Source organism: Enterobacter cloacae complex sp. SYL003, from assembly GCF_049236925.1.
GTDB lineage: Bacteria > Pseudomonadota > Gammaproteobacteria > Enterobacterales > Enterobacteriaceae > Enterobacter > Enterobacter intestinihominis.
Genome location: NZ_JBMKJK010000011.1, coordinates 113,924 through 169,642, shown reverse-complemented (window position 1 = coordinate 169,642; position 55,719 = coordinate 113,924). Strand labels below are relative to the sequence as shown.

48 protein-coding genes and 1 pseudogene are annotated in these 55,719 nt (G+C 53.6%); 31 read left to right on the top strand and 18 right to left on the bottom strand.

Translation table 11 applies throughout. The features are described from left to right. The 20 genes from tssH to dbpA all read left to right on the top strand — a co-directional run. On the top strand, positions 1-2,612 hold a 2,612-nt coding region (gene tssH / locus ACOT1A_RS15655), incomplete at its 5' end, for a type VI secretion system ATPase TssH (RefSeq protein ID WP_421625520.1). Further along, on the top strand, positions 2,609-4,981 hold the full coding sequence (locus ACOT1A_RS15650; RefSeq protein ID WP_276170421.1) for a type VI secretion system Vgr family protein: 2,373 nt from the start codon (positions 2,609-2,611) through the stop codon (positions 4,979-4,981). The genes tssH and ACOT1A_RS15650, both read left to right, overlap by 4 nt. Positions 4,982-4,996: 15 nt before the next feature. After that, positions 4,997-5,263 carry a PAAR domain-containing protein gene (locus tag ACOT1A_RS15645; RefSeq protein ID WP_022648278.1) on the top strand — a complete coding sequence of 89 codons (267 nt, stop codon included), beginning with the start codon at positions 4,997-4,999 and terminating at the stop codon, positions 5,261-5,263. A 46-nt stretch (positions 5,264-5,309) separates the two neighbouring features. Next, a complete protein-coding gene (locus ACOT1A_RS15640; RefSeq protein ID WP_232934877.1) occupies positions 5,310-8,078 on the top strand; it encodes a T6SS effector BTH_I2691 family protein in 2,769 nt (922 codons plus the stop codon). Next, entirely contained in the window at positions 8,075-9,034 is a 960-nt protein-coding gene (locus ACOT1A_RS15635) for a putative type VI secretion system effector (RefSeq protein WP_276170420.1), read from the top strand. Before ACOT1A_RS15640 ends, ACOT1A_RS15635 begins: the two co-directional genes overlap by 4 nt. Positions 9,035-9,327: 293 nt before the next feature. Then, the gene (locus ACOT1A_RS15630) at positions 9,328-10,290 is read left to right on the top strand and encodes a putative type VI secretion system effector (protein ID WP_276170419.1); all 963 of its coding nucleotides are present in this window, start codon (positions 9,328-9,330) and stop codon (positions 10,288-10,290) included. 211 nt (positions 10,291-10,501) lie between these two features. Further along, a complete protein-coding gene (locus ACOT1A_RS15625) occupies positions 10,502-11,407 on the top strand; it encodes a DUF4123 domain-containing protein (RefSeq protein WP_063147259.1) in 906 nt (301 codons plus the stop codon). A 51-nt stretch (positions 11,408-11,458) separates the two neighbouring features. Further along, the gene (locus ACOT1A_RS15620) at positions 11,459-12,634 is read left to right on the top strand and encodes a hypothetical protein (RefSeq protein ID WP_276170418.1); all 1,176 of its coding nucleotides are present in this window, start codon (positions 11,459-11,461) and stop codon (positions 12,632-12,634) included. Further along, complete coding sequence (locus ACOT1A_RS15615) at positions 12,597-16,052, top strand: ImcF-related family protein (RefSeq protein ID WP_311017562.1); 3,456 nt, start codon at positions 12,597-12,599, stop codon at positions 16,050-16,052. The genes ACOT1A_RS15620 and ACOT1A_RS15615 overlap by 38 nt, the downstream gene beginning before the upstream one ends. Then, positions 16,052-17,653 carry a type VI secretion system protein TssA gene (tssA, locus tag ACOT1A_RS15610; RefSeq protein WP_063147262.1) on the top strand — a complete coding sequence of 534 codons (1,602 nt, stop codon included), beginning with the start codon at positions 16,052-16,054 and terminating at the stop codon, positions 17,651-17,653. Before ACOT1A_RS15615 ends, tssA begins: the two co-directional genes overlap by 1 nt. Before the next feature lie 41 nt (positions 17,654-17,694). Beyond that, on the top strand, positions 17,695-19,449 hold the full coding sequence (gene tssF, locus ACOT1A_RS15605) for a type VI secretion system baseplate subunit TssF (protein WP_058646472.1): 1,755 nt from the start codon (positions 17,695-17,697) through the stop codon (positions 19,447-19,449). After that, positions 19,413-20,498 (top strand): type VI secretion system baseplate subunit TssG, encoded by a 1,086-nt coding sequence (gene tssG / locus ACOT1A_RS15600; protein WP_038416135.1) that lies wholly within the window; start codon positions 19,413-19,415, stop codon positions 20,496-20,498. Before tssF ends, tssG begins: the two co-directional genes overlap by 37 nt. After that, entirely contained in the window at positions 20,476-21,021 is a 546-nt protein-coding gene (gene tssJ, locus ACOT1A_RS15595; protein ID WP_032624166.1) for a type VI secretion system lipoprotein TssJ, read from the top strand. The genes tssG and tssJ overlap by 23 nt, the downstream gene beginning before the upstream one ends. Beyond that, a complete protein-coding gene (tssE, locus tag ACOT1A_RS15590) occupies positions 21,021-21,476 on the top strand; it encodes a type VI secretion system baseplate subunit TssE (protein WP_022648267.1) in 456 nt (151 codons plus the stop codon). Before tssJ ends, tssE begins: the two co-directional genes overlap by 1 nt. A 23-nt stretch (positions 21,477-21,499) precedes the next feature. After that, a complete protein-coding gene (locus tag ACOT1A_RS15585) occupies positions 21,500-22,831 on the top strand; it encodes a VasL domain-containing protein (protein ID WP_276170417.1) in 1,332 nt (443 codons plus the stop codon). Positions 22,832-22,856: 25 nt separating this feature from the next. Continuing rightward, positions 22,857-23,345, top strand: coding sequence for a hypothetical protein (locus ACOT1A_RS15580; RefSeq protein WP_276170416.1), 489 nt, complete (start codon positions 22,857-22,859; stop codon positions 23,343-23,345). A gap of 313 nt (positions 23,346-23,658) precedes the next feature. Further along, positions 23,659-24,789 carry a methyl-accepting chemotaxis protein gene (locus ACOT1A_RS15575; RefSeq protein WP_022648264.1) on the top strand — a complete coding sequence of 377 codons (1,131 nt, stop codon included), beginning with the start codon at positions 23,659-23,661 and terminating at the stop codon, positions 24,787-24,789. Between the two features lie 90 nt (positions 24,790-24,879). After that, positions 24,880-25,863: a zinc transporter ZntB gene (gene zntB / locus ACOT1A_RS15570; protein ID WP_045308186.1), complete on the top strand. Its 984-nt coding sequence runs from the start codon at positions 24,880-24,882 to the stop codon at positions 25,861-25,863. 281 nt (positions 25,864-26,144) lie between these two features. Then, positions 26,145-26,291 (top strand): hypothetical protein, encoded by a 147-nt coding sequence (locus ACOT1A_RS15565; RefSeq protein WP_369702450.1) that lies wholly within the window; start codon positions 26,145-26,147, stop codon positions 26,289-26,291. Between the two features lie 57 nt (positions 26,292-26,348). Then, entirely contained in the window at positions 26,349-27,722 is a 1,374-nt protein-coding gene (gene dbpA / locus ACOT1A_RS15560; RefSeq protein WP_126503951.1) for an ATP-dependent RNA helicase DbpA, read from the top strand. A 43-nt stretch (positions 27,723-27,765) separates the two neighbouring features. Here the strand turns inward: dbpA and ttcA are convergent, their stop codons facing one another. Beyond that, entirely contained in the window at positions 27,766-28,701 is a 936-nt protein-coding gene (gene ttcA, locus ACOT1A_RS15555) for a tRNA 2-thiocytidine(32) synthetase TtcA (RefSeq protein ID WP_001186974.1), read from the bottom strand. Between the two features lie 48 nt (positions 28,702-28,749). After that, positions 28,750-28,935 (bottom strand): annotated as a pseudogene (locus ACOT1A_RS15550) (site-specific integrase); the annotation flags it as partial. 81 nt (positions 28,936-29,016) lie between these two features. On the opposite strand from ACOT1A_RS15550, the gene ACOT1A_RS15545 reads away from it, so the two are divergent. From ACOT1A_RS15545 to ACOT1A_RS15535, 3 genes are all read left to right on the top strand, one after another. Continuing rightward, positions 29,017-29,148, top strand: coding sequence for a hypothetical protein (locus ACOT1A_RS15545; RefSeq protein WP_265349206.1), 132 nt, complete (start codon positions 29,017-29,019; stop codon positions 29,146-29,148). 204 nt (positions 29,149-29,352) lie between these two features. Next, positions 29,353-29,550: a hypothetical protein gene (locus ACOT1A_RS15540; RefSeq protein ID WP_022648260.1), complete on the top strand. Its 198-nt coding sequence runs from the start codon at positions 29,353-29,355 to the stop codon at positions 29,548-29,550. 3 nt (positions 29,551-29,553) lie between these two features. Then, entirely contained in the window at positions 29,554-29,976 is a 423-nt protein-coding gene (locus ACOT1A_RS15535; protein ID WP_045308183.1) for a GFA family protein, read from the top strand. A 33-nt stretch (positions 29,977-30,009) separates the two neighbouring features. Here the strand turns inward: ACOT1A_RS15535 and ompC are convergent, their stop codons facing one another. Continuing rightward, positions 30,010-31,137, bottom strand: coding sequence for a porin OmpC (ompC, locus tag ACOT1A_RS15530; RefSeq protein ID WP_276170415.1), 1,128 nt, complete (start codon positions 31,135-31,137; stop codon positions 30,010-30,012). Positions 31,138-31,524: 387 nt separating this feature from the next. After that, complete coding sequence (gene nifJ, locus ACOT1A_RS15525) at positions 31,525-35,049, bottom strand: pyruvate:ferredoxin (flavodoxin) oxidoreductase (RefSeq protein WP_276170156.1); 3,525 nt, start codon at positions 35,047-35,049, stop codon at positions 31,525-31,527. A gap of 270 nt (positions 35,050-35,319) precedes the next feature. Between nifJ and ACOT1A_RS15520 the strand changes: the two genes are divergently transcribed. Then, positions 35,320-35,586, top strand: a complete 267-nt coding sequence (locus ACOT1A_RS15520) for a DUF333 domain-containing protein (RefSeq protein ID WP_003856935.1) — start codon at positions 35,320-35,322, stop codon at positions 35,584-35,586. A 1-nt stretch (position 35,587) separates the two neighbouring features. On the opposite strand, the gene hslJ is transcribed toward ACOT1A_RS15520, so the two are convergent. The 6 genes from hslJ to ACOT1A_RS15490 all read right to left on the bottom strand — a co-directional run bounded on the left by hslJ (position 35,588) and on the right by ACOT1A_RS15490 (position 40,030). Then, entirely contained in the window at positions 35,588-36,025 is a 438-nt protein-coding gene (hslJ, locus tag ACOT1A_RS15515; RefSeq protein ID WP_023300211.1) for a heat shock protein HslJ, read from the bottom strand. Positions 36,026-36,149: 124 nt separating this feature from the next. Beyond that, positions 36,150-36,278: a DUF2474 domain-containing protein gene (locus tag ACOT1A_RS15510; RefSeq protein WP_017693358.1), complete on the bottom strand. Its 129-nt coding sequence runs from the start codon at positions 36,276-36,278 to the stop codon at positions 36,150-36,152. Next, positions 36,278-37,288 (bottom strand): cytochrome d ubiquinol oxidase subunit II, encoded by a 1,011-nt coding sequence (gene cydB, locus ACOT1A_RS15505; protein WP_276170155.1) that lies wholly within the window; start codon positions 37,286-37,288, stop codon positions 36,278-36,280. The genes ACOT1A_RS15510 and cydB overlap by 1 nt, the downstream gene beginning before the upstream one ends. Before the next feature lie 5 nt (positions 37,289-37,293). Further along, positions 37,294-38,688 carry a cytochrome ubiquinol oxidase subunit I gene (locus ACOT1A_RS15500; protein ID WP_276170154.1) on the bottom strand — a complete coding sequence of 465 codons (1,395 nt, stop codon included), beginning with the start codon at positions 38,686-38,688 and terminating at the stop codon, positions 37,294-37,296. 383 nt (positions 38,689-39,071) lie between these two features. Next, positions 39,072-39,551 carry a DUF2778 domain-containing protein gene (locus tag ACOT1A_RS15495; RefSeq protein WP_072053791.1) on the bottom strand — a complete coding sequence of 160 codons (480 nt, stop codon included), beginning with the start codon at positions 39,549-39,551 and terminating at the stop codon, positions 39,072-39,074. Next, a complete protein-coding gene (locus ACOT1A_RS15490) occupies positions 39,548-40,030 on the bottom strand; it encodes an Hcp family type VI secretion system effector (RefSeq protein WP_048966805.1) in 483 nt (160 codons plus the stop codon). Before ACOT1A_RS15490 ends, ACOT1A_RS15495 begins: the two co-directional genes overlap by 4 nt. A gap of 417 nt (positions 40,031-40,447) precedes the next feature. On the opposite strand from ACOT1A_RS15490, the gene ACOT1A_RS15485 reads away from it, so the two are divergent. From ACOT1A_RS15485 to patD, 3 genes are all read left to right on the top strand, one after another. Beyond that, positions 40,448-40,636, top strand: a complete 189-nt coding sequence (locus ACOT1A_RS15485; protein WP_017693360.1) for a hypothetical protein — start codon at positions 40,448-40,450, stop codon at positions 40,634-40,636. Positions 40,637-40,718: 82 nt separating this feature from the next. Beyond that, a complete protein-coding gene (locus ACOT1A_RS15480; RefSeq protein WP_038416126.1) occupies positions 40,719-42,143 on the top strand; it encodes a PLP-dependent aminotransferase family protein in 1,425 nt (474 codons plus the stop codon). 139 nt (positions 42,144-42,282) lie between these two features. After that, entirely contained in the window at positions 42,283-43,707 is a 1,425-nt protein-coding gene (gene patD, locus ACOT1A_RS15475) for an aminobutyraldehyde dehydrogenase (RefSeq protein ID WP_276170153.1), read from the top strand. 35 nt (positions 43,708-43,742) lie between these two features. Here patD and ACOT1A_RS15470 read toward each other — a convergent pair whose 3' ends face one another. Genes ACOT1A_RS15470 through ACOT1A_RS15460 form a run of 3 tightly spaced genes read right to left on the bottom strand, consistent with a single transcriptional unit; the run spans position 43,743 to position 44,636 of the window. Next, positions 43,743-43,925 carry a DUF1869 domain-containing protein gene (locus ACOT1A_RS15470; RefSeq protein ID WP_003856955.1) on the bottom strand — a complete coding sequence of 61 codons (183 nt, stop codon included), beginning with the start codon at positions 43,923-43,925 and terminating at the stop codon, positions 43,743-43,745. 3 nt (positions 43,926-43,928) lie between these two features. Then, on the bottom strand, positions 43,929-44,282 hold the full coding sequence (locus ACOT1A_RS15465) for a DUF1971 domain-containing protein (protein WP_003856958.1): 354 nt from the start codon (positions 44,280-44,282) through the stop codon (positions 43,929-43,931). Between the two features lie 27 nt (positions 44,283-44,309). Continuing rightward, positions 44,310-44,636 (bottom strand): DUF1971 domain-containing protein, encoded by a 327-nt coding sequence (locus tag ACOT1A_RS15460; RefSeq protein WP_022648249.1) that lies wholly within the window; start codon positions 44,634-44,636, stop codon positions 44,310-44,312. Between the two features lie 243 nt (positions 44,637-44,879). Between ACOT1A_RS15460 and ACOT1A_RS15455 the strand changes: the two genes are divergently transcribed. Then, positions 44,880-45,053 carry a GhoT/OrtT family toxin gene (locus ACOT1A_RS15455; RefSeq protein WP_003856960.1) on the top strand — a complete coding sequence of 58 codons (174 nt, stop codon included), beginning with the start codon at positions 44,880-44,882 and terminating at the stop codon, positions 45,051-45,053. Between the two features lie 86 nt (positions 45,054-45,139). Next, positions 45,140-45,898, top strand: coding sequence for an alpha/beta fold hydrolase (locus ACOT1A_RS15450; RefSeq protein WP_276170152.1), 759 nt, complete (start codon positions 45,140-45,142; stop codon positions 45,896-45,898). Positions 45,899-45,931: 33 nt separating this feature from the next. Here ACOT1A_RS15450 and ACOT1A_RS15445 read toward each other — a convergent pair whose 3' ends face one another. The 3 genes from ACOT1A_RS15445 to ACOT1A_RS15435 are packed head-to-tail and all read right to left on the bottom strand — an operon-like array spanning position 45,932 to position 52,420. After that, on the bottom strand, positions 45,932-48,106 hold the full coding sequence (locus ACOT1A_RS15445; protein ID WP_276170151.1) for a virulence factor SrfC family protein: 2,175 nt from the start codon (positions 48,104-48,106) through the stop codon (positions 45,932-45,934). After that, on the bottom strand, positions 48,103-51,084 hold the full coding sequence (locus ACOT1A_RS15440; protein WP_276170150.1) for a virulence factor SrfB: 2,982 nt from the start codon (positions 51,082-51,084) through the stop codon (positions 48,103-48,105). Before ACOT1A_RS15440 ends, ACOT1A_RS15445 begins: the two co-directional genes overlap by 4 nt. A gap of 4 nt (positions 51,085-51,088) precedes the next feature. Next, positions 51,089-52,420, bottom strand: a complete 1,332-nt coding sequence (locus tag ACOT1A_RS15435; RefSeq protein ID WP_276170149.1) for an SrfA family protein — start codon at positions 52,418-52,420, stop codon at positions 51,089-51,091. A gap of 282 nt (positions 52,421-52,702) precedes the next feature. Here ACOT1A_RS15435 and ACOT1A_RS15430 point away from each other — a divergent pair, with 282 nt between their 5' ends. Both ACOT1A_RS15430 and ACOT1A_RS15425 read left to right on the top strand, forming a co-directional pair. Then, on the top strand, positions 52,703-54,301 hold the full coding sequence (locus ACOT1A_RS15430; protein WP_276170148.1) for an ABC transporter substrate-binding protein: 1,599 nt from the start codon (positions 52,703-52,705) through the stop codon (positions 54,299-54,301). Positions 54,302-54,401: 100 nt separating this feature from the next. Then, complete coding sequence (locus tag ACOT1A_RS15425; protein WP_058646539.1) at positions 54,402-54,635, top strand: YdcY family protein; 234 nt, start codon at positions 54,402-54,404, stop codon at positions 54,633-54,635. A gap of 3 nt (positions 54,636-54,638) precedes the next feature. Here ACOT1A_RS15425 and ACOT1A_RS15420 read toward each other — a convergent pair whose 3' ends face one another. Both ACOT1A_RS15420 and ACOT1A_RS15415 read right to left on the bottom strand, forming a co-directional pair. Further along, positions 54,639-55,088 (bottom strand): DMT family transporter, encoded by a 450-nt coding sequence (locus ACOT1A_RS15420; protein WP_022648242.1) that lies wholly within the window; start codon positions 55,086-55,088, stop codon positions 54,639-54,641. Further along, on the bottom strand, positions 55,085-55,603 hold the full coding sequence (locus ACOT1A_RS15415; RefSeq protein ID WP_048966811.1) for a GNAT family N-acetyltransferase: 519 nt from the start codon (positions 55,601-55,603) through the stop codon (positions 55,085-55,087). The genes ACOT1A_RS15420 and ACOT1A_RS15415 overlap by 4 nt, the downstream gene beginning before the upstream one ends. Positions 55,604-55,719: the final 116 nt, after the last annotated feature.

The window sequence follows — 55,719 nt, the reverse complement described above, 5'->3', positions numbered from 1 at the left end:
ACCCTTACTGTGCCCGCGCGATGGAAGGGGCCGCGTCCCTGTGCCAGACCCGCGCCCATGCGGAAATCCTGCCCGAGCACTGGTTGCTGAAGCTGCTGGAGCAGGGTGAGGGCGACCTGACGGTGCTGGCGCGGCGCTACGAATGGGATATGGATACGATATGGCAGGATATGCTGGGTTTTCTGGACAGCCTGCCACGTTCGGTGCGCAGCCGTCCGCAGCTGTCGGACAGTGTCCGGGCTCTGATGCAGGAGGCCTGGCTGCACGCCTCGCTGGCGGGGGAAGAGCACATCCGCAGCATTCACCTCCTGATGGCCCTGGTGGACAAACCGGACCTGGTGCGCTGCGACGGCCTGTGGCCGCTGCTGACGCTGGCGCAGAGCCAGCTTGAGCGCCTGCGGGGGCTTCTGGATGCGCAGTCGGATGAACGCCCGGAGGTGCAGCAGGAAGCGGAGCTTACGCAGGGCGATGAGGTGGAGTTTGTCGGCCGTCCGGTGAATGCGGATATAAAAGGAGAGCTGAACCCGGCGTTACAGAATGCGCTGGACAGGTTCACCCTCGACGTCACCGCCCGCGCCCGTGAGGGCAGAATCGACCCGGTCTATGGCCGCGACAATGAAATCCGCCAGATGGTGGACATTCTTTCCCGGCGCCGCAAGAACAACCCGATTCTGGTCGGCGAACCGGGAGTCGGCAAGACCGCGCTCGTGGAAGGACTGGCGCTGCGCATCGCCGAAGGCAATGTGCCGGACGCGCTGAAGCCGGTCTCCGTGCGCACCCTTGACCTCGGCCTGTTACAGGCGGGTGCAGGCGTGAAGGGTGAGTTTGAACAACGCCTGAAAAACATCATCGACGCGGTGCAGCAGTCACCCCTGCCGGTTCTGCTCTTCATTGACGAGGCGCACACCATTATCGGCGCCGGCAACCAGGCGGGCGGCGCCGATGCGGCCAACCTGCTGAAACCGGCGCTCGCCCGCGGTGAGCTCAGAACCATCGCCGCCACCACCTGGAGCGAGTACAAGCAGTACTTTGAGCGCGACGCCGCGCTGGAGCGTCGTTTCCAGATGGTGAAGGTGGACGAACCGGACGACGACACCGCCTGCCTGATGCTGCGGGGACTCAAGTCACGCTACGCGGAGCACCATGGCGTGCATATTACCGATGAGGCGGTTAAAGCCGCCGTCACGCTATCCAGACGCTATCTGACCGGACGCCAGCTGCCGGACAAGGCGGTTGACCTGCTGGACACAGCTTCGGCCCGTGTCCGCATGAGCCTGGATACGGTGCCGGAGCCGCTGACCAGGATGAAGGCGCAGCTCACGGCACTTGCCATGGAGAAACAGGCGCTGCTGGAGGATATCGCGGTGGGCAATACCGCCCACGGCGAACGTCTGGCCGCCATCGGAGAGGAAGAAGTTGGCATCATTTTGCAGCTCGATGAACGGGAAACCCGGTACGGCCAGGAGCTGAAACTCACGGAAGAACTGCTTGCCTGCCGCACGGATATCTCCCGTCAGGGGGAAATTGCGGACCTTCAGATGCAGCTTAGTGCCGTGCAGCAGAATACCCCGCTGCTGGGGCTGGATGTGGGCGCGCGTACCGTCGCCACCGTTATCGCCGACTGGACCGGCGTACCGCTCTCTTCCCTGATGAAGGACGAGCAGACGGAACTGCTGAGTCTTGAGCACAGTCTGGCGAAACGCGTTGTCGGTCAGGACAGTGCGCTGAATGCCATTGCGCAGCGCCTGCGCGCCAGCAAAACCGGTCTGGCACCGGAGAACGGCCCGCAGGGCGTGTTCCTGCTTGTGGGCCCGAGCGGCACCGGCAAGACCGAAACCGCCCTGGCGCTGGCCGATGAACTGTTCGGCGGCGAGAAGTCCCTTATTACTATCAACCTCTCGGAATACCAGGAGCCACACACCGTCTCTCAGCTCAAGGGCTCACCTCCGGGCTACGTTGGTTACGGTCAGGGCGGCATTCTGACCGAAGCCGTCCGCAAGCGCCCGTACAGCGTGGTGCTGCTGGATGAAGTGGAAAAGGCACACCGGGACGTGATGAACCTGTTCTACCAGGTGTTTGACCGGGGCTTCATGCGCGACGGCGAGGGGCGGGAAATTGACTTCCGCAACACGGTGATACTGATGACCTCGAACCTTGGCAGCGACCTTATCATGCAGATGCTGGATGAAAATCCGGACGCCACCGAAGGCGACCTGCACGAACTGCTGCGTCCTGTCCTGCGGGACCACTTCCAGCCCGCGCTGCTGGCGCGCTTCCAGACGGTGATTTACCGTCCGCTGGCACAGGCAGCGATGCGTACGATTGTCGGCATGAAGCTCGGCCAGGTGAGTCAGCGCCTGGCCCGGCATTACGGCATGAAAACCGCTATAGCAGACAGCCTGTCTGATGCGCTGACCGATGCCTGCCTGCTGCCGGACACCGGGGCGCGCAATATCGACAGCCTGCTGAACCAGCAGATTCTGCCGGTCCTGAGCCAGCAGCTGCTGAGCCAGATGGCGGCGGGAAAGAAGCCGCATACCCTGACGCTTGGCTGGGATGAGGAAGAGGGCATAGTGCTCGAGTTTGACCGGACAGAAGGTGAGCATGCATGAGCAGTAATCTTCCCTTACGATTCAGCCACAGCCATCACCTGCTTTCGGTGAAGGGCTGCGATGCAGGGCTTGATGTGCTGGCTTTTGAGGGCAATGAAGCCCTGAGCACGCCGTTCAGCTACCGTACTGAATTCACCAGCGCGGATCATGCCATCAGCAAAGAGATGATGCTGATGAAGCCCGGTTCACTGACGCTACAGGCCCCGGTAGACCAGGGTTACGGTATCAAAATACAGCAGCCGGTACGGGTGATTCAGGGCGTGGTGACCGGTTTTGAACGCCTCAGCACGTCAAAAGATGAAACCCGCTACGCCCTGACGCTTGAGCCGCGTCTGGCGCTGCTCGACCGCTCGCACCAGAACGCGATTTACCAGGACATGTCGGTTCCGCAAATCGTGGAAAAAATCCTGCGCGAACGTCACGGCATGCGCGGCCAGGATTTCCTGTTCTTACTGTCAAAAGAGTACCCGCGTCGTGAACAGGTGATGCAGTACGCTGAGGACGACCTGCACTTCATCACCCGCCTGCTGGGCGAGGTCGGTATATGGTTCCGCTTCACCACCGACACGCGCCTCAGCATTGACGTGGTGGAGTTTTACGACAGCCAGCAGGGGTATGACAAAGGCCTGACGCTGCCGTCTGTACCGCCATCGGGCCAGCATTCAAAAGGCGTGGATTCAGTCTGGGGAATGGAATGCCATCACAATGTGGTGCAGAAGCAGGTCAGCACCCGGGACTACAACTACCGTCAGGCCAAGCAGGACATGAACGCCCGGGTTGACGCGACCGGCGGGGATGTCACCACGTACGGTGATGCCTACCACTGGGCGGATAACTACCTGACGCCGGGCAGCGCGTATGACCGCAACCCGGCAGCGGAGTCCGGGGCGTTTTACGCCCGCATCCGCCACGAACGCTACCTGAATGGCCAGACGCAGACCGTTGCTTTCACCAGCTGCCCGACCCTTTCACCGGGTATGCGGCTGAAAGTCACCGGCGGGTACGAAGTGGCGGAGGTGTTTACCCAGGGCGTGGTGGTCACGGCGATGCACAGCCATGCCCGGCGTGATGCAGACTTTTGCGTCAGGTTTGACGGTATCCCGGACAGCGCGGACTTTTGCTTCCGCCCGGCGCCAGGCCGCCGCCCGGTGATGGCCGGTACCTTACCGGCACGCGTCACCAGCACCACCGAAAATGACACCTACGGGCATATCGACAAGGACGGTCGCTACCGCGTCAATATGCTGTTTGACCGTGAGAACTGGGAGACGGGGTTCGAGAGCCTGTGGGTCCGTCAGTCCCGCCCGTATGCGGGGGACACCTACGGCCTGCACCTGCCGCTGCTGGCAGGCACCGAGGTGGCGATTGGTTTTGAGGACGGCAACCCGGACCGGCCGTACATTGCCGGTGTGCTGCACGACTCGGCGCACGGCGACCACGTTACCATCCGGAACTACAAACGCAACGTCCTGCGTACCCCGGCGAACAACAAAATTCGCCTGGATGATGAACGCGGGAAAGAGCATATCAAGGTCAGCACGGAGTACGGCGGCAAGAGCCAGCTGAACCTCGGCCATCTGGTCGACAGCGAAAAACAACAGCGGGGGGAGGGTTTTGAACTCAGAACCGACAGCTGGGGTGCCATCCGGGCGCAGAAAGGACTATTCATCTCGGCGGACGGGCAGGCGAAAGCGCAAGGACTGCAGCGTGAAATGCAAGCTGCGCTCAAAGAACTTGACGCTGCCAGAGAGGTGACTTCTGGATTACGTCACGCTGCTCAAGCAGCCCAGGCGGAATTAGCCGATCTTGAGAAACAAACAACATTAATGAATCAGACGCTTAGCGATCTTAAGCAGCAAGCATTACTTCTGTCTGCCCCTTCAGGAATTGCGCAGGTCACCCCCGCGAGCGTACAAGTTTCGGCGGGGGAAAATCTAATTGTTACTGCTGGTCAACATGCAGACATTAGCATTGCCAAAAAATTAACTCTGGCGGTGGGCGATATTCTGAGCTTATTTGCACACAAACTGGGAATAAAAATGTATGCCTCGGAGGGCAAAGTAGATATTCAGGCACAGTCGGACGCGCTGAATTTATTTGCTAAAGAAAAGCTTTCGGTCGCCAGTTCAGACAACAGCGTTGTCATATCAGCCAAAAAAGAAATCCTTTTGGTTTGTGGGGGGACATTTATACGGTTAAGTGATGCGGGGGTTGAAGTTGGTACTGGCAAAAACGTCACGTTGAAATGTATTGCGGTTCAACAGCAGTCTGCGGCGACGTTAAATTCAACGCTTTCGCTACCTTCTGGCTGCAAACCTGGGGTAATTTCTGCAGCCCAACAGCAAGGGGCTGTGGTGATGCTTAGCTAATACTTGAGGAAAAAGATGACTACAAAATTAGCCGTTTTAGGTGACAGGACGAGTAATGGGAAAATAATTTCTGCAACTGCGAATTATTTTAGTGATGGAAAACAGGTGGCACAAAATAATGACAAAGCCATCTGTACTGTCTGTAAGGGAACATTTCCCATCCTGGCCACTGCAATTGGTATCGTCAGTAATGGCATACTTCTGGTACAGGATCAGGACCGTGTGCTTTGTCTATGTCCCGGCCATAAAGTGATCGCAGGCTCTAATTTTTTCACTGGCTAAATAAGAATTTTTTATTTACAGGCTTAATTAAAAAAAGGATGTGAATATGGCATGCCAGGGGTTATGCACAACGAAAGGCCTGACAGTACTGCCCGTGCGCTATGCTGTTGTGCCAGAAAATATTAATGCCAGTTTACCGGGATGGGCGAATGATGCGCGCATAACAGGGGTAACGCTCGCCAGTAATGAAAAGTACACACTCCGCGCGCTTCGCCAGGGCTACCTTTACGTTTTTTATGAAAAAGGAAAACATGGCATCAATTACTGGCAGTGCTACAGCGTTGCGCCAGACGGCTCACTGTGGCTGCAACAGGTGGCGTCTAATCCTGTACCGGTGGATAAAGCGCTGTGCGAAACGGGCGAGCATATCGCGCAAAACGTCGAGTTCATGAGCATTGAATCCCCGGATAAGTGCGGCAATGTGTGGTTTGCGTTCAGTCAGTATCCGTGGGAGCAGGAAACGCTCGATCGGTATCGCATCAGGCCAGAAGAGCGCAGTGAGAGAATGCAGAAAGTGATGCCTTCGGTGGCGGGAGCTCAGCGCACAAAAACAGGGACCGACGTTACCGGGGCAAGCCTGAATCAGGTACTGGACTATCAGGTGCCTTCTGTTTCTGGTCTTCTGCCTGGTCCGGATGAGGCGAAAGTGGTAAACATCAGCCGTGCATCGTCACTCTGGGATCCGACAGTGGATGATCCCTGGCGGGTCAATAATGATGTGGTGAAACTGCAGTCCAGTCTGTATCCGTGGGCAAAAAACCGCAGTGGCATGGCAGCCGCGACGGTCACGGCCATGGAAAACCGAAGTGAGGGGATGACGCCGTTGCTGCTTCCACTCTGGGATCCGGTGGGGATTGTTCATGAGCTTAACGGCTGGAGCCAAGATGTGCTGGGGCGCCAGGCGCAGTTCCTGCAGGAGCGTGAGCTTGAGTTCGCCACCAAAACAAACCTCGATGCAGTCAGAACGCTGCTGGAAAGCAATGCCGAATCTCTGGAGGACGCGATGCGGAGACGAAGAACTGATGGTCCCATGCTGACAGACGAATATCTGGATTCGCGTCTGCAGGCGCTTGAGAAAAGGTATCAGGGTAAGCCTGATGTGCTGGCACAAATCAGGGCTGATGACAGGTTAGTGAGAAATTGGCATGCGCAGAACGTGACGGCATCATACCCGGAGAGTGTGCTGATGAGTCCACCCGAACCGCTGGCTGCTCACCAGCGACGGGTTGCCGCGATACAGGCTCAGGTCGATAAGGAACTGGCGTTAAATCTGCCTGAACCCTCGCAGGATTTCAGTGGAGTCCGGGCCCGGAGCTGGGCTCCCTATCAGAAAAAGCTCAACGCAACCCGACAGGCGAACTTTGATACCTGCTACACGAGCCTGGTTGATTCGGTTAATGCTATCTTCCAGAAGCGTATCGTCAGCGTGGTGAACTGGCTCAGTGCACCGGTACTGCTGGCAACGCTGGATGATTTCCACTGCGAGGCACAGCGGGCAGGGCTGTTCTACCAGTCAGCGGTGGGGATGTCCATGCACGGGATCAACAGCTGTCCGGCAGGGGCGGCAAAGATAGACGGCTGGTGGAATGAGTACAGCACTAAAAATCGCGGGAATCTGCTGTGGCGGCATGTGGCGGCCAATAACCCGCAGCTAATCAGTGAGCTGGAGCCGTATCTGGCGACGGTGAAAGGGAAAAAGGACGAGGACGTGACGCCTCTGACGGCGACCGCCATGACGGCAGCCCTGATGCAGCAGGTCAGCAATATGAAAAAGCTGGAGGGATATTACCAGAAATCGATGAACAGTGTCGTGAAGGGGCTGAGGGAAAATGCCAGCAAACTGGAAGTACAGCTCTTCAACACGGATGCGTTTATCGTCACGGTGGGAGACAGGGTAAGCCGAATTCTGCGGGTGGATAAGACAGGCGAGAAGCTGGCGACCACGGCGTTCAGGCTGATATTTATGATAAGGGCGGGAATACCTTCAGAAAAAGTTCACTCGTTAGTGAATGCGTATCTGAAAGATGCCCCGGTGTTACGTCAGACGGTGCTGGCAGGTATACGGCGCAGCGGACGTTTTATGGCGAGCGGGAATGAAGTCGCCGAGATTAAACAGAGAATGAGCAGCAGGCTGGAAGAGCACTTTGCATCAGAAAAGGGCAAGGCCGAATATCGGCTGGCGGGAATAAACAGTCTGTTGCTGGTGCTGAATGCGATGGATTTTATCTACCTGTGCGGACAGGTAAGGGATGAGAAGAAGCCGCTGGCGAGCCTGCTGGCCAGCGGGCTGGCGATGGTGAGTCAGGGGACGTCGGTTATTTTGCCGGCAATAGAAAAAGGTCTGGAAGCGCGTGAGCTTACGGTGGCCTGGGTCAAGGGGGTTGGGGCGGCAGCGGGTGGAACTGCGTCTTTAATTTCGGTGTTTGCTGATGGTGCAAGTACTTACGAAGAGTTGCAAAGCAATCGTTTTTTACTTTCCTCTGTATTGCTTATTAAAACAACAGTTGATGTCCTGGCAGTCACAAAATCAGTCGGTCTTCTGCTGGAACAGTTTAGTCAACCGATAGTTAAAAAAGTAGCTGGGAAAATTACAGGTTTTTTGGCTTGGGAAATTTTAGGGATCCGAATACTTGCAGTACTGATGACCTGGGAAGTGATGGTAGCGATAACTTTGTTACAGGTGGTTGTGACCTGGATATCGGACGATGAGCTTCAGATATGGTGCAGGAAATGTGTATTTGGAACAGCACCGTTCAACCGCAGTGTGGCAGACCAGAATAAAGCCTTGGAAGGGGCGATAAAGGATATTTCATGAATTCAAAAGAGCAGCATCAGATATGCTCCCGTTTTGTTGAGCCAGAAAAATTAGAAGACCTGCGTACAAAGCGAGAGATTGAGATGATGAACGGCAGGCCGTGGACACGTGAGCTTCCGCCGCCGCCGGTATTGCCGCCTTATGGTCCTCTGGAGAAAATATCAGGGAAACTGCAGTCTTTCCGTAGCGAATATTTTCGGGAGTATTTTGATGCAGTTGCCTACCGGACCAGCACGTTGCCGGAGATATCAGATGGCCAGCGCGGAGCTGCCGCCGCTGCAGCGATAGTTGCAGGGAGCCCGGGTGTCGGGGCTGTAATGATGGCTGAAAGCGAGTCTTCGAATGATTCGGCGGAATATGTGCAGGGGATGATTAATGGCCAGCCGTTTCGCGGCTGGGTGGGTGTCACCCGGCTTCAGACTGGCGATGATGTGGACATGATTGTTGAGTGGCAGCATGACCATTATGAGGTCTATGCCATTGCGTTACCGGAAGAGCGGATAGTGTCAGTATGTCCGAAATGTGATATGGGGCATATTGCGCATATGCTGTGGCGCATTAAAAATATGTTCATTCTAATCACCATATTGATGGTGGCTTTTGTTTCTGTATGTGTATTTATCTCTATCTCAAAAGGAAATCCAAATGGTGTCTCTTTATTTGAGAGGTTTTATCTTTTCCTGGTAATGGCTTTTGTGGTGTCCTCTGTAATTTCGGGGTTGATTGCATTCTTTGCATATAAAGCCTGTGCGCCAACACGCTGCAAACTGGCGGAGGAGATATTTCAGTTGCTGCGGATGAGGCGTGTTGCAACAATCAATCTCAATAAAATAACAAAAAAACGTGAGCAACAACTAAAAGATAATGGGAAGTGGTATGAGCCGAGTGATAAAAGCAAACCTGCCTGTCCCAGCGGGAGATTCATTTATTCAGATGAAGGCTGGTTTTACTACTAAATCGGCAGTGAAACAAGCTACTTTCGCTAGTGTTATTAGTCGTGGAATGCTTCTGGTGTGGAATTAATTGCTGAAAAATAAACGGTGGAAATATATTTTGGAGTCAGATCTCTGGCGATTTTGCTGGCCTGGGCAGTGATGGTGGCGATAACTTTGTTACAGGTGGTTGTGACCTGGATATCGGACGACGAGCTTCAGATATGGTGCAGGAAATGCGTATCTGGAACAGCACCGTTCAACCGCAGTGTGGCAGACCAGAATAAAGCCCTAGAAGGGGCGATAAAGGATATTTCATGAATTCAGAAGAGCAATATCAGATATGTTCCCGTTTTGTTAAGCCAGAAAAATTAGCAGACCTGCGTACAAAGCGAGAGATTGAGGTGATGAACGGCAGGCCGTGGACACGTGAGCTTCCGCCGCCGCCGGTATTGCCGCCTTATGGTCCTCTGGAGAAAATATCAGGGAAACTGCAGTCTTTCCGTAGCGATTATTTTCGGGAGTATTTTGATGCAGATGCCTACCGGACCAGCACGTTGCCGGAGATATCAGATGGCCAGCGCGGAGCTGCCGCCGCCGCCGCGATAGTCGCAGGGAGTCCTGGCGTCGGGGCTGCCATTATGGCTGAGAGCGAATCATCAAATGATTCGGCGGAATATGTGCAGGGAGATATTAATGGCAGACCATTTCGCGGCTGGGTGGGCATCACCCGACTTCAGACTGGCGATAATGTGGACATGATTGTTGAGTGGCAGCATGATCATTATGAAGTCTATGCCATTGCGTTACCGGAAGAGCGGATAGTGTCTGTATGTCCGAAATGTGATATGGGGCATATTGCGCATATGCTGTGGCGGATTAAAAACATGTTTATTCTCACGGGGATTTTTTTCTTCTCGGTGCTTTTTGCGGGAGTTCTGAGTGAAGTGATTGAAGATACCTGGAAGGGCCTTGAGTCATTTATCACCACATACTTTTGGTTGTATGTTATAGCATTGTTGGGGGGAGTGGGTCTTTCAGGATTAATTGCATTCTTTGCTTATAAAGCCTGTGCTCCAACACGCTGCAAACTGGCGGAGGAGATATTTCAGTTGCTGGGGATGAGAAGAGTTGCAACAATCAATCTCAATAAAATTACAAAAAAAAGTGAGCAACAACTAAAAGATAATGGGAAGTGGTATGAGCCGGGTGATAAAAGTAAATCTGCCTGTCCCAGTGGGAAATTCATTTATTCAGATGAAGGCTGGTTTTACTACTAGACAGAAAAAGACAGTGTTATTTTGGTTACCCCCGACAGGAAACAAGGTAAGCCAGCATGCCCAAGTTTGAAATTTACCTATTCAGGAGAAAATTGTTATCGCTACTGAGAGGGGGAGCGGCTAAATATGAATAAGATAATGATGTTTTATGAAAATCATAAATACAAATTAATTGAAATGTGTTTCTAATATTATTCTGGCAGGGTTGATTATGGATGATAAATTTTTTAACGATATACATGAAGAAATTACCAATGCTGCTTTTGGGAAAAATGGGAAATGTTTTCTGCTGATAGATGCATCTTTAGAACAGTATCATTCAGAACTTTTTTTGCCCGGTATTCTTAGAGAATATAAATCTTATCCTGTTACATTCCGCCAGGAAGAACTTCAGGGGGCTTTACCACTTTACCTTTTCCCTCTTAGTGCCTCCAGCGAGAGAGATGGTCAATTGTTTAAGAATAGTATTTACCATTCATTGAATGAGTTGAAAATAGAAAAACTTGAGTCCGGGGAAGGGCGCAGCGTCTGTGCGTGGATTTCGACGGATTTAACTGGGGAGCAGCTTGCTGAACAGGTCGCTTTGTCCGCCGTACAGTCGATTCAATCAGTTGGTAATATATTACTTCGCTATTACGACCCATCAGTATTTGGTTTGTTAATGTATGCGCTAGATAAATGGCAAAAACAACAGCTATTAAGCAATATTAATACATGGTCTTATATTGATGGAGGCGGAATAGCTCAGGTGGTGAATGGTGATGGTAAATGCAAAAAAAAATTAAACTACTCACTTGGATTAACAGAGCAAAATGCATTAGAAATGGGCCGAATTTTAGTTGTTAATTATATTTTGCGAGCATATCGGAAAATGAGAATGCCGCATAAATTTAGTGAGCGTGATGTTATGGGGTTATTGCTTCCTGCGCTGGATTATTATTATTCAACTTTCTCAACATCCGATAAGGATGTTATTGATTTTGGGCTTGATGTGTTGAGCGCGCAGCGGCTATTTTATCAGGATGAGGTATTTAAGAAGGTCTTATTTAGTAATCGCAGTAAAGACCTTCAGTCATACTCAGATATTAAATCCATAATTGACAGTATGGCATGTTAAGAAGTTTTTTCTCTTAAAGAAAATGTGCTGTTAACAATGATGGAGAATGATATGAATTGGCCTGTGCAAATAATCCCTCCAGTCGATAAAATTCCTGGAATTAAATGGAGTAAATGGTTTTTTTCTTTCATAAGTATTTTGTTGATTGTGGTGGTTAGTTGGGTTGGGGCTAAAATTATTTTGCCTGCTGAAGATGAAGAGCTTTTGAAATTGCTTACCCTGTTGTTTTTTTCGGTGCCCCTAGCTTTTTCTGTCATAATTTCCGTTAGAATCTATTACCATGGTTTGTGTTTGTCGGCATTCGAAGCAAGAGAGCGCGAAGCAGCATTGGTCAGGAAAGACTGGACTGAATGGGCAAGTAAAAAGTTTTATGTTTCCGCTTATAAACTATTTCTCCCTTCTGCAATATCGCAAACCGATATAGCAATGTCTCATTCGGTTGAAATATATAATAACCAGCGATTGAAACTACGGGGCCATAACGATGATTTATATACTGAAGAACAATTGATTTACGAACTGTTGTCGTCTGTCAGAGCAAGGCTGTTACGGTTGAGTGAATCATGTATATTTGATGTTATATTTACCTATGATAGTAATTATATTACTTTCTCAATATTTCAAGAGTGTTGGGCTGCGATCGGGTTTGATGAAAATTGCTTGCGTAATTATTACTGTTGGAGTAAAGCATTAGGACAGGGATTTGATACATTATCCAACATCTCAAAAAATCGGGTGTCAATAATAATATCTGCAAACATTGAAACTTTTGTAAAATACCCCCCTGACTCAACAGAGTTCGCTTCAATATTGCTGGTGACTCATCAAGGGCAACCACCTGAAAAAGACAATAATGGTGTGGCTTTGCGACCAATGGTATGCAACAAAAATCTCACCAAACAAGAGGTCATCCACATGATGACTTACCAGTCAGATATTCTTAAAACGACAAGAGTACTTTTTAGCAATATGAGTGCAGAGGAAGCTTCAGAAGTTTCGGGGATATTAAGACTCTCATCTTTATCTATGAATGTTGAATGGGAGTGTGAGATAATGCATTTAAATTTGATGCTGGGTAATTTAAATGAGCACCATTTTTGGTTGGTGTTTACTCTGGCACTTTTCATATCAGAAAAAAATAATGAGCCGGTTTTAATGGTCACTGGCGTTGGTGATGAATACCTTTTAAATGTCATTAAGCCATTTGATAATAGCAAGGAGCATTAAATTGAACACCTCGGCAAAATGGAGAGTGATTGGCCTTGTATCCTGTCTCATTATCTTTGGTGTGCTGACTTTTATAGGATGTTACTACTATGGGGATATCTTTGGATGGGTATCCTCAAAAGAAAAAGTGAGCCTTTGGTTCTTATGCATGTTTTTAATTTCTGTGTTCCTGATGTTGATGAACTTCGGTGTGTGGTTCCATCAAAAAGAGTATCGCTTTCAGCATATCGCGGGAGGGAAGTCCGTCACAGCTAATGTTCTTAATAACTATAAAAAGTCCAGTAAAAAGGATCCTGTAAAAGCTCATTTACGCCGACGCTATAGCTTCTTGTGGCAAAACAAGATCCGCCTGCTGTTGATCACCGGCGATGAAGCCGCGATTGAGCAACTGGTACCTGGCCTGCAACAGCAGCAGTGGCTTGAAGGCAACCGCACAGTGCTGATTTACGGTGGCAGCCTGGCATCGGAGCCTGACCGCGAAAAATACATCGCGCTGCGTAAACTGCGCCGCGGGCGTCCGCTGGACGGGATTGTCCGTGTACTGCCTGAGTCACTTAATCTGACCCCACAAATCAGTGACAACGATTTACGCGGCCTGGAAAAAATCAGCGAACTGCTGCGTTATTCCGCTCCGGTCTGGCTGTGGCAACTGTGCAGCAGTCACTGGTCGCAGGGTACGCGTCCTGAGCAGGCGGTAGGCGCAAGCTTTCCACCACGCGCAAAAGAAGATGATGTGATCCGCCAGCTGGAACTGATGCTGCTGGCCCTGCGGGCGCAGGGGATGAGTCAGGTCGCGGAAAACAGCAGCCACGACTTCCTGCTGCGCCTGAGCCAGCACCTGAACGACGGTGCTATTGCCCGCTGGGCTCAGCAGTTGCAGCCATGGTTCTTTGTTTCTCAGCAGCGCGTCCCGCTGCGTGGTCTGATGTTCAGCCTGTCGGAGAAGAAACCTGCCGGAATGTCAGCGGGAACAGCCGATGCTGAGAATTATGGATCACAGCGTCATGCCCTGACTCTGCCAGCAACCTGGCAGGGTATTGTTGACGACTGTACCCGCGTACGTGGCCGTCGTGTCGGTATGCCGTGGGAACGAGCGCTGGCCTGGGCACTGATGGCCATCATCAGTGTCTGGGGGGGAGGGATGCTGCTGTCGTTTGCGGTCAACCGGTCACAAATAGTTTCTGTTGCACAGCAGGCTCATGCTCTGGTTGAGCACCCTTCTGTATCGGATTACCAGCTGACGGCCCTGCATGCTTTGCGTAATGATGCCGGTCGCCTGCTGCACCATATTCAGGACGGCGCGCCATGGTATCAGCGCTTTGGTCTTAACCATGATCAGCAATTGCTTGACGCAATGCTGCCCTGGTACGGGGTGGCGAACAACCGTCTGATACGTGATCCGGCAAATGAAGCGCTTAAGCAGAAGCTCATTGCGCTGGTCAATTCGGCACCCAACAGCGACCAGCGGACACAGATGGCGAAACCGGGTTATGACCAGCTGAAAGCCTGGCTAATGATGTCCCGTCCGGATAAAGCTGATGGTGCATTCTACGCGCAAACCATGAAAACCGTGCAGCCGACGCGTTTAGGTATCTCAGCTGGCCTGTGGCAAAGCCTGTCACCGGATTTGTGGGCCTTCTACATCACCGAACTGCCAGCGCAGCCACAGTGGAAAATCACGCCGGATGCGCAACTGGTCAGCCAGAGCCGCCAGGTGTTGTTGCAGCAGATAGGACGGCGCAACGCGGAAAGTACGCTGTACGAGAACATGCTCAAATCCGTACGTCGTAACTTTGCCGATGTGTCTCTGGAGGACATGACTGGCGGTACCGATGCCCGTCGCCTGTTTACCACCGATGAGGTGGTGCCGGGCATGTTCACCCGTCAGGCCTGGGAGGGAGGGATTCAGCAGGCCATTGAGAAAGCGGCAAACTCCCGCCGCGATGAAATCGACTGGGTACTGAGCGACAGCCGGAAAACCGTTTCCTCAGACCTGTCGCCGGAAGCACTGAAAGCACGTCTGACGGAACGCTACTTCACCGACTTTGCCGGTAGCTGGCTGAGCTTCCTCAACAGCCTGCAACTTAATCCGGCAAACAATATTGCAGACGTCACTGACCAGCTGACGCTGATGAGTGATGTTCGCCAGTCACCGCTGATTGCCCTGATGAACACCCTCGCCTGGCAGGGGCAGGCCGGCCAGAAGAGTGAAGGCCTGTCGGACTCCATCATCAAATCGGCTAAAGACCTGGTAGGCGGGAAGGACAAACCGGTAATTGACCAGTCAGCCTCAGGCCCGCAGGGCCCACTGGATGAAACCTTTGGACCGTTGCTAACACTTATGGGTAAAAACAACGGCAGCAACGTTATGTCGGCTGACAATTCACTGAGCCTGCAAACGTATCTTACCCGTATCACCCGTGTGCGTCTGCGTCTGCAACAGGTCGCCAGCGCCTCTGACCCTCAGGAAATGATGCAGAGCCTGGCGCAGACCGTATTCCAGGGCAAAAGCGTGGACCTGACCGACACCCAGCAGTACGGCAGCCTGATTGCTGCAAGCCTGGGCGAAGAGTGGAGTGGTTTTGGCAGCACCATGTTTGTGCAGCCGCTGACCCAGGCCTGGGAAACTGTGCTTCAGCCATCGGCAGCGAGCCTGAATGATAAATGGAGTCGTTCCGTGGTGGCGAACTGGCATACGGCATTTGACGGACGTTTCCCATTTGCTGTCAGCATGAGTGATTCCTCTCTGCCAATGCTGGCTGAGTTTGTGCGTAAGGACAGCGGACGCATTGAGCGCTTCCTGACCACGGAACTCGGCGGTGTGCTGCACAAGGAGGGCAGCCAGTGGGTAACGGATAAAGTCAACAGCCAGGGACTGAACTTTAACCCAGCCTTCCTGCGGGCGATTAATCAGCTCAGCCAGCTGTCGGATATCTTATTTACCGACGGCAGTCAGGGCATCAGCTTTGAACTACAGGCGCGTCCGGTACCGCAGGTGGTAGAAACGCAACTGACTATTGATGGACAAAAGCTGCACTACTTCAACCAGATGGCAGACTGGCAGAGCTTCCGCTGGCCTGGTGACACCTACAAGCCCGGAACCATGCTGACATGGACCACCGTCAATGCGGGTGCACGTCTGTTTGGTGATTACAGCGGAACCTGGGGCTTTATTCGCTGGCTGGATGAGAGTAAACGAGAGCAGCTTGACCGCAGTCAGTGGATGATGAGTTTTACCGCGCCGGATGGTCGTACCCTACAGTGGGTACTGCGTTCACAACTGGGCAGTGGGCCGCTGGCGTTACTGGCACTGCGGGGCTTCACGCTGCCAGATCAAATATTTAGCGTAGATAGCGCGGCTATGGCGCAGGCGCTGATGACCAATACAGAAAACAGTGACATGGACGGAGTCGAATAATGGACGCTTTGCAGAATCTGGTTGTTGCCTGCCAGGCAGATGAAACCCTGCTGCGACAGCAGGCGCAGTCACATTCCGAAAGCTGGCAGCGCTGGCTTACCCCGATCAGTGAGAACAGTCCTACAGGAGAAGACCCGGGTTATGACGATGATTTCCAGCGTATCCGGGAGGAGGTCAATAAACTTTCCAGTATTGATACCGGGCTGATTTGCCAACTGGCTGAAAAGGTGTTGAACACTGTGGCCAAAGATGTCCGGGTTGCTACTTACTATTGTTGGGCGCGCTTGCACCAGGACGGTGAAACCGGGTTTGCTGAAGGGCTTGAGCTACTGGCGGGATTACTAACCCAATATGGAACACAGCTCCATCCTCAGCGTGAGCGAAGCCGTAAACCGGCGCTGGAGTGGCTCGCAGGCTCTCGTCTGCTTGACAGCCTGTTACTCTGGCCAGAAGTGGTACGCGACGATGCCCAGCGTACGACCGGAGCGTTGCTTCTCATCCGAGACAGTCTTGAAACTGAGCCTGAAGCGTCACGTCCAGATCTGAATGCCCTGTACAGCGCGCTGGGTTCCCGCCTGATGAAAGCCGGTGGCGTGGATGCGGTAATACCCCAGAACGCCAGCAGTAAAACACGCGCGCAGTGGGCATCTCACGCGGCAGAGCAGGACGCGCCAGTGCTGAGCCACATCACGTCAGGTCAGGATTTGCTGGCTCAGGCCCGAACCCTGACGGGATATCTACGTGAGCAACCCGATGGCTGGCTTGCCGCACACCGACTGATGAAAAGTCTGCGTCACGACACGCTGAGAGCGATCCCGGCACCGGATGCCGAAGGGAAAACGCGCATCGAACCGCCGCGGGCTGACCAGCGGGCAATGCTCAAACGGCTGTATTTGCAACAGAGCTGGCTGGAGATATTGGAACAAGCGGACAGTACTTTCTCGCGTGGCGCCAATCATCTCTGGCTGGATTTGCAGTGGTACATCCATCAGGCCCTGATTAAATCAGGCCAGGATGTGCTGGCCGATATCATTATCGCTGACCTGAAAGGGCTGCTGCGGCGCCTTCCCGGACTTGAAACGCTGGCCTTCAATGACGGCACACCCTTTGCTGATGAGGTCACGCTGAACTGGATACACCAGAACGTGCTGGACGAGATGTCCGGCTGGCGGGATGAGCCGGTCACTGCTGTCAGTGAGACGGACAACGATATTCTGGCCCTCGAGCCGGAAGCGCTGGAGAAAGCGGACACGGATGGTCTGGATGCCACACTCCACTGGCTGCAAACGCGCCCGGGCACCGACACCACAAAAGACAAATGGTTGGTGCGTCTGCTGATGGCACGTGTGGCGGAGCAGAAGGGTAAGAATGAACTGGCGCTGCATCTGCTGGGTGAGCTTGACGGTGCAGCACAGGCCATCACCCTCACTCAGTGGACGCCAGCGCTGTTGTTTGAAGTGAAATCGCGCCGCCTCAGGCTGCTGCGCATGAAAGCCGCCCGCAGCGAAACCGATAAGTCACGGCTTCAGCCAGAGATGGACCAGCTTCTGGCGGGCCTGATTGCGCTTGACCCGGCAGGCTGTGCGGTGCTTTGCGGGTAAAGCGACTGACATATCTTTAAAACACATTTATTCAGGTTCTTATGGATGATTTAACCCTGCGTTATTACGACGCTGAAATGCGCTACCTGCTGGAAGCCGGCGAAGAATTTGCCCGCGCTCACCCTGAGCAGGCTGCAATGCTCAATCTCGATAAGGCGGGCACGCGCGACCCGTACGTGGAGCGCCTGTTCGAGGGCTTTGCCTTCCTGATGGGCCGCCTGCGCGAGAAGCTTGACGACGATCTGCCGGAACTGACCGAAGGGCTGGTCAGCCTGTTGTGGCCGCATTACCTGCGCACCATTCCCTCGATGTCGGTGGTGGAGTTCACTCCTGTCTGGCGTGAGATGAAAGAACCGATGCGTATCGCCAGAGGTTTCGAGGTCAATTCGCGGCCGATCGGTGAAAAAGGCACGCGTTGTCGCTACACCACAACTAAAGAGATAACCCTTCAGCCACTGGCGTTGGAGCATGCCCGCCTGTCGACTGATCCTGACGGGCGCTCTGTCATCAGCCTGCGCTTCAGTTGTAGCCATCTTGCTGACTGGAGCCGTGTCGATCTCAGCCAGATCCCGTTCTATTTCAACGCTGACGCGCCGCTGGCCTGCGCCATGCATGAAGCCTTTACCATGAATACTGCGTGCCTGTGGCTACGCATGCCGGGTGACACGGACAGAAGGCCGATGGACGGGTATTTCACCGCACTGGGGTTTGGTGATGATGACAGGCTGTGGCCGAAGGGGGACAGCAGTTTCAGCGGTTACCAGTTGCTGCTGGAGTACTTCACCTTTCGCGAGAAATTCATGTTTACGGGGCTGCGCGGGCTGGAGAGCGTGGTCTTTCCGGCTGAGATCCCGTGGTTTGAAATCGACGTGGTGCTGGCGGAGCGCTGGGAGCATGACTTCAGCTTTACCGAAAAGCACCTGCGCCTGAATTGCGTGCCGGTCATTAACCTGTTCCCGCTGGAATCCGATCCGCTGACGCTCAATTCTCTGCAAACCGAATACATGCTGCGCCCGATGCGCGTGCAGGATGGCCATACCGAGATATATACCGTGGATTCGGTGATGTCATCGAGCCAGCACACCTACGTGCCGTTTTCGAGCTTCCGTCATAAGGGAGGAATGATGCGTCATGAAGCACCGGAATATTACTACCACACCCGCGTGCGCCGCGGTCCGTCCGGCCTGCATAACACCTGGCTCATTCTTGGCGGCGAAGCATTTGATAATCATACCGTCCCGGAAGACGAAAGCCTGTCGCTGACGCTCACCGGCACAAACGGTCAACTGCCACGACGTGCGCTGCAAAGCACCGTGCTTGATACGGTGATGAAAACCACTTCGGTCAGCATTGCCGTGCGCAACCTGTGCGCGCCGACGCTACCTTGTTACCCACCGGCGCAGGACCGTTTCCACTGGCGCGTGCTGAGTCACCTTGGCAGCGGATTTCTGTCGATGATGGATAATGCCGACGTGCTGCGCGGTACCCTGGCGCTGTATGAATGGACCGACAGTGAGATGAACCGTCGCCGCCTGGAAGCCATCATTGACGTGAAGCACAGTGAAACCGAACGCTTTGAGCAGGGCTATCTGGTGCGCGGCGTGCAGATTGAGGTGACCCTGGACAGCCATGGCTTTGCCGGGCGCGGTGACATCTGCCTGTTTGGCGAGATGCTGAGTCGTTTCTTTGCGCTCTACACCGACATTTATCTGTTTAACCGACTGATTATCATCCTGCAACCTACCGGAGAGCGCCTGGAATGGGAAGAGAAGCACAATCGCCGTATTCCCGGCTGAGCCCACGGTTGGAAGCCGACCTGCATCGTATGAACTTTTACCGTTTATGCCAGTTATTGGAGAAGCGTAACCCGGGCAGGCCGCTGATGGGCTCGACCAGTCACCCGGGGGATGATCCGGTACGCTTTGCCCCACATCCGGGGATGGGATTTCCGGCCAGTGAGATGAAAGCCGTGGAATATGATGAGGAGGATGACAGCCGGCCACCACTCATCCGCACGACCTTTATGGGAATGTACGGTGTCGACTCACCCTTGCCGACGGCGTATCTCGATGACATCGCTCAGCGTCGGGAAGGGCATGATGCACTACAGGGTTTTCTGGATATCTTCAGTCATCGCATTCTGACGCAGTTTTACCGTATCTGGCGTAAATACTCTTATCCTGCCACCTTTGAACCCGGTGGTACGGACAGCATCTCGCAGTCACTGCTGGGCCTGGTGGGGCTGGGTATTCCCGGCACAGCAGACCACATTGCCACACCGGTATCCCGTTTTCTGGCTTTGCTGGGTGTCCTACAGCAACCGGGCAAAACTCAGGAGGGGATGCAGGCGCTGGTGACTTTGCTGGCCCCGGAAACCACCGTTAAGGTTAGCCCGTACTGCCTGCGGCCGGTGGAAATTGGTCAGCCACTGGGCTTTTACGGTGATGACGATTTTCTGTTGGACGGCAACACACCACTGGGTGACGAAGCGATGGATGCGGGTAGCCAACTGCTGGTTGCGCTTAGGACGGATAATGAACAGGAGGCACAGGGCTGGAAGCCGGACGGTCTGCTGTATCAGGACTTTATGGTGATGCTTCGTGTCTGGCTCGGTTGGCGTTTTAAGGCAAAACTCACCCTGACCACCCGGACCCGACTTCTTGCCGTTCCGCCGCTTGGTGAAGGCCCTTTCTGGCTCGGGATGAACGGCGTGCTGGGGGCTGATGAGGGGGAGTTTACAGACGATATCCCACCGACCTTTACGACGGAACTGGGCTATTACACCGGCCTGAAGCCGGCAATATCACAACAAGGAAACCGACGTGTTACGTACAAGTTCAATTAAACACGCGAGCTTGCTGCCTGCTCTGCTGGCATTCAGCCTGACGGGGTGCGGGGTGACGCAGGGCATCACTGATGGCACCAAATCGGCATTTAACTCCGTGTTCTACAAAAAAATTAAGATGCTGCACCTGGATTTCACGGCGCGTGAAGCGTTAAACACCGATTCCCGCGAAAATAACTCACTCTCCGAGCCGGTGGTAGTCCGCGTCTATCAACTGAAAGACCGTAAAATCTTCGATAAAACGGTTTACCAGCAACTCCTGAAAGATGGCGAAACCATCCTGAAAGCCGACCTGCTGGCGACCCGAGATGTGGTCGTAAAACCGGGTGGTGATACAAATCTTGATATGCCAATGGAAGAAGAAACGCAGTTTGTCGCGGTAGTCGGCCTGTTTCGTCACCCGGACCTGGACAACAATACCTGGAAGCAGGTTCTAAAACGTGAAGATCTCGATCCGGATAAGCCGCGCATTCTGGAGGCCGGGAATAACCACCTGACGTTACAGCCATTGAAGGATGACTGATGCCAAAGGGACATAATACGCCATCGCTGTATGAAATGCTGAGCGGCAATTTCTCAGGTGGCCTGAACCTCAACCAGGTCAGCGAACAGAATCAGGTGATTTTATCAGTACTCGATAACATGCAGCGCATCCTCAACTGCCGCGCTGGTACGCTGGCTCACCTGCCAGACTACGGCCTGCCGGATATGACAAAAATCCTCCAGGGGATGCCCGGAACCGCCCATCAGCTGATCACCACACTGTCGGCCGTGTTGCTGAAATATGAGCCGCGCCTGAATCGAATTAACGTGGTGATGCAGGAACAGATTCAGGCCGGTGAGCTTCGCTACGCCATTGACGCGGAGCTGAAGGGGGTGGGGCTGGTGCGCTACGGCACGGAATTTATGCCCGAGGGCAGGGTATTAATCCGTCATCTGAAACAACAGCAATACCTCGATGCACGAGCCGCCATCTAGTTATTACTCAGGTTAAAACAGTTATGACAATAAATTCTGAACGCCAACTTAAAACCGGCGGGGATCCGCGCACGCTTGCGGATTATGCTGCCTTGCGCGAAGAAATGAACAAGCTCACCCATCCGGCACGCCCGGATGTGAACTGGCAACACGCGGAAACGCTCTGTCTGTCACTGTTCGGGCATAACGGTGTGGAGCTACAAACGGCTGCATGGTATACGCTCGCCCGTACGCATCTGGCCGGATTGTACGGTATGAATGAGGGGCTTGCGGTACTTGCTGCACTGGTAGCCCGCCAGTGGGGAAACCTCTGGCCACAGCCTGTCCATGCGCGAATCGAAATCCTCAGTGCACTCAGCAAGCGCCTGCAACAGGTAGTACGAACGCTATCGCTGACGTACGCTGACTTAGGGCAGCTGTATCAGTCTGAAGAGCATCTGAGCGCTTTGGGGGACGTCTTGCAGCGTATGGAACTCAAGCATGCTACTCAGCTTGATGCTCTGCGCACGATGATGCAGAACGCAGCAGTGCGTCTGGAAAACAGCGAAAATACGGACATGAGTCTGCACGGTGACGCATTGGGTGCTACGGAAATTCACCTCGTCGAACCGACTGAGCGTAGTAAATGGGTTTATGTGGTTGAGCCCGAGCCGGTGCTGAACGTTGGGGTGGTTAAAGAACCTCCGGTGTCGATGAAACCCTGGAAGCCATTTGCTGCTGGTATGTTGACCATGCTGGTGGCAGCCAGTGTCGTCGCAGGAGGATGGCAGATGTTGCATGCGCCAGATTCGGCACAAGCGCAGCTAGCCGCGGCTCTGGCTCCTCTACCTCAAGGGCTATCTACAGGGCAATTAGAGGTGCTGCAACAAACGTCACCATCACCGGAACCGGGGCTTGGCAGGACACAACAGCTGTTAGCGCAGCTTTTACAGTTGAAACCAGACTGGGCAGTGAGCTTCGGCGACCGTCTGGTGCAGCAGGCGCTGACGCTGTGGCCGGAAGAGGCCAAACCCCTGGCGCAGCATTGGCAGAAACAGATGAGTATAGCTGCGCTAGCAGATTTAGACCTGAATGGCTGGCATCAGGGTATGGCGCAGTTGCAGCAGTTGACGAACAAGCTGAACGCACTGGATGAACAGAAAGGGAAGTACATAACGGTGAGTGAACTGAAATCAGACGTGTTTGCCATGTCGCAGTCATTTAGCCAAACCCTACCGCTTGAGGAGCAGCTTCGTCTGCTTTCCACTTTACCTGCCGGGCAACCCCGGTCAGCAGCGCAGCAAAACAAGGTCGAACAACATCTTCAGCAGTTGATTGTTAGCTACGCCCTGCTGAAGCACAAAAAAGAACAATAAGACTGGCGAAAAACACGGAGTTAACATGTCAGTAAGAGAGCGTTTTTTTAAGAAAGTGCAGCAGAATAACGTAAATAAATCGATTCATATTAATTCGGCTGAAGCCGAAGTCAGGGTTTTTTGTCAGCGGATGGATGATCTTGCACAGCAAATTATTGTTTGGTTTGAGGGTTCTGGTATTGAAGTCCTGTTATCCCAAAAGCATATCACCGATTTGAGTACGGTCGGCTACAGCCTCAGTAGCAGTATATGTCGTTATGCCATCACGACTGTCATTCTGCGAAATGGAGATCGCAGCGTCAGCATTATGCCAGAACAGATCATCAGGGGATCAGAGAAGGGGTGTATGACAATGTGCATTAATGCCCCCGGCAGTATATCGGGGGAGAGGATATACCATTTAAGCATGGCGCCTGAAACAGGCTGGTATATTCGTCGCGGACATCAAAGTGTGAAAGAGAATGTTCTCATGACGGAGGACTATTTTTTCCAGTCAGTCGACTGTCTGGCCTGAACGTAAGCCAGCCTGGTGGGAGGTCACGGTAACGTAGTTGATATATATTAACTACGTTAACTTATTAAGCATGACTAAACAATGTTGCCCTACGGTACTCCTTCTTAAATAGGTAAGCGCTAATATTTAAGGGGGGGCGGTAACCAAACTACAAGCTGGATATTTACCGTATATCATGCTTTTTATCTGCCTTAAGCGAAACTGCTCAAATCAAACTGCAAAACAACAAACCAACGACGAACGTGAGGACAAAATACTGTGGCAATGCTATAAACCTTAGAGCCCACAAAAATATAAAGTCGTAGGAAAAACTATGCTAAGAAATATTAGTGTCAGAACCTTCATTGTCTATTTCCTTTTATGTGTGTTTTTGGTAAGTGATGGAGTTATAGCGCTATTTTCAGGGAGTTTTTCGCTTTTTATTGCAGTCATTATCGTACAATGTATCGCCTTAATTTTACTCTGGGCGTATATGACAAAATATCTTGTGACGCCGATCAATACTGTGAAAAAAAGTATTGAAGAGGTGACGTCAGGCAATCTCGGCGTGTCGATCCCTGAATTCGGCAACAACTGTGCGGGACGACTGATCCCGGGCATTAATAGTCTCTCCAGCAACATTGCAACGCTGGTCCGTGAGATCCGCGCCTCCTCGCAAACCGCGATGACCCTGTCAGATCAGCTTTCTTCACGCAGCGCGCAGCTTTCCGTTAAAACAGAACAGCAGTCAGCTTCGCTGGTGCAAACGGCAGCCAGCATGGAAGAGATGGCTGCAAGTACAAAAAATAATGCCGACAATACCCGTTTAGCCAGCGAACAGGCGAATATCGCGACGTTGCAGGCGCGTAAAGGCGGAGAGTTAATGGGGCAGGTCGCGAACAATATGCAATCAATTACCGACTGCGCCCAGCAAATGACAGAGATTATCTCGCTGATTGACGGTATCGCTTTTCAGACCAATATTCTGGCGCTTAACGCCGCCGTTGAAGCGGCAAGAGCGGGCGACCATGGAAAAGGATTTTCAGTGGTCGCTGGTGAGGTCAGAAGCCTGGCGCATCGTAGCGCCGAAGCGGCAAAAAATATTAAGTCATTGATTGAAGTCACCAGCCATAACGTGACGCAGGGCGTTAACGTAGTCTCTGAAGCTGAAAAAAACATGCACGACATCGTTACCGGCTCGGGCAACGTGAGCCGACTGATGGATGAAATTTCCGCCTCAACATCGGAACAAGAAAAAGGGATTTCACAAATCACGCTGGCATTGTCAGAGCTGGAACGCGTAACACAGAGCAATGTGTCGATGGTTGAAGAACTGAACGGTTCGTCAGATGTGTTGCGCAATCAGGTGATTGAACTTCAGACACGAACACGTAATTTCCGTCTGAAGAACGAGTACCAGGCTGATAATGCGTTAATAAGCCGCGAATGGGTGGTGAATTCCTGAGCATATTCAGGATGATGCCTCACATAATTATTGCTTAACCCTCGACGAAAGCTAGACTGACACCGAAAGAGATAAATCGGTGGAGGCGCTGTGGAGAGCATTAAAGGGTCTGAAGTTAACGTACCTGACGCGGTTTTTGCATGGGTACTTGATGGGCGCGGGGGCGCAAGGCCGCTTGAAGATCAGGATCACATCGACAACGAACACCCATGCTGGCTGCACCTCAACTACACGCACCCGGACAGCGCCGAGTGGCTCGCGTCCACGCCGCTATTGCCCAACAACGTTCGGGATGCGCTGGCGGGTGAAAGTCTCAGACCTCGCGTCAGCCGGATGGGTGAGGGGACGTTAATAACACTGCGTTGCATAAACGGCAGTACGGATGAGCGTCCGGATCAGCTGGTGGCAATGCGTGTCTACATGAATGAACGATTGATTGTTTCCACCCGTCAGCGAAAAGTGCTGGCGCTGGATGACGTCATTAACGATCTGAAAGAGGGCACGGGGCCTACGGATTGCGGAAGCTGGCTGGTGGATGTATGTGATGCGCTGACCGATCATGCCAGCGAGTTTATTGAAGAACTCCACGATAAAATCATCGATCTGGAAGACAACCTGCTCGATCAGCAAATTCCCCCACGTGGTTTTCTGGCGTTGTTGCGAAAACAGCTTATTGTTATGCGCCGCTATATGACCCCGCAGCGCGACGTCTATGCGAGACTGGCCAGCGAACGCATGAGCTGGATGAATGACGATCAGCGTCGCAGAATGCAGGATATTGCTGACCGGCTGGGACGTGGTCTGGACGAAATTGATTCGTGTATCGCCAGAACGGCGGTCATGGCGGATGAGATAGCACAGGTAATGCAGGAGTCATTAGCCAGGAGAACCTATACCATGTCGCTGATGGCGATGGTCTTTTTACCGAGTACGTTCTTAACCGGGTTGTTTGGCGTCAATCTTGGGGGGATCCCCGGCGGTGAATATCACTATGGCTTCACCACGTTTTGCATCATGTTAGTGGTTTTGATTGGGGGTGTTGCATGGTGGTTGCATCGTAGTAAATGGCTGTAAATTTACGCATTTTCTAATGCAGCGACTGCTTCAAAACGACATTTTAATTGAGCGAAGTCAATAAACTTAGACCATGTTAGGTGCAATATTACTCCCGCAGGTGAATGCAACGTCAAGCGATGGGCGTTGCGCTCCATATTGTCTTACTTCCTTTTTTTGAATTACTGCATAGCACAATTGATTCGTACGACGCCGACTTAATAGTCGGCTTTTTTTTGCCTCCTGTTTATCTGCGTCTACCCTTTAGGGGTAAGCACCCTAATCTGGAGGGAAAGATGAGTATGCTACTTGCCTTGCAACGCCTGAACACATGGCAGTCCGATCCGGTGCCCACCGATCCGACCCCAATTCCCGATCCCATCCCGCGTCCGCAGCCGATGCCGGATCCGCCACCGGACGAAGAACCGATTAAATTGTCGCATCGTTAGCGGAGATCTGCGAGGATACGCGCCATCTGACTGCAATCATTACCATGAGAGTATATTGTGACCGCTTTTTCCACGCTGAACGTTCTGCCTGAAGCCCAACTGACAAACCTGAATGAGTTGGGTTACCTCACTATGACCCCTGTCCAGGCCGCCGCGCTGCCAGCTATCCTTGAAGGCCGGGACGTGCGCGTGCAGGCGAAAACCGGTAGTGGAAAAACGGCTGCATTTGGACTCGGCCTGTTGCAGCATATTGATGCAACCCTGTTTCAGACCCAGTCCCTGATACTCTGCCCGACGCGCGAGCTGGCCGACCAGGTCGCGGGTGAGCTGCGTCGTCTGGCGCGTTTTTTGCCTAACACTAAAATTTTAACGCTCTGCGGCGGACAACCGTTCGGTGCGCAGCGCGATTCCCTTCAGCACGCGCCGCATATCATTGTGGCAACGCCGGGCCGTCTGCTCGATCACCTGCAAAAAGGCACCGTTTCACTCGATGCACTGCAAACGCTGGTGATGGATGAAGCTGACCGCATGCTGGATATGGGCTTCAGCGATGCGATTGACGAAGTGATCCGCTTTGCGCCAGCCACGCGTCAGACGCTGCTTTTTTCTGCCACCTGGCCAGAGGCGATTGCGGCGATCAGCGGGCGCGTGCAGAAGAACCCGCTGACCATTGAAATCGATACTGTCGATGCATTGCCAGCGATTGAGCAGCAGTTCTTCGAGACGTCGCAGCAGGGCAAAATTCCACTGCTGCAAAAATTGCTTAGCCAACACCAGCCAGCGTCCTGCGTGGTGTTCTGTAATACCAAAAAAGATTGTCAGGCGGTGTGCGATGCCCTGAACGATGCCGGACAGAGCGCATTATCGCTGCATGGCGATCTGGAGCAGCGCGAGCGCGATCAAACGCTGGTTCGTTTCGCAAACGGCAGCACTCGCGTGCTGGTTGCAACGGATGTGGCGGCTCGTGGCCTGGATATTAAATCGCTTGAACTGGTGGTGAATTTCGAACTGGCATGGGATCCGGAAGTGCATGTCCACCGCATCGGGCGTACCGCGCGTGCGGGTAACAGCGGTCTCGCCATCAGCTTCTGCGCGCCTGAAGAGGCGCAGCGCGCTAATATTCTTGCGGAAATGCTGCAACTGAAACTCAACTGGGTGAATGCCCCCGGTAATATCAGCATCGCTCCGCTGGCGGCGGAAATGGCCACCCTGTGCATCGACGGCGGAAAAAAAGCCAAAATGCGTCCCGGTGACGTTCTGGGGGCGTTAACAGGGGATATCGGTCTCGACGGGGCAGATATTGGCAAGATCACGGTCCATCCTGCACATGTCTACGTAGCAGTTCGCCAGTCGGTTGCGCATAAGGCCTGGAAACAGTTGCAGGGCGGGAAGATTAAAGGGAAAACCTGCCGTGTTCGGCTGCTGAAGTAAGGGAAAAAAGCGTCTCAGAAGCACTGTCTGAGACGCAGTCAGGTTATTTCACTTCCACCACGTTCAGGCGCAGTTCATCGAATTGCGCATCCTCTTCCTCTGGCTGCCAGCCAGCAGGCTGCATCGGGATCTCTTCGCGGTCAAACGCCAGATCCCCGCCATTCACTACCTCTGAACCGTGGTTAATCCCTTTGAAATCGAACAGTTCAACATCGGCGAGGTGCGAAGGCACCACGTTCTGCATGGCGCTGAACATGGTTTCGATGCGGCCCGGATAGCGTTTATCCCAGTCACGCAGCATGTCGCCAATGACCTGACGTTGCAGGTTCGGCTGTGAGCCGCACAGATTGCACGGAATGATAGGGAAGGCTTTGGCCTGAGAGAAACGCTCAATGTCTTTCTCGCGACAGTAGGCGAGTGGGCGGATCACGATGTGTTTGCCGTCGTCACTCATCAGCTTCGGTGGCATTCCCTTCATTTTGCCGCCGTAAAACATATTCAAAAACAGCGTTTGCAGAATGTCGTCCCGGTGATGACCCAGCGCAATCTTGGTGGCGCCCAGTTCGGTTGCGGTGCGGTACAGAATGCCGCGACGCAAACGTGAGCAAAGCGAGCAGGTCGTTTTGCCCTCAGGGATCTTCTCTTTTACAATGCCGTAGGTATTCTCTTCTACGATTTTGTACTCAACGCCCAGGTTCTCAAGGTACTCCGGCAGGATATGCTCCGGGAATCCTGGCTGTTTCTGATCGAGGTTAACCGCGACCAGGGAAAAGTTCACCGGTGCGCTTTGCTGTAGATTGCGCAGGATCTCCAGCATGGTGTAGCTGTCTTTACCGCCCGACAGGCAGACCATGATGCGATCGCCTTCTTCAATCATGTTGAAGTCTGCAATGGCTTCGCCAACGTTACGGCGCAGTCGCTTTTGCAGTTTATTCAGGTTGTACTGTTCTTTCTTGTTAATCTCTTGATTTTGTTGCATCTATTCGTTACTCAGATCTCAAATGGGGCACAGGGTGAGAAAACGATTTCAAAGCGTCAGCTTCGTGTTCATCTCTTCTATCCATGTAGCATAGATTTCATACACCATCTGCGCATTTATGTGCCCCATCTGGTTAGCGATAAAAGACGGGTTTGCGGCTACCGGTAAAAACCAGCATGCGAAAGTGTGTCGTGTATGGTACGGATTGCAGCGCCGAATGCCAGCACGATTTACAAATGAGCCCCTCAAAGAAGTTTGGTTAAGACTAACGGGTTGTCTACACTTACAGCTTACGCAGTAAAAACGGAGGTGAAAATGACTGACCGACCCGTTAATGGTTACCATCCTGATTATAATCCCAGCCCGGATAACCCGGAAAAGGATGGAAGAAAACCGAAAGATGATCCTGGCTCAGCGCCTGAATCAGGCGATAAAGATCCAGAGTAATGACCAGCCGCCTTTACGAAGGCGGTTTTAAAACCCATTACGGCCTCGCTATGCGCAACGCTATTCACGATATTCCGATACCCGCTCAGAACCCCCTGTTTTGCCGGACGAGAAGGTGAGATAAAGCACCGATCTCATCCCCGCGTTCCAGCACGTTTTACAGTTCTCCTGCTACGCTTTTGAGGGGGACAAGGGAGCGCTTCTATGAAAAATAAAGACGAACAGACAGGATTAGTTGGGCTGGCGATTGGTGCCGCCGTTATCGGGCTGGTTTCAGCGCAGAAGATCATCAACCGTGAAAGTATTGTCGATGAGCTGGTGAGGCTCGGCAGGCAGAAGGGGGATGGTGTCGAAGATGAGGTCTTTTTGAAAGCGGCTGAGTTAGTGAGAAAAGGGGTATAAGCGATGGCTGAAATTCGTCATGCACAGTGTCATTGTGGGGCGGTGAAATTTACTGTTGAGCTGACGGACGGCCTGAATACCGCACGGCGATGTAGCTGCTCGTTTTGCAGGATGCGCGGGGCAGTAGTGGTTTCCGCGCCGTTGACGGGTATTAAGGTGACGCAGGGCGCGGACACGCTCACAGAGTACCGTTTCAACACCGGCACTGCGCGCCATTTCTTCTGCTCGGTTTGCGGTATTTATACGTTCCATCAACGACGTTCCAATCCCAATGAATATGGTGTGAATGTCGCCTGTCTGGAGAATGTTACGCCATTCGACTTCCCGGAAGTGGCGGTAATGGATGGAGTAAATCACCCTATGGATGGCGACAGCGGGGTAATTGGCTATCTCTCTTTTCGCAAAGAACAGGCGAAACAGAGATAAAATTAGCCCGCAGATCGCTGCGGGCTAACGGGATTAGAACTGGTAAACCAGACCTAACGCTACGATGTCATCCATACCGATGCCATTGTTTTTGTAGAATGAATCATCTTCATCCAGCAGGTTGATTTTATAATCAACATAGGTGGACATGTTTTTGTTGAAATAGTAGGTAGCACCGACGTCAGCGTATTTCACCAGGTCTTTATCGTCCTGACCATTGCCCAGATCTTTACCTTTGGACTGTAAATAGGAAACAGCCGGGCGCAGACCGAAATCGAACTGATATTGTGCGGTCACTTCAAAGTTCTGGGTTTTATTTGCAACCGCATCTGCATTGTCGCCGTACGGCGTCATATTACGGGTTTCGGAATACATTGCAGCCAGGTAAATGTTGTTGGCATCGTATTTGAGGCCTGCGGTCCATGCATCCGCAGTATCACCTCCCGCAGTAGTGTAATTTACCTGATCGTTAGTACGGTCAGATGAAGCATATGCCGCGCCTGCGCTGAAGCCCATGCCGAAATCATAGGTTGCGGAGATACCGTAACCGTCACCATTTTCATGACGTGTATCACGACCGTTGTTGGTCCCTTCATTGGTAGAGCAGAAATTCTCATCGCAGTTATTACCTTCATTATTACCCTGATACTGCACCGCGAAGTTCAGACCCTGCACCAGACCAAAGAAGTCGGTGTTACGGTAGGTCGCCACGCCGTTTGCACGACCGGTCATAAAGTTATCGGCATAAGTATAAGAGTCGCCACCAAATTCTGGCAGCATATCGGTCCAGCCTTCTACGTCGTACAGGACGCCATAGTTACGGCCGTAATCGAAGGATCCGTAGTCGCCCACCTTCACACCCGCGAAGGCCAGACGCGTCCAGGACTGATTGTCAGAGCCTTCGGTGTTGTTTGCCTGAATGTTGTATTCCCACTGCGCGTAACCGGTCATCATGTCGTTGATTTGGGTTTCACCTTTGAAACCCAGGCGCATATAGGTTTGGTCGCCATCTTTTGACGCATCGTCAGAGAAATAATGCAGACCATCTACTTTGCCATACAGATCCAGTTTATTGCCGTCTTTATTATAAATTTCAGCTGCGTGAGCGGCTCCAGCCATTAACAAAGCGGGGATCATCAGTGCCAGTACTTTTCTTTGCATTTTGATTATTCCTTTGCAGTTATTTTTTTATTGCTTAGTGAACTTTCCGGGATGGAAAGCTGTCCCATGCTAAATCACACAGAGGGTTGATGAATAAAATATAATTGTTACGGGTTGAGTAAAATCTAAAGCAAATGATGCGTTTGAAATAACAATTGATGCCGTGAATTAATCGTTATAATCGATACAAAATAAAAATTATTAATTAAGTGGTAAAGAAGGTATTCTCCATGGCGTTATATGCCTTTAAGATTTTTTCATCCATAATTCACGTGAATATTGTTCAGAACGTTGAGGCAATTTTCACCGAACATTTGGATTAGCCCGGTGCACGTGCATCGGGCTTTTTTATGGCAAAAAAATGCCCGGGCAAGCCGGGCATAACGGTTATTCGCTGGTTGATTTTTCCGCTTTCCCCGCCAGCTGTGCAAGGAAGTCATAACGCTTCTGAAGATCCGCTGCCGCGTCCCTCCATAGCTGCTCTGCTACTTCTGGTTGTTGAGCGTTCAGCCTGCGGAAACGCTGCTCCTGAAGTAAGGTTTCGGCAAGGGCGTCTGAAGGCGGACGGGAATCCAGCGCCAGCGGTAATTTTCCTTCATCGGCACGGCGCGGGTCAAAGCGGTACAGCGGCCAGAAGCCGGTTGCGGTAAGCTGACGCATCTGGTCGTGGCTAAGCGCCAGATCGTAGCCATGCTCCTCACACGGGCTGTAGGCGATGATCAGCGACGGGCCAGGATACGCTTCCGCTTCCTGAATGGCTTTCACCGTCTGGTTAAGCTGCGCGCCCAGCGAAATCTGCGCGACGTAGACGTGTCCATACATCATCATGCTGACGCCCAAATCTTTACGCGCCTTACGTTTGCCATGCTCACCAAATTTCGTGACCGCACCCAGTGGCGTTGCTTTCGAGGCCTGTCCGCCGGTGTTGGAATAACACTGAGTATCAAGCACCAGAATGTTAACGTTTTCGGTGAGGCTCAGGACGTGATCAAGACCACCGAAACCAATATCGTAGGCCCATCCGTCGCCACCGATCAGCCAGATAGATTTTTCAACCAGCGCGTCAGCATCGGTCAGCAGTTGTTCAGCCCCTTCAACACCCTGAAGCGCGTGGCGCAGTTCAGCAACCTGTGCGCGACGAACGTCAGGCGTGGCCTCCGCATGCAGGGCGTCATTCAGCTCTGCCGGGATTTTATCGGCAAACTGTTCCAGCAGACGCATTACGCGGGCGCGGTGCTGATCGACCGTCAGGCGGAATCCCAGACCAAATTCTGCGTTATCCTCAAATAGCGAGTTTGCCCAAGCCGGGCCGCGGCCATACGCGTCGGTGGTATAAGGCGTGGACGGCAAGTTCCCCCCATAGATTGACGAGCAGCCTGTCGCGTTGGCAATCAGCATCCGGTCGCCGTAAAGCTGGGTAAGCAGTTTGATGTACGGCGTTTCACCGCATCCGGAACACGCCCCGGAGTACTCGAAGAGGGGGGTGATGAGCTGCGAGGTACGAATGTCAATGCGTTCCAGCTTGTTGCGATCGATTTCGGGCAGGTCGAGGAAGAAGTCATAATTCACTTTCTCTTCTTCAACATGTTCCAGACGCGACATCATATTAATGGCTTTGATTGAGGGATCCTGACGATCTTTCGCCGGGCACACCTCGACGCACAGGTTACAGCCGGTACAGTCCTCTGGTGCCACCTGAAGAACATATTTCTGGCCACGCATATCACGGGATTTTACATCCAGCGAGTGCAGACTTTCCGGTGCGTCCGCCATCGCTTCTGGCGACACCACTTTGGCGCGAATGGCCGAGTGCGGGCAGGCCGCCACGCAGTGGTTGCACTGGGTGCACAGCTCTTCTTTCCAGATAGGGATCGCTTCGGCAATGTTGCGTTTTTCCCAGCGGGTCGTGCCCATCGGCCAGGTGCCATCAGGCGGAAGCGCAGAGACGGGAAGAGTGTCGCCCAACCCGGCAAGCATCGCCGCCGTAACGGTTTTGACGAAATCCGGGGCAGCGTCAGACACCACTGGCGGCCGGTTCGGGCTGCTGGTATTGACTGGCTGCAACAGCACCTCGAACAGCGACTCGCGGGCCAGCGCCAGCGCCTGCCAGTTGCGCTCAACCAGCTCCTGACCTTTGCTGCTGTAGCTTTTGGCTATCGCCCCCTGGAGCTCCATCAGCGCACTGTCGCCCGGCAGAATATTGGTCAGGTGGAAGAACGCCATCTGCATAACCGTATTGATACGCGCGGCCAGGCCGCACTCGCGGGCGATCTTCGCGGCGTTAATGACATACAGGCGCGCCTGTTTCTGGTTTAGCACCGCCTGGACTTCCTGGGGCAGTCGTGCCCAGACCTCATCGGCGCTATACGGGGTGTTGATCAGGAAAATACCGCCGGGCTTCAGGCGCTCGGCCATCTGGTATTTATCGATAAACTGGAGCTGATGACAGCCAACAAAATCCGCCTGAGAAATCAGGTATGCCGAGCGGATTGGATGTTCGCTGACGCGCAGGTGCGAGACGGTCAGTCCGCCCGCTTTTTTGGAATCGTAAACGAAATACCCTTGCGCATACCACGGCGTGGAGTTACCGATAATTTTGATGTTGTTCTTGGTTGCCGAGACGCTGCCGTCGCTGCCCAGACCGTAGAACAGCGCTTCCAGTTTCGCATTCGAGGGCAGGGTGTTTTCCGGCAAAGGGAGAGAAAGGTTAGTCACGTCATCATAAATGCCGACCGTAAAGCGCGGCTTCGGTTTTGCCTCGCGCAGTTCAGCAAATACGGCCAGGACGCACTCCGGCCCGAACTCTTTGGAAGACAAACCATAACGCCCGCCAATGACGCGCGGCAGCGTTTCGCGTTCACCGTGATTAAACGCCTCAGCCAGAGCGGTCATTACATCAAGGTAAAGGGGTTCAGCCTGCGCGCCAGGCTCTTTGGTGCGGTCAAGTACCGCCACGGCACGTGCGCTTTCCGGCAGGGCTGCGAGCAGATGTTTCGCAGAGAATGGACGGTAGAGGCGAACTTTTAGTACGCCAACTTTTTCACCACGCGTAAGAAGCTCATCGACCACCTCTTCGCAGGTGCCGATGGCGGAGCCCATCAGGACGATCACGCGCTCGGCCTGCGGATGACCGTAATATTCAAATGGCTTATATGCGCGACCCGTCGCAGCGGCAAAATCGTCCATCGCCTGTTCGACGTGCTCATATACCGCGTTGTACCACGGGTTTGTCGCCTCGCGGGACTGGAAATAGGTATCCGGGTTGGCAGAGGTACCCCGGATCACCGGATGTTCCGGATTGAGGGCCCGAGCGCGATGGGCATCAATGTCTGCCTGCGGCAGCAGGTTCAGTATGGTGTCATCCGGCAGCGGAACGATTTTATTGATCTCGTGGGACGTACGGAAACCATCGAAGAAATGAATAAATGGCACACGGCTTTTCAGCGTGGCGATATGCGAAATCAGCGCGAAATCCTGTGCTTCCTGCACGCTGCTGGCGCAGAGCATAGCGCAGCCGGTCTGACGCACGGCCATCACGTCTGAGTGGTCGCCAAAAATAGAGAGAGCGTGAGTGGCTACGGTGCGTGCGGCAACGTGCAACACAAACGGCGTTAATTGCCCTGCCAGCTTGTAAAGCGTGGGGATCATCAACAGCAGCCCCTGAGATGACGTGAACGAGGTCGACAGGGCACCGGTCTGCAACGCACCATGCACGGTGGCAATGGCACCGGCTTCGGACTGCATCTCTACAACCCGCGGGACATCGCCCCAGACGTTTTTTATCCCATTACCAGCCCAGGCGTCAGCCTGTTCAGCCATGGTGGAGCTGGGCGTGATGGGGTAGATGGCGATAACTTCGCTGGTGCGAAACGCAACAGACGCGACTGCACCATTGCCGTCAATAGTTTGCATAGGACAACACCCTTACATTGCGCAAAAAGAGGGGCCTGTAAAACGACGACAGACCCTGAATATTATCTGTGTATTTTAGCAAAGCTCAGGTTTTACGATTTTCGCTTTTGTGTCCTTGGGATGCGCTGTATCAATGACTGGATGGCTATTCGCGTTAAAAAATTGCGAGAAATTGTTACCAGGGCGCATAAATACGCACATCCGCTCTCGACGATGCGGCGCGTGATGCCTATTATGCATAGGTTTCGCTTTAACTATGGGGAGGAAGGTATGCGTTCTGCATTTTGGGTCGGATGTGCCGCGTTACTGTTGTCGGCATGCAGCAATGAACCTGTACAGCAGGCGACAGCGGCACACGTTACGCCAGGTATGCGAGCGGCTATGTCCAGTTCAGGCCAGGCCAACTGCGCAATGATCGGGGGGTCACTCTCCGTTGCCCGTCAGCTCGACGGCTCCGCTATCGGCATGTGCGCGTTGCCAAACGGCAAACGCTGTAGTGAGCAGTCGCTTGCCGTAGGATCGTGCGGAAGTTACTGAGTTATTCAACTCGCTTAAACATTAAAGACTTATTGGCTGTCGCCAGCGTTAACTGGTCTTCGGTCAGGTCTACCTGAGCGCCTGTGCGTAGCATATCGGCGAGGGTCTGATCCAGTTCATTAAGCTGCGGCTCGGTGCAGAGTTTCCGCGTCATTGCCAGCGTTTTGACCGTCAACTCTCCTTCGGACAATTTTCCCTGGCCGTTGAAGCCGTTGCACATTGTGCCGGAGACGGCAATGTTGTTAATCAGGCTGATACTGGGCTGCGCGCTGAACCGAATTTCAGGCTGCGTTTTCAGGCCCTTAACCGCTTTGCCATCAACGTTTTCCAGCACGAAACGGTGATTCTCTAACTGATCGGTCTGAACGGAGGCTTTACCGGGATTAACGCATCCCGCCAGTGCGAGGCTGATTAAACTTACTGCCGCGAGCTTTTTCATTTTTCTTCTCAAACTATCAATGCTGTAAATATTTTTTCAGTGTAACCATACCCTCCAGGGTGTTAATGGGGTTTATCTGAAAGTGCGAGATAAGGACCGGGCGGCAACGCACCCGGTGAATAAATTAGTGCGATTTAAATCCGGCTGCGGCCATCAGCATTTTAAAGAGCATACTTACGCATGCCAGTGCCAGGACGCTGCCGCCCCAGATGATGGCAAGCCACATCAAACGTTTCCATACAGGTTGTTGCATCAGTGATAACCCTCCCCATGCTGTACTTTTCCGCGAAAAACGTAATAACTCCAGAAGGTGTAGACCAGAATCACAGGAATGATCAACAGTGCGCCCACCAGCATGAAGCCCTGGCTTTGGGCTGGCGCAGCGGCCTGCCAGAGGGTAATGTCCGGCGGGATGATATGCGGCCAGATGCTGATCCCAAGCCCGCTAAAGCCAAGAAAAACCAGCCCTAACGTCATGATAAACGGCAGTGTATGGCTCGCAGGATCGTTCAGGCAGCGCCACTGGCACAGACTCAGGATCGCAACCAGCGCAGGAACGGGCAGCAGATAAAACAGATTCGGCAGCGTAAACCAGCGCGCAGCAATGGCTGGTTGGGCGAGAGGGGTCCATATACTGATTACCGCAATGAATACCAGAAGCAGGAGCAGAAGCACTTTCGATACCTGACGCATCCGCTGTTGCAGGGCATTTTCACTTTTCATTACCAGCCACGTTGATCCTAACAGCGCGTAAGCCACCACAAGACCCGCACCGCAGAAAAGATTGAACGCGGTAAACCAGTCAAACGGACCACCGCTGTAAGCGCGACCGGTGACGCTGAACCCGTGGATGACCGCGCCGACGGTGATGCCCTGGCTGAAGGCCGCCACAATTGACCCGCCAATAAAGGCCTTATCCCAGAACGGACGGTGCGCCGGAGTCGCTTTGAAGCGAAATTCGAAGGCGACGCCACGAAATATAAGCCCGATCAGCATTATTGTCAGTGGAATGGTTAGCGCGTCGATGATCACCGCATAGGCGAGAGGAAAGGCGCCAAACAGGGCCGCACCGCCAAGCACCAGCCAGGTTTCGTTGCCGTCCCAGACGGGAGCCACGCTGTTGACCATTACGTCGCGATCGTCCGCATTCGGCGTTACCGGAAACAGTATGCCTATCCCCAGATCAAAACCGTCCATCACGATATACATCAACGTGGCGAAAACGATAATCACGAACCAGATAATGGAAAGATCGATACTCATTACGGTTACTCCTTGAATTCAGTGGTGACGGCAGAAAGCGGACGAGCAGGGCGGCCATTGGATTCAGTCGCGAAGGATTCATAAGGCTGCGGCCCTTTTTTAATCAGACGCACCATATAGCTGTAACCCACGCCGAACACCGCGGTATAAACCACGAAGAAGGCCAGCAAGCTGATGCTCATGTGCAGATCGCCATGTGCGGAAACCGCATCCTTCGTACGCTGTAGCCCATAGACGACCCAGGGCTGGCGGCCGACCTCCGTTGTTACCCATCCGGCGAGGATCGCGATTAGCCCGGACGGCCCCATCAGCAGGGTAAACCACAGGAAGGAACGTGAGGTGTAGAGGCGCTGTTTGTAACGCAGCCAGACCGCCACCATGCCCAGGAAGAGCATCAACATCCCTAAACCGGCCATGATGCGGAAAGACCAAAAGACAATGGTGGCGTTCGGGCGATCGTCTTTTGGGAACTCCTTCAATGCCGGAACCTGTTTATCGAAACTGTGGGTCAGGATAAGGCTGCCGAGAGCGGGAATTTCAAGGCTAAAACGGGTCCGTTCCTGCTCCATATCCGGCCAGCCAAACAGCAGCAATGGAGTAGGCTCACCCGGGGGATTCTCCCAGTGGCCTTCAATGGCGGCTATTTTCGCGGGCTGGTGTTTTAAGGTATTAAGCCCGTGCATATCACCCACCAGTGCCTGAACAGGGGCTACGATCAACGTCATCCACAACGCCATGGAGAGCATGGTGCGAATGGCAGGCGTGTTGTTTCCGCGCAGCAAATGCCAGGCCGCGGAGGCTCCGACAAACAGCGCGCTGCTGAGAAATGCCGCAATCGACATGTGCAGCAGGCGGTAAGGGAAGGAGGGGTTAAACACCACGGCAAACCAGTCCACCGGAACGACCTGACCGTTGATGATTTCATACCCTTGCGGTGTATGCATCCAGCTGTTTGACGAGAGGATCCAGAACGTAGACATGAGGGTCCCCAGTGCCACCATGCAGGTCGAAAAGAAGTGCAGCCCCGGCCCGACCTTATTCCAGCCAAACAACATTACCCCGAGGAACCCCGCCTCGAGGAAGAACGCGGTGAGCACTTCATAGGTCAGCAGAGGGCCGGTAATGCTGCCCGCAAACTGCGAAAACCCGCTCCAGTTGGTGCCAAACTGATAAGCCATCACCAGGCCGGAGACCACTCCCATCCCAAAGTTGACGGCGAAGATCTTCGACCAGAAATGGTACAGCGAACGCCAGACGGGGTTTTTTGTTTTCAGCCACAGCCCTTCCAGCACGGCGAGATAGCTCGCCAGGCCAATGGTTATCGCCGGAAAAATAATATGAAAGGATACGGTAAAGGCGAACTGTATTCGCGCAAGATGAAACGCATCGAAACCAAACATGCAAAACTCCGCAGTGCAAAAAATTCGATGCCATTCTAAGCTTTGCCAGGTCTGGGTTGCAGAGACAGACCGATGTTATTTATCTATAACAGTTTTCTTGACCGTCTATGTGAAACTTGTATCGGGCGGTAATATTACCGCCCATGTTAACGCTCACTTTCGTAACGCCCAAAGGTAGATCAATACGGCGTTAAGCAGAAAGGAAAAAATAAAAAGTAATAATGTGTAGCTTCCACTCCATTCAAGTTCAGTTACAAATCCAAAATGTCTGGTGTAGAGGTGATAAAGCAAAACATCCGGCATGATGTAGCATACCAGCGAATAAATAATGAAAAGCATCAATGTTTCGACCACCCACGTAAGGGCATGTTTTCTTGCATTCATCAATATACCTGTATGGTGCCAAGTGCATTTAATCCAGCAGCGACTTTTATTGTGCCGGACGCCAGTAGTCCATGCATTAATATTCTGAAGTGAGCATGGTTTGGTAATGTGATGCATCCATTACTAATACCGGACTGTCCCGCAGGGTGTAGACGAAAAGATCCTCGCTCAACTCTGTTGATAAAGGTTGTATCGTCAATGTGATTATCATGACGATAAAGAGCAAACCAAAAATCACGGTTCGATCCGCTTTCAAACTCTTTGATAACATCATGCCAGTGGGTAGCTAACCCACCTCGAGGACGTGTAACGATATAATAGAGTCCGGGTGGTAATGGCCCTACCTCAGGCGTTGAAACGGCATCAGGATTGTTTCTGTTGTGACCTGAGTTTCCTGAATATGCGGGGAAAAAACCCAGGCCAGGACAGCTCAGCGTTGAAAGTTGTCCCCCGTTTAAATGAAAAGTACATCGAATCATCTGTCTTTCCATTCATCAGAGAAGAGAATATTCCCGTCGCAATGCTTCCAGATAATCTTTTCGTAGCGAAGTGCGATACTTTCGAGATGGTTATGTTTTTCAGTCGCGGGATTTTTTATATCATGCATGAGTGGGCAGATAGAGACAACTTTCACGTTCTCCAGTAGCATGTTGAAGTATTCGACCTCCTGGCCTGCATTATTGATATGATACCACTTAAACTCAGCGCTTTTTAAGGTTTGTCCTTTTGCTACTGCTTTGTACAAATAGGGGCTTGAGCTGTCGAACTCTTTTTCAAAATTAAGTGGGCTATGAATACGGGTACCTGTGATCTTACCGGTCATGTTGTCGGTAGGGAGATACAGGCCGTGCCCAAAACTCAAAATTTCGATACTTCCCTCACGATTTACAACGTCGACAGAGCCCTTAATATTCGCGCCACCGTCATCTTTTAGCCAGAGGTATGCTGGAATTGCCATCCTATAGTTCCTTTTTTCTGAGTGAATCTGAAAAGTTAATACCTCTGTTGAACCAACCAGGTAGGCATAAAATGCCATCTAAAACAATTATATTTCAATGTGTTATGTGTTGGTGCTTCGAAATTGGTTTCTTGAATAATCAATGAAGCTGTAGACAATCTTGAATAAAAAATTTCTTTTTATGATTTTTACGCATTAAACAGCTTGATTTGTCGCCTGCAACATGCGTTAATGGATTTCTGGTTTTGAATCCAAATAAATATCTGACGTAGTTTTATAAAGCAGTTCTCATCACGTTGTGCCTCTCCGCAGCCTCTCTTGGGTCTTTATCTACATTCCGATTAGTTTTGTATCGAACCAACTTTTGCCTGATCGGCTCATGAGTAATTTACGTTTTTACGTTTACAGGAGAATCCTATGACTTCTTATATCCATTTCCGCTGCCCATGCTGTCATGGCTCGCAGTACCGCACCTCAGCTTTTGATGTGTCTGACAAAAATCCGTTCGGCGCAAAATGCATTTTCTGCAAATCGTCGATGATCACGCTCGACCACCTGGCCGCAGCGCGTTCTGCTCAGAATCACATTACTGAGTACCGCAAGTAATCTACCGCGTTTCCCATAACAGTTAGCAAATTCTTCTCTTTTTCTCCTGCTGATATACACTGTCAGCAATAAGGAGAATCTGATGAAAAAATACCAGCGTCTGGCGCAACAAATTATCTCGCAGATTGAGCTTGGCGTATGGTTGCCGGGCGATAAGCTGCCTTCTCTGCGAGAGCAGGTGGCAAGCAGCGGCATGAGTTTCATGACCGTGGGCCACGCGTATCAGATGCTGGAAAGTCAGGGGCGCATTGTTGCCAGACCGCAGTCAGGCTATTACGTTGCCGCCCGTCCGACCACACACCAGCCAGCACCGCCCGCGCAGGTGATGCGCGATGAAGTAGTTGACATCAACACCTATATCTTCGACGTGCTACAGGCCAGCCGCGACCCCTCCGTTGTCCCTTTTGCCTCGGCATTTCCCGATCCGCGCCTATTCCCGCTTCAGCAACTCAACCGCTCGCTTGCTAATGTCAGTAAAACGGCCACGGCCATGAGCGTGATTGAAAACCTGCCGCCGGGTAACGTCGACTTACGTCATGCCATTGCCCGTCGCTACGCTCAGCAGGGGATGAATATCTCCCCGGACGAAATTGTGATCACCGCGGGCGCGCTCGAAGCACTCAACCTTAGTTTGCAGGCTGTCACTGAACCAGGTGACTGGGTTATCGTTGAAAACCCCTGTTTTTATGGCGCACTCCAGGCACTTGAACGTCTGAAACTGAAAGCGCTGTCGGTTGCTACTGACGTGCGTGAGGGCATCGATCTCAGTGCCCTTGAGCAGGCGTTAAATGATTATCCGGTGAAAGCCTGCTGGCTGATGACCAACAGTCAGAACCCGCTCGGCTTCACGCTGAGTGCAGAGAAGAAAGCTCAGCTGGTGGCCTTATTAACCCGGCATAACGTCACGCTGATTGAAGACGATGTTTACAGCGAACTCTACTTTGGCCGCGAAAAGCCGCTTCCGGCAAAGGCCTGGGATAAGCAGGATATGACGTTGCACTGCTCCTCATTCTCTAAGTGTCTGGTGGCCGGTTTCCGTATTGGCTGGGTGGCGGCGGGAAAACATGCGCGCCGTATTCAGCAGTTACAGCTGATGAGTACGTTATCCACCAGCTCCCCCATGCAGCTGGCGCTGGTGGATTACCTGGCGACCAAACGTTACGACGCCCACCTTCGTCGCCTGCGGCGCACGCTTGCTGAACGCAAACAGCAAGCCTGGCAATCGCTTTTGCGCCATATGCCTGCTGGCGTCAAGATCCATCATAACGACAGCGGCTACTTTTTATGGCTGGAACTGCCTGAACAGCTGGATGCGGGGCAGTTGAGTGAAAAGGCATTAACTCATCAAATCAGCATTGCGCCCGGCAAAATGTTTTCCACCTCCAATATCTGGACACCGTTTTTCCGTTTCAATACCTCATGGGGATGGGGCGAGCGGGAGGAGCAGGCGGTCGTCCAGCTGGCGGCGTTAATTCGCGAAATGATGCTGCCCCCAGTCACACCTTGATGAAAATTCCTGAAGCGACATGATGCGCGGTCTACCTTTAGTAAGGGAGTGCGGATTGGTGACGTGACGTTGTCACGCTTCGACCCGCCAGAACGTGTGCTGACAGCGAAAACTATGTCGATTTCAACAGGACGATGCTATGCAAAATCAACTGCTGATTAATGGTGAACTGGTGACCGGCGAGGGTGAGAAGCAGGCGGTTTACAATCCTGCCACGGGTGAAGTATTGCTGGAGATTGCTGAAGCGTCGGCAGCACAGGTGGACGCTGCCGTCCAGGCTGCCGATCGCGCGTTCACTGAGTGGGGGCAAACGACGCCCAAAACGCGCGCCGAAAGTTTGTTGAAACTGGCTGATGTGATAGAAGCCAACGCTGACGCGTTCGCACAACTGGAGTCGCTAAATTGCGGGAAACCGCTGCACTGTGTCCAGGGAGATGAGATCCCGGCCGTGGTCGATGTGTTTCGCTTCTTTGCCGGGGCCGCCCGCTGCCTGAATGGGCTGGCTGCCGGAGAATACCTCGAAGGACATACCTCGATGATCCGCCGCGACCCGGTTGGCGTTGTCGCCTCTATCGCGCCCTGGAACTATCCTCTGATGATGGCGGCGTGGAAGCTGGCGCCCGCGCTGGCGGCGGGAAACTGTGTCGTCATCAAGCCGTCTGAAATCACCCCGTTGACGGCGCTGAAGCTGGCGGAACTGGCGAAAGATATCTTCCCTCCAGGCGTGCTCAACGTGCTGTTTGGTCGCGGCAAAACCGTAGGAGATCCGCTGACCGGGCACGAAAAAGTCCGTATGGTTTCTCTCACCGGCTCTATTGCTACCGGAGAACATATTATCGGGCATACCGCATCTTCAGTTAAACGTACCCATATGGAATTGGGCGGAAAAGCCCCGGTCATTGTCTTTGACGATGCAGATTTGGATGCCGTGGTTGAAGGCGTGCGTACGTTTGGTTTCTACAATGCTGGTCAGGATTGTACCGCAGCCTGTCGTATCTATGCCCAGAAGGGGATTTACTCCGCGCTGGTCGAAAAGCTGGGCGCAGCTGTTGCCAGCCTGAAAATGGGCGCGCCGGACGATACATCAACGGAGCTGGGCCCGCTCAGCTCCGCCGCGCATCTTTCCCGCGTTTGCGCTGCCGTGGATGAAGCCAAAGCCCTTGGACATATCCGCGTCGTCACCGGTGGCAGTAAAAGAGAGGGGGCAGGATATTACTTCCAGCCAACGCTGCTGGCCGGGGCGAAGCAGGAAGATGCGATCGTCCAGCGAGAAGTGTTTGGCCCGGTGGTCAGCGTGACGGAATTTGAGGATGAAGCGCAGGTGCTGAGCTGGGCTAACGATTCGCAATACGGCCTGGCCTCGTCCGTCTGGACAAAAGACGTCGGACGCGCCCATCGACTCAGCGCACGGTTGCAGTATGGCTGCACCTGGGTCAATACCCATTTTATGCTGGTGAGCGAAATGCCGCACGGCGGAATGAAATTATCCGGTTACGGAAAAGATATGTCGGTCTACGGACTTGAGGATTACACGGTAGTCCGACATGTCATGTTTAAACACTAAACCCTCATGCCCGGCGCAGTGCCGGGCGATTCAGCTTACCAGCCACATACCTCGTGTTCATTTTCCGTATCGTAGGCGCGAACGGTGTTCACCAGATCCTTCACGACATCTGCCGCGACGTCCGGGATCAACAGCTCCATTGGCGCTTCTGTTTCATAATCCACCGACACGCCGTTGCTGTTATTGGTGACGGTCACGGTATAGGTAGCCTTACCCATTATTTACTCCTTATGCGTGTTGACCACTTTACCGATGCCCGCACCGCTGAGCGTGACGGCAGGATCCGCGAAAAAGTCGATATTAAAATAGGTGTCGTCGGTCAGAAGCTCAATGCGGTGCCATTTTTGCGGTGGGGAGATGCCAAAAGAACCGGCCTCAATGACCACTTCCAGATCGGGCTCGGTGGCGTCGCCATCGGCAAAGCCAAAGTAACGCACCGCACCCTGCATGACGGACAACCGACCGTACACGCCAGCTTTGGTGTTGTGATGGGTAAAAAGCGCTTTTGGGGCGGTCTCTTTATTCCAGAACGGCGTCGAGCGGGTATGAACAAAGTTTTCAGGAATACGTAACATCATAGTTTCCTTCATGTTGGCGGGTGCTTAAAGGGACTTAAGCACCTCAGGTTCAACAAAGAATTCAATATTGAACAGGGTGTCGTCGGTCATCACCTCAATGTGGTGCCATCTCTCTGGCGGGAAAACGCCGAAACGACCCGCTTCAATGACGAGCTCGCTGTCAGGCTCAGGTGTAAATTCATCAGCATAGCCCAGATAACGCACCGCGCCGCGCATCACCGACAGGCGAGGGTAAACGCCCGGCTGCGTGCCCGTATCAAGGTGACGTTTAAAAATGCCGGCGGGGGCCGTTTCTTTGTTCCAGAAAGGCGTGGAACGGGTGTGAATGCAACTCTGCGGAATGCGTAGCATGTTTCCTCCCTTAAAAGCCTGCTGTTATTAGACTGCTTTCTGAGGGGATGGATTTATCAAAAAGTGCATTTAATTTGCATGTTATCAATAATAACCGTTTTGCTTTACCCGGCGTTGTTACACAAGGTACTCAGTTGTTATTATCCATAGCATTTAAGTGGTTATGATGTAACGAAAAAACTTGATCTGTGTCAACATATGACGCATATTGCGTGCGGTTATTTTTCGGCTCAGGTAAACAGAATGACGTTGTATCAAAAGATGTTGGTGTTCTACGCAATCATGGCCTCCATCTGCGCATTAATCACCTGGTTCCTGTCTAAAGATCGTAAACGTATTCGCCTGTTGAGCGCATTCCTGGTGGGTTCCACCTGGCCGATGAGCTTTCCTGTTGCCCTGTTAATCTCTCTTTTCTGAAGCACGCTTCAAGAATCGGCATCCAGACATAGCATTCCATACATTGAGGCTGTATAAATATACAGTTTGTCATACATGGAGTGCTTATGAACAGTTACTATTCGCAGCAAGCAGGCTGCACTGTGCGCTGGCAGGATCTTCCCGGTTTCGGTGACCCGGTTGTGTTTATCCACGGGTTGGGCTGTGCATCGTCGTATGAATATCCTCGTATTGTCTGTGATACCCGTTTCGGGGGGCGCAGAGCCATTCTGATCGATCTCCCCGGTAGCGGTTACAGTGACAAACCTGACAACTACCGTTATCGCACAAGTGAACAGGCGCAGGTGGTGGTTGAACTGTTAGACCATCTCGGCCTGGATAGTCTTTGGCTCTATGGTCATAGCATGGGGGGGAGTATCGCGATCGAAACGGCAACGCTGCTAAAGTCACGCGTTAAAGGCCTGATAGTGTCTGAACCCAATTTTCATGCGGGTGGCGGGATGTTCAGCCGGGCAATTGCGGCCCAAACGGAACAACATTTTCTGGAACAGGGCTATGATGACATGCTGCGGGCGGAAACGACGGCGTGGTCTGGAAGCCTTCAAAGCAATGCCCCCTGGGCCGTCTGGCGCGGCGCAACGAGCCTGGTCAAGGGCGTTAAACCCGACTGGGAACACCTGTTTTTGTCATTGAGCTGCCCGGTCATGTTAGTTTTTGGTGAGTGGTCCCTGCCTGATGAAGATTTTAATCGCCTGCAACAAAAAGGCGTTGCTGTAAAAATTATCCCTGATGCGGGCCATTCAATGTCCTGGGAAAACCCGTCAGCGTTGGCTCAGGCTTTGTCTGGCTTCATAAACGGATCATGAAGGGGTAGCCCGCATTGCTGCGGGCTGCAATGATTAAGACAGCAAGGCAGACAAGGCTTTCCGCGCAGCAGGCTTAATGTCATACGGGCACTGATAATCCACATTCTCAATCGCGCGGGTGTAGAGCGCAACCAGCCAGTCATAAACATAGGCTGTCGCCGCATGAACAGGCTGCTCGCCAAGTCGGGTAAGACGGGGTGAAGCGTTGCTCACAACTGGCGTCACAAAAATTGGCTGACCTTTGCGGATCCGGCTTGCAGGCCGTTCAGAAACGGGCGTCAGTTCATAGCCAAGCCAACTAATGAAATTGCCTGTCGCGGCATGCAGCTGCGCAGCACTGCTTTTATCTGTTTCTGCAATACGTTGCAGTTGCAGCGGCAGATCCAGCCGGTAGCTGGTAACGATCAGCACATCCGCAATTTGCTGCAATACCTCTGGGTCCAGGCCCAGACGGGTGGCGGCCGCGTCGTTGCGACTCCACTGACGAAGATGGTTAACCCACACGTTATGGGCCAGTCGCGCCTTGTCTTTGGTCTGCAACGCGCCTGGATATTCCGGCGTCTCTTCCGCAAACAGATCGATAACGTCGTTAAACAGGCCGTTGACCTGTTCCTCACGGGGCTGGTGAACCGTCAGCAGCGTCTCAAACGCATTTAACGGCGGGAGAAGTCCTTCAAGCAGTTCACCATGACGAGCGGCGCTGCCTTGCAGCGTTCGGACCATTTTTTCGGCCTCTGCCCGCCCTGCGCCTGGCTCCTGAGTGAGTGGGGCGACGTATGCGCGCATCAGCGTCGAAAGAGACTGTTGCAACAGCCTTTTCAGCGCGTGGAGACGCTTCTGGCGCTGTGCTGGAAGGGTAGCCTGCGACAGCCATTCAATTACCCGCTGCATGCTGTGGGTATCGAGCGCCTGGAGCGTACCCCAGCGCAGACCCGGCTGGCCCAGCAACTGTTGCACCGCTTCGTCCAGATTCTGCTTTGTGGTAAACCGCGCATCGTGAGGGGTAATGGCCCAGACCAGGCCCGGCAACGCGGACTCTTCCACCGGCTGCGTCTCTTTGACCCAGTTTTGCAGGAGCCTGGCCGTTTTTGCCGTCTGCTGGTGGTGGGCCGTCGCATTGCAGATAACCAGGACATCCGGCTGTATGTGCTGACGATAATGCTCCAGCAACCACAGGCATTTTGCCTGCGTCATCAGCGGCGTGTTTTCCTCAGAAATGGCCGGAATATCAATAATATCTACGTTATCCAGAACGCAGTTTTCAACGGGCAGCACCACTTCGCGGGTCAGGCAGGCCAGCACATCGACGGACAGGCTAATGGCATTAAGCAACTCGCCGTTATTTACCGGATGAAGCAATGTTTCCTGCGCTTCCGGCACGGTAAAGGCCCCGTGAGTAAGGAAACCTTCACACGGCAGACCAAAACTGTCCACCAGCAGACTCAACGGCGCCGCAAGCGCGCTGGCATGGCTGGTTTGATGCAGCACCTGGGCGAGTTTAAGCCACTGCTGGGTTAACTCCTGCTGCTCACCCCACAGCAGAGACCAGACGCTGGCGCGGGTGCTGAGATCAAGCGACGGAACCAGCAGGGCAAACTGGTGCCACAGGGCATCATCAATATGCTGCTTAGCGCCGGGTACTACGGTTTGCCAGAACCGGGCAACGGTCGCGACTTCCTGCGCCGTTATTCCCGGCACGCTGTGCGGCTGACGCAGCGTACGCCACTTCTCAAGCCGGGCTTCAATCACCGATTTATCCACCGCACGGATCTGCGGATCCAACGTGGTGCGGGCGATAAACAGCTGTACCAGCTCGGCCTCCGTTACCAGGCTCAGGCGCAGGGGAAACGCGTCGTCTGCGACCTCGCTGGTCGCTCTGGTGAAACGCACGGCCATATTGGTCGGCGCATGCCCGGGGTTAATATGCGAGAAGTAATCAAACGTGCGTTGACCCGGCGTAACGTTCAGCCGTTCGTCGTCGCTGCCGCACAGGGAGGCCAGCAGATGCGCTTTCGCGGCCTGCGAGTGGCCGTATAAGCCGATGCTGCCCTGGCAGACAAGGGCACGTTCGAGGGCCTCTTCACGCGCGCGCGCGGCGTTAAGGCGGGCAAGCAGGGCGTCGGCTTCGTTATCCAGCATCGGGGCGTGCTGTCGCGTCTCGTTGATCCACCCGATTAAGGCCTGAGTGGTGGCAGTCGTCGCAGTCATTTAAGGTATACGCTCCCGCTGTCGATCCAGTAGTGGCTGCCGCTGTGTCGGCGATCGGCCAGAGTATTCAGTTTAAAGGTCAGGGCGTCCGGCGGCACTGGCGTGCCGTCCTGTAGCCAGGCATCACTCAGCTCGAAAGATTCCGGCCCCTCCTGCTTATTGCCGCCACGCAGCTTCAGGCGCACGTTCAGTACACCGTCGCCCGCAATGGCTTTCGCCAGCTCGGCTGAGTTGATGCTCAGGGTATAGAGCGGCGTCGCGGGCCAGCGGGCATTGGCCAACTGCCGGAAGCCGAGCGTAACGTTGCCGCGCAGCGGGAAGTGCAGACGGGCGTCCAGTTTCGCGCCGGGTTTATCGAGGTCTATATCGTGATACCAGACGTTCTCGTCCCGCAGGGTATTGATCGTGTTATCCAGCACGCCCAGATAGCGCACCGTAGAGTACGCGCCGATATCCGCTGCTTTAAAGTTAAAGCGCGGCAGACGAAGATCCAGCGCCAGGCTACAGAGCATCGCTCCCACCGCAGCGGTGGATTTCGGGTTGCCGATCCGTCCCTGCTGGCTGAACGGATACCATTCATGAACCTGGTATTTATCCAGCCAGACGATGCGGTTGACGGGCACCGGTTGCAGGTGGCGAATCAAGGCCTGAACGCCGGGCAGACAGCCTGGCCGTCCCGTGATAAGCAGGATATCGCAGCTGTAATGAGAGATCGCCTCACATACCGCATGAAGCGGGGCGGCAAGCGTGAACTGACCCGCCAGCATGGCGTCCCGCATCTCCCGGAAGCTGACGTGCAGCGGGACGCTGAACAGATCAAAGTGTTCTGAGCCGGCAGGCAACGCATGGTCGATCGCCTGCCGGAGATAGTTCATCACGTTGCGGGTCGGTTTTTGCGCAAGCAGATCGCCAAAGGTGGCATGCAGCCCGGCCAGCGGATCGTCAACATCGCTCGATTCCCACGCCGCCAGGATCGCGTGACCGATCGGCATAAAGAGCTGAAGCGCCGTCTGCTGGCGCAGGACCGCCTGGGTATCGATCCGCCCGGAGTCACCGAACAGGGATGCCATCAGCTGGGAGGCATCGGCTATGCCGGATTTCTGAAGCTGGGTTTGCAGGGCGGGCAGAACGTAGCGCTGGATCACGTCCAGCAGCGTGTCGTCGCCAGCGACCTTGAACCCTTCGCGGAACAGCAGCTGCGGGGTGATTTTGACGTTATTCCCGGAACCATCATCTAACTGATAGTGCGTGATGGCCATATCCGTCGTGCCGCCGCCGATATCAATCGAGGCCACGCGCAGCGCACGCCCCGGCTGGACGCCAGGCTCAGGCGCGCGATCCGGACGGGCGAGGGAGGCGAAAAAGGCCTCGGTCTGGCCACCAAAATGGGAAATGGCTTCGTTATACAGCCACACCAGCTGGCCGCAGCTGGCCTCGTCCCACTCCATCTGGATCTCAGGGACCGGCACCACGCTTTTTTCCTGCTGCTTGCGGCTGGCAAAATCTTCATCCTGCGGGTGCCAGCCCATCGCTTTCCAGACGATGGCGATGGCTTCGAACATGCGGCGACGGAAAATCTCGCGCTCCTGTTTCGGCATTGCCGAAGGCAGGGTGAGGATCAGCGTCCGCAGCTGGCGGGGAGAGGCCGGGAAGCCGAGCCGCAGGCGGGTGGCCACGCTGTTAATCTGGCCAAGCGCCTGAGCCAGCAGCTCGCAGAGCATGTGCGTCATCAGGGTGCTGCGGCTGTACTGCGGCGAGAACACCGGCAGGCGCTCATCCTGCGGCAGCGTAAAGAGCGGTTCCCCGTCGTCGTTCATCAGGTTCATCAGCGGAAACGCGGTTGCCAGCGGTTCGCGCTGAGTTTTGCTGTTCATCTGGCTAAAGCGCCAGTCCTGCACCACCGGCGTCTCGTCCCACAGGTAGCGACGCGGGCTGGAGATACCGCTGTTGCCTTCCGTGCCCAGACGCTGCATCGCCAGCTTACGCGCTTCATCACCCACGCGGACAATCGACGGCCAGACGAACGCATCCTCCCGGCCGCTTTCCACCGAGAAGTGCTGCTTGCCAAAACGCGCTTCGGAAAATTCAAGACGGCTGGTAAAAAGCGGCTCATTCAGGAACTGCGGCTCACTCAGGGAACGCACCTGGAGTTCAGCTGTCTGGCGCAGGCCGTCGTTGGCATCACCATGATCTTCAATAATCACACCGCAGGTGTGGGTGTTGCCTACGTCAAGGATCAGATCGACAGGAATAGCAGGGGTGCTCAGGGTATGGGTGACAAACTTCACTTCCGGCACGGTGAGTTGTTCACCGAGCATGGAGAGCAGGTTGAGCCAGTGCGCCTGATATTCAAAGCTGCGCATGGCCTGATGCAGCTCGCGCTCGGCGCGTTTTTCAACCCCGTCAGCATATTGTGTGAAGGCTTCACGCAGCCAGCCGTCAATCCAGGTCTGGTCGAGGAAACTCTCAACCTCACTGTCGCGCCAGGCGAGGGCGAAACGCGTGCCGTTAAGAATGTCGTTTTCAACCGGCGACAGGGCAGACGTCGCATGCTCCGCAATCTGGCTGTCGAGCGCGACGGTGACCCGGTGCGTATTGCCAGCCGCGTCGGGCGTGGACAGCTTCCGTACCTGGACGCGCGCCCAGTTATCGGGGCCATCAACAAACGTCCGCGGCGGGTTAAAGCGCAGGAAAGGAAGCGGCAGCCAGACACCGTCCAGCACGGTCAGGGAGTCATGCAGTGGAATGGTGCTTTCAGGCTTGACCACTTCCGGCTTCCCGCCATCGGTGGCAGGCAGCGTGTACCGGCCGTTGACCAGGTCAAAATCCAGGCGCAGCAGCGGGCCATTTGCCGTTTTACGCACGAAACGCCCGTTGCTGGCGGTGTCCTGCGGAGTCAGGCCAAAATCGAGAAACTGTACGCCGCTGTTAGCAATCAGCGTCACGCTCTGTTTATAGTCGCAAAGATTAACCAGCATAGGATCAGACACCTGCTTTCTTGAACGTCAGAGGAACGACGGTGTTGGCATCGTAACGTGCGGTACATTCCGCCACGTCGCTGGCACCTGCCTTACAGGTCACTTCCGGCATCGGATAGCGTGAACCGTCGGTGCAACGAGCGTTTCCGCGCGTTTTGATCAACAGCTCGCCGTTGCTGTGTAATCCGGAAAAGACGTCTACCCGGCAGACAATGTTGTCGCCATGCACGACCCGGGCGAAACCTTTATTGTTCTGGATCTGGTAGCGCAGAGACGGCGGTTTGCCGGTGAGCGGATCCTGCACATCGAGAAACGCGCGCCAGGTGCCGTTCAGGAAGCGCGTTAACCCCGCTTTGACCTGGTTTGCCTCCATCACCATCGCATCTTTCGGGATAGCGGTAATGACCACCGGTTCGGCTGCCGGGGCAGGCGTCTTCACCTTGGGCTCTACCACTTCTGCCTGGTGCAGCGGGAGTTTCAGCTCAAGCGGCTCAACCGTCTTCACGGGGGCCGGAGCAATGGCGACAGGTGCTGGCGCTGGTGAGGTAACTGGCGCTGCGGTCGGGGCCTGTTTTGGCCAGAGCAGCGGCGTGGCAATGGCTGCAATAATGACGGCGGCAACCGGCAGCAACCACAGGGGGGAGCGACGTTTTTTCTGCACCACCGCTGGTGCGGGCTCTGACGGCACGGTGTTCATGCGCACCGGCTCTGGCGTATACAGCTCATCTTCGGTGATACGGACGGTAGCCACAGGCGTGATAAGCGGCGCGTCGGCCTGCTCGAAGGTCACCACCGGGGCCGGTTCTGGCTCAGGTTCAGGTTCGTTAATCATCACGGGTTCAGGTTCAGGGACCAACGATTCGCGCAGGCAGTCCAGCACGTCGTCGCGCGCGTTTTCGTTAAGACTGACGAAACCCCAGAAGCAGATCACCGGTTTGCCATCCACCAGGAAAACAAAGTTTTCACCGGGAAACTGGAAAGCTTTAGAGAGCAGAGATCCAAACAGTTGCTGCGCCGTTTTCGGTGACTGAAGGCATTTTTTACTCAGCGACTCCATGCTGGCGAGCGTGTTTTCCAGATAGCGCAGGGCGCGAAAACGCTCGTCTTCATCCGCCGCCTTCCAGCTGGAGACGGTTCCCTCAACCGGGGAGTACCAGTCAACGCGATCGCCGCCGTCATTGACCTGAGGAATGGCCAGGCAATCGACGATAGCCTGCTGTTTGCGCAACCGAAGCGCTTCGCGGATTTGCAGCGCTGATTCAAAAACGGCCTGTCCGCCGCCGCCAACGGCCTGAAAATCATCCAGATTGCCGCTGCGTAAAAGTGTTTTTGCCACGATTTGGTCCTGTAGACTTCTTCACGCCATTACTTTAGCGAATCAGGTAAGCAAGCAAACGGCGGAGGAGACGACAAAAGGGACGATTTCTTGCGGCATTGATCGTAACGGTTGTGCTTGACGAATAATGGACCTTAAGGCAAATCGGTTTCTGCGGGCTGATGTTAAAACCAGCGAAATGTACGGCTTTAGAATAACCTGATAGTGATTCGTTATTTGTCAGGCCAAAACGTCTGTGCTGTTATTACTGTTCACTATAATAAAACCGAAAGGGTAATAATTATGTTTACAGGGAAAACCGTGCTCGCCCTCGCGCTGAGCGCGCTGCTACCGGCAAGCGCCGCATGGGCGGCAAACAAAGACACCATTATCTACTGCTCCGAGGCGTCGCCGGAGTCGTTTAACCCGCAGATCGCCAGCTCTGGCCCCTCGTTTGTCGCCAGCTCGCAAACGCTGTATAACCGTCTGATTAACTTCGACCCGGTAAAAAACACGCCGGTGCCTTCTCTTGCGGAGTCGTGGACCATTTCGCCAGACGGCAAAACATACACGTTTACCCTGCGTAAAGGGGTGAAATTCAACAGCAATAAATACTTCAAACCGACCCGTGATTTTAACGCTGATGACGTTATTTTCTCCGTTATGCGTCAGAAAGACCCTAAGCATCCCTATCACAATGTTTCCCAGGGTAATTACGAATACTTTAATGACGTGGGTCTCGACAAGCTCATTCAGGATGTGAAAAAGATCGACGATTATCATGTTCAGTTCACGCTGAGCGAACCCAACGCGGCTTTCCTGGCCGACTGGGGAATGGACTTCGCCTCGATCCTCTCTGCCGAGTACGCGGACGCGATGCTGAAAAAGGGCACGCCTGAAAATGTGGACACCTGGCCAATCGGCACCGGGCCGTATGTGCTTCAGCAGTACAAGGTGGATTCGCTTATCCGCTACGTCGCCAACCCGAACTACTGGGAGGGAGAGGTGCCGACCAAACACCTGATCTTCTCCATCACGCCAAACGTTGAGACGCGTCTGGCGAAGCTGCAAACGAACGAGTGTCAGATCATTCCTGCGCCGTCGCCGGTGCAGTTTGAAGCGATCAAGAAAAACAAAGACCTGACGCTGCACTCGGTGGATGCGCTGAATGTGGGGTACCTGGCGTTCAACACAGAGAAAAAACCGTTTGATAACGTGCTGGTGCGCCAGGCTCTGAATTACGCGACGGACAAAAAAGCCATTGTGAACGCGGTCTTTATGGGGTCTGGTACGATCGCTAAATCGCCGATCCCGCCGAACATGCTCGGCTTTAATAAAGAACTGAAGGATTACGGCTACGATCCTGAAAAAGCGAAAGCGCTGCTGAAGCAGGCGGGTCTGGAGAAAGGCGCGGAAGTGACCCTCTGGTCCATGCCGGTTCAGCGTCCGTACAACCCGAACTCCCGACGCATTGCAGAGATGATCCAGGCTGACTGGGCGAAGGTGGGCGTGAAGGCGAAAATCGTCTCTTACGAGTGGGGGGAATATCTCTCCGGCATGCGCAAAGGCGAGCATGATTCCGCGCTGTTCGGCTGGATGTCTGATAACGGCGATCCGGACAACTTCGCCGATGTGCTACTGGGTTGTAACAGCATCAAAACCGGATCTAACGCCGCGCGCTGGTGTGATAAGGGGTATGATGAGCTGGTGCAAAAGGCCAAACTGACCAGCAACCCGGACGAACGTGCGAAGCTGTATGGTCAGGCACAGGAGATTTTCTACCAGCAGGCACCGTGGATTGCGTTAGCTAACGGCAAAACGTTCTACGCGACCCGCAGCAATGTGACCGGGTACAGCGTAAGCCTGATGGGCAGCGATTTCTCGAAAGCGAAGCTGAACTGATCGTATTTTGCCGGGTGGCGGCTATGCCTTACCCGGCCTACGGGTTTCAAATGTAGGCCCGGTAAGCGTAGCGCCACCGGGCACGTGAAAAGGAGTGACAATGTCACATTTAAATGATGTTATCGCCCGCGTCGATGCCACCATCCAAGAGAGCGTAATTACTCACATGAACGAACTGCTGATCGAATTAAGCGATGATGCAGAGCTCAGCCGTGAAGATCGCTATACCCAGCAGCAGCGCCTGCGTACCGCGATTGCGCATCATGGTAAGCAGCATAAAGAAGAGGCGGAGGCACGCCATGCCCACCTCACCCAGGGCGGGACTATTCTGTAAGGGTTAAAACTGGCGCCGTGCCACCAGCCAGGCGCCGACCACCAGCATCACTGCGCCGCAGACCGGGCCAACCAGCGCGCGCAGGGGAACGCCGTTGCTCTTGAGGATGTCCATCACCAGACCGCCAATCAGCTGGCTTGCCACCAGGACGGCAATGGTCGTTGCCGCGCCCACATTCTGATAGCCGCTAATACTGGCAAAGACAAAAAAAGACCCCAGCAGGCCGGGGATCAACGTCCACCAGCGCACCGTTGACGCCAGTTCGTTAAACCCCGCCAGGCCATTTTTCACCAGCAAAATGCTGACAAACAGCACAATCCCCACCAGCGAGTTCAGCAGCATGGCGATAAGAATGGTGGAGGAAGATTGCGTAATGCGCACCATCAGGGTGTTTTGCACCACCAGCCCAATCCCGGCGGCTACCAGAAACGCTAACGTCAACGATTGATTCATGGCAGAGCATCCGGAACGCTGCGCTCATCAAGCTGGAGCTGCATAAAGGTTAAGTCCAGCCAGCGACCGAATTTGGTTCCCACCTGCGGCATATTGCCGGTGGTAATAAAGCCCAGGGTTTCGTGCAGATGAATTGACGCCTGGTTCTGCGCCTCAATACCGGCAACCATCACGTGTTTACCGATCTGGCGGGCTTCCTTGATTAACTCCGTCATCAGCAGCCGGCCAATGCCTTTGCCCTGATGTTCGGGATGAACGTACACCGAGTGCTCCACCGTGTGGCGAAATCCGTCGAACGCTCTCCAGTCGCCAAATGAGGCGTATCCCGTCACCACTCCGTCTTCTTCACTGACCAGCACTGGATAACCCGACAGAGTACGCGCCTCAAACCATGCGATACGGTTATCGGTGTCGACAGTTTTATCATTCCAGATGGCGGCGGTGTGCAGCACCGCATGGTTATAAATTTCACCGATAGCGGCACAATCTTCTTTGCAGGCATGACGAACAATCATGGGTAACCTCTGGCTGTGTTGTTCACTATAGTAGTACGATTTACTCACAATATTACACAGTTCTTATATTGCATCGCTACGACAAAATCCCTATTTTTTGTCACAAAACTGCCCCG

Bases quoted from the DNA above. Each gene is read 5' to 3' on its own strand.
- ACOT1A_RS15430 (WP_276170148.1), top strand. From the start codon at position 52,703: ATGTTTACAGGGAAAACCGTGCTCGCCCTCGCGCTGAGCGCGCTGCTA.
- ACOT1A_RS15500 (WP_276170154.1), bottom strand. From the start codon at position 38,688: ATGTTTGGTTTCGATGCGTTTCATCTTGCGCGAATACAGTTCGCCTTT.
- ACOT1A_RS15420 (WP_022648242.1), bottom strand. From the start codon at position 55,088: ATGAATCAATCGTTGACGTTAGCGTTTCTGGTAGCCGCCGGGATTGGG.
- ACOT1A_RS15545 (WP_265349206.1), top strand. From the start codon at position 29,017: ATGACTGACCGACCCGTTAATGGTTACCATCCTGATTATAATCCCAGC.
- ttcA (WP_001186974.1), bottom strand. From the start codon at position 28,701: ATGCAACAAAATCAAGAGATTAACAAGAAAGAACAGTACAACCTGAAT.
- ACOT1A_RS15640 (WP_232934877.1), top strand. From the start codon at position 5,310: ATGGCATGCCAGGGGTTATGCACAACGAAAGGCCTGACAGTACTGCCC.
- ACOT1A_RS15620 (WP_276170418.1), top strand. From the start codon at position 11,459: ATGAATTGGCCTGTGCAAATAATCCCTCCAGTCGATAAAATTCCTGGA.
- ACOT1A_RS15650 (WP_276170421.1), top strand. From the start codon at position 2,609: ATGAGCAGTAATCTTCCCTTACGATTCAGCCACAGCCATCACCTGCTT.
- ACOT1A_RS15455 (WP_003856960.1), top strand. From the start codon at position 44,880: ATGACGTTGTATCAAAAGATGTTGGTGTTCTACGCAATCATGGCCTCC.
- tssE (WP_022648267.1), top strand. From the start codon at position 21,021: ATGCCAAAGGGACATAATACGCCATCGCTGTATGAAATGCTGAGCGGC.
- ACOT1A_RS15635 (WP_276170420.1), top strand. From the start codon at position 8,075: ATGAATTCAAAAGAGCAGCATCAGATATGCTCCCGTTTTGTTGAGCCA.
- nifJ (WP_276170156.1), bottom strand. From the start codon at position 35,049: ATGCAAACTATTGACGGCAATGGTGCAGTCGCGTCTGTTGCGTTTCGC.
- ACOT1A_RS15615 (WP_311017562.1), top strand. From the start codon at position 12,597: ATGTCATTAAGCCATTTGATAATAGCAAGGAGCATTAAATTGAACACC.
- ACOT1A_RS15480 (WP_038416126.1), top strand. From the start codon at position 40,719: ATGAAAAAATACCAGCGTCTGGCGCAACAAATTATCTCGCAGATTGAG.
- ACOT1A_RS15575 (WP_022648264.1), top strand. From the start codon at position 23,659: ATGCTAAGAAATATTAGTGTCAGAACCTTCATTGTCTATTTCCTTTTA.
- ACOT1A_RS15485 (WP_017693360.1), top strand. From the start codon at position 40,448: ATGACTTCTTATATCCATTTCCGCTGCCCATGCTGTCATGGCTCGCAG.
- ACOT1A_RS15520 (WP_003856935.1), top strand. From the start codon at position 35,320: ATGCGTTCTGCATTTTGGGTCGGATGTGCCGCGTTACTGTTGTCGGCA.
- ACOT1A_RS15440 (WP_276170150.1), bottom strand. From the start codon at position 51,084: ATGCTGGTTAATCTTTGCGACTATAAACAGAGCGTGACGCTGATTGCT.
- ompC (WP_276170415.1), bottom strand. From the start codon at position 31,137: ATGCAAAGAAAAGTACTGGCACTGATGATCCCCGCTTTGTTAATGGCT.
- ACOT1A_RS15625 (WP_063147259.1), top strand. From the start codon at position 10,502: ATGGATGATAAATTTTTTAACGATATACATGAAGAAATTACCAATGCT.
- ACOT1A_RS15460 (WP_022648249.1), bottom strand. From the start codon at position 44,636: ATGCTACGCATTCCGCAGAGTTGCATTCACACCCGTTCCACGCCTTTC.
- ACOT1A_RS15540 (WP_022648260.1), top strand. From the start codon at position 29,353: ATGAAAAATAAAGACGAACAGACAGGATTAGTTGGGCTGGCGATTGGT.
- ACOT1A_RS15465 (WP_003856958.1), bottom strand. From the start codon at position 44,282: ATGTTACGTATTCCTGAAAACTTTGTTCATACCCGCTCGACGCCGTTC.
- tssF (WP_058646472.1), top strand. From the start codon at position 17,695: ATGGATGATTTAACCCTGCGTTATTACGACGCTGAAATGCGCTACCTG.
- ACOT1A_RS15490 (WP_048966805.1), bottom strand. From the start codon at position 40,030: ATGGCAATTCCAGCATACCTCTGGCTAAAAGATGACGGTGGCGCGAAT.
- ACOT1A_RS15645 (WP_022648278.1), top strand. From the start codon at position 4,997: ATGACTACAAAATTAGCCGTTTTAGGTGACAGGACGAGTAATGGGAAA.
- ACOT1A_RS15535 (WP_045308183.1), top strand. From the start codon at position 29,554: ATGGCTGAAATTCGTCATGCACAGTGTCATTGTGGGGCGGTGAAATTT.
- ACOT1A_RS15445 (WP_276170151.1), bottom strand. From the start codon at position 48,106: ATGACTGCGACGACTGCCACCACTCAGGCCTTAATCGGGTGGATCAAC.
- ACOT1A_RS15415 (WP_048966811.1), bottom strand. From the start codon at position 55,603: ATGATTGTTCGTCATGCCTGCAAAGAAGATTGTGCCGCTATCGGTGAA.
- ACOT1A_RS15585 (WP_276170417.1), top strand. From the start codon at position 21,500: ATGACAATAAATTCTGAACGCCAACTTAAAACCGGCGGGGATCCGCGC.
- ACOT1A_RS15580 (WP_276170416.1), top strand. From the start codon at position 22,857: ATGTCAGTAAGAGAGCGTTTTTTTAAGAAAGTGCAGCAGAATAACGTA.
- patD (WP_276170153.1), top strand. From the start codon at position 42,283: ATGCAAAATCAACTGCTGATTAATGGTGAACTGGTGACCGGCGAGGGT.
- hslJ (WP_023300211.1), bottom strand. From the start codon at position 36,025: ATGAAAAAGCTCGCGGCAGTAAGTTTAATCAGCCTCGCACTGGCGGGA.
- ACOT1A_RS15495 (WP_072053791.1), bottom strand. From the start codon at position 39,551: ATGATTCGATGTACTTTTCATTTAAACGGGGGACAACTTTCAACGCTG.
- ACOT1A_RS15425 (WP_058646539.1), top strand. From the start codon at position 54,402: ATGTCACATTTAAATGATGTTATCGCCCGCGTCGATGCCACCATCCAA.
- tssA (WP_063147262.1), top strand. From the start codon at position 16,052: ATGGACGCTTTGCAGAATCTGGTTGTTGCCTGCCAGGCAGATGAAACC.
- ACOT1A_RS15630 (WP_276170419.1), top strand. From the start codon at position 9,328: ATGAATTCAGAAGAGCAATATCAGATATGTTCCCGTTTTGTTAAGCCA.
- tssG (WP_038416135.1), top strand. From the start codon at position 19,413: ATGGGAAGAGAAGCACAATCGCCGTATTCCCGGCTGAGCCCACGGTTG.
- ACOT1A_RS15565 (WP_369702450.1), top strand. From the start codon at position 26,145: ATGCTACTTGCCTTGCAACGCCTGAACACATGGCAGTCCGATCCGGTG.
- ACOT1A_RS15470 (WP_003856955.1), bottom strand. From the start codon at position 43,925: ATGGGTAAGGCTACCTATACCGTGACCGTCACCAATAACAGCAACGGC.
- ACOT1A_RS15510 (WP_017693358.1), bottom strand. From the start codon at position 36,278: ATGCAACAACCTGTATGGAAACGTTTGATGTGGCTTGCCATCATCTGG.
- cydB (WP_276170155.1), bottom strand. From the start codon at position 37,288: ATGAGTATCGATCTTTCCATTATCTGGTTCGTGATTATCGTTTTCGCC.
- ACOT1A_RS15450 (WP_276170152.1), top strand. From the start codon at position 45,140: ATGAACAGTTACTATTCGCAGCAAGCAGGCTGCACTGTGCGCTGGCAG.